We start from the raw sequence: 56,549 nt of genomic DNA, 5'->3' as shown, positions 1-56,549 counted from the left end.
CGCTTGCTCATGTCGCCGCTGACAATCGCCTCGGCACTGGCCTGCAACGCATGAATACGCCGCAAGGGCCGGCGTCGCAGCAAGTACCAGCCGGCCACACCGGGCAATATCGTCAGCGACAGCCCCCAGAGCAGGGCGTGCAGGATCAGGGTCGACACCGCAAACAACGAACCGTTGTCGCGCACCAGAATCAGCCAGTTACCGGCGCGGGTACGGGTAGCCACCGCCGCACAGCTGCTGCGCGGCACATTGGGATCGGTGGAGGCGATGCAACTGCCCAGTTCGTGAATCTGTCCGTCCAGCGGCAGGTTGGCCGGGATCTGCCGGATCGGCCCGAATAGCGGCCGCAGGCGTGCATCGAACAGGCCAAAGGCGTCCACGGCGGGTTTATCGAAGGCCATGCTGGCCACCAGCGCCTCGACCAGGTCCTGGCCTTCGAAGCGGGCGAACAGTTGCTGGCGCTGGATCAGCGAGTGGCGGGCCATCTGGTCCAGATAGCCTTTGACTTCCCAGTACAAAACCCCGAGCAGAATGCTGCTCCAGGCCACGAACAACGTGCTGTACAGCGCCAGCAGGCGGCTGCTGGACGAGCGCCAGCCTTTAGGCAGATTCGCTAATGACATACCCGGTCCCGCGCACAGTACGAATCAACGGCGTACTGCCGGGGGCATCGATTTTCTTGCGCAGGCGGCCGATGTGTACATCGATCAGGTTGGTGCCCGGATCGAAGTGATAGCCCCAGACTTCCTGGAAAATCATCATGCGGGTCACGACCTGGCCGTGGTTGCGCATCAGAAATTCCAGCAGTTTGTATTCGGTCGGCAGCAGGTTCAGCGCCCGCTCGCCACGCCTGGCCTCGCGACTGAGCAGGTCCAGCTCCAGGTCGGCGACCTGCAACTGGCTTTTCTGCTCGCTGGCCGGGCTGTGGCGGCGCAGCAGCACTTCGACCCGTGCGGCCATTTCGTCGGAGGCAAACGGCTTGGAGAGGTAATCGTCGCCGCCGGCACGCAGGCCACGCACGCGCTCGTCGACATCCGACAAGGCGCTGATCATCAGGATCGGCGTGCTGATGCCCTGGGCGCGCAAACGGGTAACGATGGTCAAGCCATCGACCTGCGGCAACATGCGGTCCAGAGTGATCAGGTCGTAATCGCCACTGACGGCCTTGGCCAGCCCGTCCTGGCCGTTGTCGACCCAGTCGACATCCAGCCCGTGGCTGCTGAGCTCAGCAACGATTTCTTTTGCGGTAACAGCGTCGTCTTCGATTGCCAGGATTCGGGTCATGCTGTACGCCTGAAAGATTCGGACAAAGCGGTATCTTGCCTGTCACAACCTGAAAATTTCCTGAAAGACACCTCTAAAAACTACCTGCGTTGCCATCGCTGCGTTAAAAACAGGCTCAGAATGCTCATTTACAACCCGTAAACTCCGCTTCTTCGCCTGTTTTTGCCTTGCGCTGACTGCCTCGCCTACGTTTTTAGAGGCGCTTTGAAGAAAGCGTGATGCTGACCTTATGGCCGCATGCAGGTATTAAAACCGGCGGGTGCTGATCAGCTCATCCAGCACCTGTGTGGTAACCCGAAACGGCACCGAGGAATGATCCTCACCGGCTTCGAGCTGAAAATCGCTGCGCAGCCCGTATTGCGACAGGTTCTCCAGCCGCCGTTGCAGCGAGCGGGTGTCCTGAATCGCCTGGGGCATTTCGCGGTCGCCGATCAACAGCTTCAGGCTGCTGTGGGTCAGGTCCAGTTTTCCGGCATGGGCTTGCTGGGTAAAGGCTCGCTCGTAGGCCAGCAGGTAGCGATCACTCCACCACAGGCTCGGGCTGATGGCGACGATGTGCTGGAACAGGGTAGGGCGGGTGAACAAGGTATAGACCCCGAGCATGCCGCCGAACGAGTGGCCCACCAGGCTGCGTTGATCCTGATCGACCTTGAAGCGCTCGTTCACTTTGGGCATCAGGCGTTGTTCGATGAAATTCAGGAACTCATCCTGGCCACCTTGCGGCGGAGTATTACGTGACTCGGGCGCCGGCGGCGACAGATCGTACGCGCGGCGGACAAAGTCCAGCGGCGTGTCGCTCGGGTAACCGATGCCGACCACAATCGAGCCCTTGAGGCGCTTCTGCGCGCGCTTGGCGGCATGAAAGGCCGGAAAGTAGGCATTGGCATCGAGCAGATAAATCACCGGATAGCCGCCGGTAAACGGCACATCGCCCTCCGGAAGGCTGATCATGATCCGGTAGTCGCGGCCCTCGGCGCTGGTCATCGTCCATTGCTCGGTGCCTGCCAGGCTCACCGGTTCCGCGTGCGCTGCTGCTGCCAGGCCTGCCAGCAGAAGCGCCGCGAATACGTTGAGCATTTTCGATAACGACATGGCACACCTTGGGCGTCGGGCAGAAAGGCCGACACACTAATGGCGAACCCTGGCGGTATCAACCGTGGCAGCGCTTTATTCCTGGCGGCTGCGGCGCACCTCTTCAAGCAGCTTGCGTTTGTCGCGCTCGCGCTTGGCGGTCACGTCGTTCTCGCTGCGGATCTGCGCATGGCTGAGCAGGCCGAAGATAAAACTGCCGCCGATGATATTGCCGGCCAGCGTAGGACCTGCGAACACCAGCCAGAAGTCGGACCAGCTCGCTTCGCCGGCGAACACCAGGTACGACACTTCCGCCGTGCCGACCACGATGTGGGTGAAGTCGCCCAGCGCCATCAGGTAGGTGATCATCACGATGATCGCGATCTTGGCGTTTTCCATCGAGGCGATCATCCACACCATGGTGGCGATCATCCAGCCGGAGACGATGCCCTTGGCGAACATCTTGCCGACATCGTTTTCCATGACCTTGCGGCCGATTTCGAGAAAGGCCGTGTCGGTCTGGGTGTCGAAAATCGGCAGGCGCAGCATCACCCAGGCCACCAATATAGTACCGGCCAGGTTACCGATCAGCACCACGCCCCACAGGCGCAGCAAGCGACCGATATTATTCAGGGTCAGCTTGCTCATGACCGGTAGCACGGCGGTCAGGGTGTTTTCGGTAAACAGTTGCTGGCGCGCCAGAATCACCGCCAGAAAACCTGCCGAATAGCCAAAGCTGGCGATCACATGGCTGCTGTCGCTGTCGCCCAGGTGCGAGCGCAACAGCCCCATGGCCATCAACGACAAGCCCATGGTCAGGCCGGCGGCCAGTGCCGACCACCACAAGGCGGCCACCGTGCGCTCCAGTTCATGGTCGCCCTGGATGCGTATGGTTTCGTGCAGCACCGCCGCGCGTGGCGGCAGCTTTTCATCGATCTCGCGCTCTTCTTCGGCTGACAGGCCGGGGGTCTTGCCGTCTGCTTGTTCGTCCATTACCACTTCCTGCACGCGAGAAATTAACGGGGACCATCTGTTATCCGATCAGACAGATGGCCCGCTGCGTCGTTCGCCCGCGTTCACGGGTGTTATCGGTCGATCAGGGCATCACTTTGAAGACGTTGCACACCCAGCTCGCTCATGGCCTGCCAGGCGCTGGCCAGTGAGCCATTGAGGTCGATGGCGCGGCAGGCATCCTCGACCACATAGGTGTTGAAACCGGCCTTGCAGGCGTCCTGCGCCGACCACGCTACACAGAAGTCCAGCGCCAGGCCGACCACGTACAACGTGTCGATGCCGTGCTCGCGCAAATAGCCGGTCAGGCCGGTCGGTGTCGTGCGGTCTGCTTCCAGAAACGCCGAATAGCTGTCGATGTGCGGGTTACAGCCCTTGCGCAAGATCAACTGCGCGTGTGGCAGATCAAGGTCGTCATGCAGCTGCGCGCCATGGCTGCCCTGCACGCAATGCACCGGCCACAGGGTTTGCGGGCCGTAGGGCAGAGGGATGCTCTGAAATGGCTCATGGCCTGGATGACTGGAGGCAAACGAGATATGCCCGGCCGGGTGCCAGTCCTGAGTAATGATCACGCGGGAAAACTGCTGGCCCAAGCGATTGATCAGCGGCACCAATGCATCGCCATCGGTGACCGCCAGCGCACCTCCGGGCATGAAGTCGTATTGCATGTCGATGACCAACAGGGCGCAGCGGCGGTCGCTGGGTGAGTGAATGGACATCGTCGGGCTCCGGTTATGGCCAGGAAAAAGAGAAGTGTGCCTGTTAATCGCGCTGATTGAGAAGAAATGCACAGATTCGTATTTGGCAATACGTATCAATAACAAATACAACTCTGTAACATTTGTCACAAAAAACGATCAGGGCCGAACACGGCTCGATTCTCTCTAAAAAGAAAAGACATCAGGAGCACGCTTGTCGATGCGTCGTATTGTTGTTTCATTCTGTGCCTTGCAGGCACTCGCTTTACCTGCCTTGGCGGATCAGACCCAGGTCATCCAGCCTTCCATAGAATTGCAGGCCACCGATGTCAACGCGGCGACCGACACCGAACGCGCCACCGGCCCGGTGCAGGGCTACAAGGCCACCCGTTCGGCCAGTGCTACGCGCACCGACACCTCGATTCATGAAACCCCGCAGTCGATCAGCGTCGTCACCCGCGAAGCGGTCGAAGACCTGGGTGCCACGCGCTTGCAGGACGCGCTGGACTACGCCGGTGGCGTCGGCCGCGCCAACAATTTTGGTGGCCAGGGCCTGACCACCATCACCGTGCGCGGCTTCACCACCGGCGAGTTCTACCGCAATGGTTTCCCGATCAACCGTGGCTACCCGAACATGCCCGACGCCAACACCATCGAGCGTCTGGAAGTGCTGCGCGGTCCTGCTGCCACTCTTTATGGGCGCGGCGATCCCGGCGGCACCTTCAACGTGGTGTCCAAACAGCCGTCGAGCGAGCGTTCGGTCACCCTGGGCAGCCAGCTCAACGACCAGGGCATGTACCGCGGCACGCTGGACGCCACCGGCCCGCTGGACGAAGAGGGCCGGCTGTCGTACCGCCTGAACGTACTGGGCGAGGGCGGCGAGACCTTCCGCGACCATGTCGAGACCGAACGCTATGCCGTGACTCCGGTACTCAGCTGGCAGGTCAACGACGCCACGCGCATCACCTTCGAAGGTGACTTCATGCGCAACAACCATCCGCTGGACCGTGGCCTGACCCGCTACCCGGCGCAGACCGGCACCGCCTCGCGCGATACCTTCTGGGGCGAGAAAGACGCCGGCAAGTTGCACAACGACAACAACATGGCACAGCTGCGTTTCGAGCATGACCTCAACGACAACTGGACCCTGGGCGGTGGCGTGCAGGTGCTTGATGGCAGCCTGCAAGGCAATGCCATCGAAGCCAACAGCCTGGGCGCCGACGGCCGCACCCTGAGCCGCAACTTCAACTGGCGCAAGCTGGAGTGGACTGATCGCGATGTGCAACTGAACATCACCGGGCACTTCAATGCCGGCGGTTTCGAGCATCTTCTGCTGGCCGGTGTCGAGTACGAAGACTACGACTACAAGTCGATCATCATGCGCTCCAGCGGGGCTGCCGGAACCTATGCCATCGACATCTATGATCCGGTGTATGGCCAGGCGCGCCCGGCGCTGACCCGCACGCCCACCCATGACAAGGAAAACCTCAAGACCTGGGCGGCCTTCGTGCAGGATCAGGTCAGCCTGACCGAGCGTCTCAAATTGCTGGTCGGGGCGCGTTTCGAGCGTTTCGAGCATGACTACGAGTCGTATGTCACCGGCGTCAGGCCGTGGGAAAAAAGCGAGAATGCCGTCACTCCACGCCTGGGCCTGACCTATGACCTGACCGAAGACCTGGCGTTGTACGCCAGCGCTTCACGCTCGTTCAAGCCCAATACCGGCGCTGCACGTGTCGGTGGCGGCTTCGATCCGGAGGAAGGCAAGGCCTATGAACTGGGCGCCAAATGGCAAGTGCTGGACAAACAGCTGAGCGTGGAAGCGGCGATCTACCAGATCGACAAGAAAAACGTACTGACCACCGACCCGCTGGATTCGACGTTCAGCATCGCGGCTGGCGAAGTGCGCAGCCGTGGTTTCGACCTCAACGTGGTGGGCAATATCACCCCGGCCTGGAAGGTCATCGGCGGTTACGCCTATGTCGATGCGCAAGTGACCAAGGACAACACCCTGCGTAATGGCACCCGACTGGTGAACATCCCGAAACAGAGCGTCAGCCTGCTGAGCATGTACGAAATCCAGGACGGCCCGCTGCGCGGACTGGGCCTGGGCGGCGGCGCGCGCTATGTCGATGATCGCGCCGGCCAGACGGCCAATACACCGAACTTCAGCATGGACAGCTACACCGTGGTCGACCTGCTCTCGTACTACAAGGTCAACGACAACGTGCGCCTGAACCTGGACGTGAAAAACGTCTTCGATGAAGACTATGAAGAAGGCGCCTTCGGCAACATCTACGCCTACCCCGGCGCCCCGCGCACGTTACAGGTGGGGATTTCGTACAAGCTATAAGCAGCCCTGCATTTCCTGGCGGCCGCGAAGCGCTTGCCCCGCCAGGATTGCCATCCTTACACGCCACAAGCGCCCAGCTGGATATCAAACGCGCTCGCCAGGCGCTTGCGGCCTTTGGCAGTGACTGTCAATGCACGCGAATCCAGGGCATGCATGAGCCATTTGTCGCGCACCATATGGCCCAGCAATGCCGCGCCGAGTGTGCCGCCTACATGGGCGCAGCGCTGGCTCCAGTCCAGGCAGGGAAAGGCAAACCGTCGCCGCGTCCGGGTGTCGGGAGTGAGGTCCATGCCCAGTCGGGTCAGGTGCTCAATGCCCTTGGGGGTCAGTCCATAATCGCCCTGCTCCTGGCACATCCACTCGCCCACCAGCAAGGCATCGTGCAGCATGACCCCCACTTCCCCGGCCAAATGGTCGTAGCAGGTGCGTGCATGGCGCAGATGGCCAGGCGTGGAGGGCTTGAACGCCGGCACCTCGAATGAGGAGATCGACAACAGTCCTTCCAATGCCCTGGCGACCTCGGCGCTTGCCAGTTGGAAGTAGCGATGCTTGCCTTGGCAAACCAGCGTCACCAGCTCTTGCTCCAACAGTTTCTGAAAATGGCTGGACGCCGTGGAAGGACTCTTTTGCGCCACCACAGCCAGTTCGGTGGCCGTACGGGCTCGGCCATCCAGCAAGCAGCACAACATGCGCGCCCTGGCGGGATCGGCAATCGCCGAGGCAACATTGGCCAAGCGTATTTCGGATGGCTCAACATCCATTGTTCGATGCTCCTCGAATTGAAACATACACCGCGAGCATAACCTATGCGCCAACATGGAGGCGCTGGCGATGAAGACCCCCCGTTTTTTTGGACAAACCGTACTAGTGTGTACGTTCATCCTGGCCGTGGTCGGATGGGGCACAGGTTTTTACGGGCCGCCTGTTTATATGCAGGCCGTGATTGAGCGTACTGGCTGGCCAATCGCACAGGTATCGGCAGCCGTCACCTTGCACTTCCTGAGCGGCACCGTGGTCATTGCCAACTTGCCGCGCATTTATGCCCGCTTCGGAGTACCTGCCATCACGTTGCTGGGCAGCATCGTGCTGGGCGTCGGGGTGAATATCTGGGCTCAGGCCAACCAGCTATGGGTGCTGTATGCCGGCGCCATCTGCTCGGGTATCGGCTGGGTCACACTCGGCGCCGCCGCCGTCAATACATTGATTGCCCCTTGGTATGTCAAGGAGCGACCCCAGGCGCTGGGCAAGGCATACAACGGTGCCAGCATGGGCGGGGTCATCTTCTCGCCCTTATGGGTGTTTTTGATCGAGCGCTTTGGCTTTGGCACGGCGGCGCTGATGATCACCATCACCGCAGTGGTGCTGATGGGCAGCTTTGCCTTTCTGGTGTTCAACAAAAGCCCGCAAAGCCTGGGCCAGCATCCCGACAACGCCGCACTGCCGGATCCCATCGCAACCAGCGCCAGCGTCGCGCCCTGGACTGCCGTACAGACCCTCCGGTCAGCGAGGTTTCGGACCCTGGCCGCCGGTATGTCGCTGGGACTGTTCGCGCAGATTGGCCTGATCGCGCACTTGTATTCGATCCTGGCAGGACGCATGAGCGCCCGTGACGCCTCGTTCGCCATGGGCCTTGCCACCGCCAGCGCACTGGGTGGTCGTTACCTTGCCGCACGCCTGATGACTCGGGGCACCGACCGTCGTCAACTGGCCTGCCTGGGCTACGCCATCCAGATGCTCGGGACGCTAATGCTGCTTGGCCTGAACAGTCACCCGACCGTGGCCTGGCTGGCGGTGCTGCTGATCGGTTCGGGCATCGGCAACGCCACCTCCCTGCCACCGCTGATCGCACAAACCGAGTTCAGCCGCGAACAAACCGCCAGGGTGATCGCCTTGATGGTGGCGATCAGTCAAGCCACCTATGCTTTTGCTCCGGCGTCCTTCGGCCTCATACGCTCGAATTTTCCGGATCCGGGCGAGGCAATCATCGCCCTTGTAATCGCCGCAGCGGCGGCACAACTACTTGCGATCCTGGCATTTTCTCGCGGTTGTACCGCGCGCCCATTCGGCAAAATGTTCAGGCAAATACCCTGATCGGCGCGCCCGCGTGCCAGGCCTGGATATCCTCGATCATCTGGCCGAAAAACGTGCGGTAGTTGTGTTCGGTCACATACCCGACATGGGGTGTGGCCAGCACGTTGTCCAGCGTGCGAAACGGATGGTCGGCCGGCAGCGGCTCCTGATCGAACACATCCAGCGCCGCGCCGGCAATGCGGCGCTGGCGCAGGGTGTCGATCAGCGCTGCTTCATCGACGATCGGCCCGCGTGAGGTGTTGATCAGGTACGCGCCCGGTTTCATCCAGCCCAGCGCCTGGGTGTCCACCAGCCCGCGGCTGCGGTCGCCGAGCACCAGATGCACCGACAACACGTCGGCCTGCTCGAACAGTGCCTGCTTGCTGACACGGGTAACGCCCACCTCGCTGGCAGCCTCTTCGGTGAGGTTCTCGCTCCAGGCGATCACCCGCATGCCAAATGCCTGGCCGTAGCGGGCAATCCACTTGCCGATGCTGCCCAACCCCAATAACCCCAAGGTCTTGCCGTGCAGGTCACTGCCCAGGCCGACCTGCCAGCCACCGGCGCGCAACGCGTTGGCTTCGCTGACCAGATTGCGGGTAATGCCCATGATCAGCGCCCAGGTCAGCTCGGGTGCGGCATGTTTGTAACTGTCGGTGCCGCAGACCTCGATGCCCAGTTCCCGCGCCGCTTTGACGTCGAGGGCGGCATTGCGCATACCGCCGGTGACCAGCAGTTTCAGATTGGGCAGGCGCTCCAGCAGTGTCCGATCGAACAACGTGCGCTCGCGCATCACGCAGATCACCTGGTAAGCACCCAATCGCTCGGCCAGGGTTTCAGTGTCGGCGGGGTAGTCGTGCAGAAAACTCACCTGGCCAATCGATTCAAGCACCGACCAGTCCACCACCTCACTGGCCACGTTCTGCCAGTCGTCGAGCACCGCAATGTTCAGCAAGGTCATCTATGAGTCTCCGTCAATTGAATAATCCGGCCGCCAGGTTGATGGTCAGGCCCAGAATCGCCGTATTGAAGATGAAGCCGATCAGGCTTTGCGCCAACACCACTTTGCGCATGGCGCGGGTCATGACCCCGACATCGGAGGTCTGCACCGCCACGCTCAAGGTGAAAGAGAAATACAGAAAGTCCCAGTAGTCGGGGTGTTTTTCGCCATCGGGAAAATTCAGCGCCGGTTTTGCGCCGGGCGAGGTGTAGAACAGCCGGGCGTAATGCAGGCTGAAGATGACCCCGATCAACAGCCAGGAGCCAACGATGGTCAGGCCGGTAAAGCTGTGTTTCAGCACCTGATGATCAGCGTGCAGGGCCTTGCTGCTGGCCAGCTCGACAATGATCGCCGCCAGGCTGGCCAGCGCGGCGAGGCACACGGTCAGCAAAACCGTGCCGGCATGTTCGTCCTCGATCGCCGCAATGCGTTTGACATCGGCGGCGCTGCTTTTGAAGGTGCGGCCAAGGATCAGCGCCAGAAACAGCCACACCGTGACATTCCAGCCAATCAGGCAATTCTGGATCACGCTCGACGACGGCATCAGCAAGGCTGTGCCGATGCCGGCCAGCAGGCCGATCACGGTCGAACAGGTCAGGCGAGGGTGGGTGCGGGCGATGTGCGGCATGGCGGGTGGTCACCGAAACATAAGTGGACACACATTAGCAGGTCGCACTGGTAGCATGCCGCCTCGCGCACTGGCCGCGCGGCGGCAACTACAAGAAATAACAAGAAACAACAAGAGAAAACCCATGCTTGCACTACTCGGTCTGACCATGGTCGTGGTGTTTACCTACCTGATCATGAGCAAACGCCTTTCACCTATCGTTGCCCTGACCGGGGTGCCTATTGTCTTTGCGCTGCTTGGTGGTTTTGCGCCGAGTCTGGGTCAGATGATGCTCGACGGCCTGAAACTGGTCGAGCCGTCTGCCGCCTTGTTGCTGTTTGCCATTCTGTTTTTCGGCCTGATGATCGACGCCGGGCTGTTCGACCCGCTGATCCGCAGGATCCTCAGGCACGTCAAGGGTGACCCGGTCAGGATCGCGGTCGGCACCGCGTTGCTCTCGCTGCTGGCGGCGCTGGACGGCGACGGCACCACCACCTACATGATTACCTGCGCGGCGATGCTGCCGCTGTACACGCGCATCGGCATGAACCCGATGATTCTTGCCACTGTGTCGATGCTGTCGCTGAGCATCATGAGCGGCCTGAGCCCTTGGGGTGGCCCGGCCACGCGGGTCATTGCTGCGCTGGGCCTGGACGCCAGCGAGTACTTCATCCCGCTGTTGCCGACCGTGATCGGCGGTGCGGCCTGGGTGGTGTTCGCGGCGTTCCTGCTGGGCCGCGCCGAGCGCAAGCGCATCGGCATCATCAGCCTGCAATCCGGTGGCGGCAGTTGCTACATCGAGGCGATTCTGGGCAACACCCCGCACAAGCGCCCGCATCTGGCTTACGTCAATCTGCTGCTGGTGGTGGCGGTGATGGTTGCGCTGGTGCTGGGCGTGATGCACGCCGCGATCCTGTTCATGATCGGCTTTGTGGCGGCGCTGATGATCAACTACCCGCAACTGGACGTGCAAAAAGAGCGCATCCTGGCGCATTCGGGCAATGCCATGACCGTGGTGCTGCTGGTGTTTGCCGCCGGGGTATTCGCCGGGATTTTCTCGGGCACCAAAATGGTCGATGCACTGGCGCAAACCCTGGTCGACTGGATTCCGCCAGCCTGGGGGCGCTGGTTTCCGCTGGTGGTGGCGATCACCAGCATGCCGCTGACCTTCGTGCTGTCCAACGATGCCTATTACTTCGGTGTAGTGCCGATTCTGGCCCATGCCGCCGCCGCTTACGGCATCTCGCCAGTGGAAATTGCCCGCGCCTCGGTGTTGGGCCAGCCGGTGCATCTGATGAGCCCGCTGGTAGCCTCGACCCTGCTGCTGGTGAGCATGGTGGGGCGCGACATCGGCGATTTTCAGAAAGCCACGGTCAAGTGGGCGGTGCTGACCTCGCTGGTCCTCACCGCACTGGCACTGTTGACCGGGGCGTTGTCCTTTTTTGTCTGAAGCGTTTATTTCTCCCAGGGCGCCTTGGGAATCAGCAAGCCATGATTGCCGTTATAGGCAGCCCGCGCCGGCGGCTGCCAGCCTTCAAGCAACGCGGGCGGCAGGCTGTAGATTTCGACCCCCAGCGGCCGGCACACGGTAAGCGGGTCTTCGGCGTCCGGACCCCACATCGGCAGCGACAGGTCGCCACCGGGGCAGGTCGATAGCGCACAGAGCAGGTCGATTTCGGCAAAGAACTCCAGGTAGTCGCCCTGTTTGGCCGGGCAGGCTTTCATGAAATACAGGTCGTCGTGGTTAAGGCCGGTGCACTGGAAGATATTCAGCACATCGTGCACATCGAACTCGGTCAGGCCATGCGGCAGCACGGCGCGGGTCAGGTTGGAGTGGCAATGGTGGTGGAAGTCTTCGCCGGTGAGCATGCGGTTCACATACGGATCGCAGCGTGTGCCCAGCAGGTCGTGCAAGCGCCCGCCGTGTTCGTCGATGCCATAGTCGGCCAGGCTGTCGTCGGTGATGGTGACCATCGGCCGCAAAAACGGCAGGTTCGACCACAACCGGTCATGGGTGCTGACATGCGCGCCCTGCAACTGCCGGGTGCGCGCCGCCCACATGCGCTCGCGCGGATCGTTGGCGTTCCACACATTGAAGTCGCCGACTTGCGGGCCGACCGGCGTGGTCACCCGGAACACATGCCCGGCCGGCACTTTCCAGGCGCGCCCGGTACGAATCGGCACCTCGAATTGCTCGACCAGCGTGCGGCCTTCCTTGTGATCGCGAATGCGCTCATAAAAGGCCGTGTCGACCTGCAGGGCGCTGCCTTTGCTGACTTGATAGGCGGCGGGGTAGTCCTTGTACATGGTGAGTCCTCGGGGTTGGGGGCGATGGCAGGTATTCAAGATGACAATAACTTGCACCTGCTGTATAGATGCCTGCACCAAGGGGAGCCCGTATCCGGGCTGAGAAATCGCTGTAGCGATGACCCTTCGAACCTGATCCGGATAATGCCGGCGAAGGGATGGGATTGAACCTGCCTTTTTGCCGGTCTCCTGTTTCCTCTGCAGAGAGCCCAGCCCCATGAACGAACGATTTACCGAAACCCTGCGCCGTCAGAGCGAGCCCGCCTGGTCGGCTGCCGTCGAGCACCGCTTTGTCCATGAACTGTTTGCCGGCACTGTCGATGAGCGGGTCATGGGCCGTTACCTGATACAAGACCACCGCTTTCTCGACAGCTTCCTGACCCTGCTCGGCGCGGCGATTGCCACGGCCGACAGCTTTGAGTCACGCCTGCGGCTGGGGCGTTTTGCCGGGATGATTTCGGGCGAGGAAAACACCTACTTCCTGCGCTCGTTCGAGGCGCTGGGCATTACCGAACAGCAGCGTCTGGAAGCGCCGGATGCGGCGGCCACCGCCGGATTCAAGGCAATCATGCGCGAGGCAGCGGCCACCCGTTCCTATGCAGCGGCGCTGGCGGTGCTCAATGTGGCCGAGTGGCTGTACCTGGACTGGGCGAGCCGCGCACCGCAGCCTTTGCCAGCCAACTTCGTGCATGCCGAGTGGATCACCTTGCACGACAACCCGTTCTTTCGCGACTTCATCGACTTTCTGCGTGCCGAGCTGGACCGCGTGGGGCCTGCCGAAGAGGCCCTGAGTCGCGATTTCTTTTTGCGCGCCGTGCAACTTGAGCGCGAGTTTTTCGACACTGCCTACGACATCGAGGCTTGAAGCATGGATATTTTCGACCGCCTCACCCACGCTACCGCTGCCGACTGGAAGCGTTATGTCGAGCATGATTTCGTCCAGCAACTGGGCGCCGGCACCTTGCCGCACGCGGCGTTTCGCCAATACCTGATTCAGGATTACCTGTTTCTGATCCAGTTCGCCCGCGCGTGGGCGCTGGCGGCCTACAAAAGCCGCACCCTGGACGATATCCGCGCCGCCCAGGCGGGGCTGGCGGCAATTCTCAACGAGACCGAACTGCATGTGCGGCTCTGCGCCCGCTGGGGCATTGCACGCGAGGCCATGGACGCTGCCCCCGAGCATCAGGCCACCGTGGCCTACACCCGCTATGTGCTGGACTGCGGCGCGGCCGGCGACCTGCTTGAACTGCATGCGGCGCTGGCACCCTGCGTGATCGGCTACGCGGTCATCGGCCGCGCCCTGGCGCCCGAGGGCGTCGAGGCGCTGGCCGATCATCCGTACCGCGACTGGATCGCCGAATATGCAAGCGACGGCTATCAGCAAGTGGCCGCCGACGCGCGCCGGCACCTGGACGAGCTGGCCGCGCGGAGCATGACCGAGCAACGCTTCGATGAACTGGCCGGGGTCTTCGGCAAGGCTTCACGGCTGGAAGCCGATTTCTGGCAGATGGGGCTGGACGCGGTACAGGGCTGAGTTCCTGCGTTACTGCCAGCCAGTCTCGACATTCCACGGATAGCCGCGAACGCCATTACGGCGCACGTCCGCATCATCCAGATTGGCCTGATCGCAGATGGATGCCCATTGCGTGCTGGCGGTGTCATCAAGGCCTGCCAGCCACTCTCTGATTTGCTCATCCAGCGCCGCGTTGTCGCCATACAGCATCCATAGCTCGATCAGATCGATCTGCACCGCAGACCCACTCAGAGAGGCAACAAATTCATCCCACTCAGCCACGGCGGGCGCATGATCCGGGTCCAGCGCCTTTTGTAGCCTTTCCCTGCGCGAGGCGTAAGTTGCCCGTGCTTTTTCAAGAGAGGCAAAGCAGGTCAGCACCTGCTCGGTGAGTGCTTCGCCCTCATCGTTTTCGCACGGCACGGCGACGTTGACCAGGTCATCGGTATCGAACAAGGCCAGCCATAAAATCGGCAGTTGATAGCTGGCGGCCAACAAACAGGCCTCTTGCAGCTCGGCCCCGATTACGGCCTCGGCCTGATTGTGGTTGAGGAAAAAAACACGATTGGCCATCTACATCTCCCTGGATTGGCACTCAAACAATGACGGATTCGACCCGCAATACCAGCAAAGTTTCGTGCTTGCCATGCAGCGTGAGGTCGAACAACCAGCGGGCGTCCACTGTCGACGGCGCAGTCTGCTCCAGCCATTGGCCAAGGTTGTCGATAATGGCGGGGACGATAATGCCCGGCTCATAGGCCGCAGGTACCCTCATGAGTACCGGCAGGCGAGTCTCTGGCACGTCTTCTGTCAAACAGGCGTATTGCGCCTTGATGCTCAGCAGGTTATCGATCGGATGCGCTTCGAATAACTGCGCAAACACCGTCGTCAGTGGGTTGTCGTCGGCACTTGAACGCCACGCGCCGATGGGCAGGTACGTCTCGACACGCAGCGACGGTTCCAGCGCCGTGGCAAAGCCCACCGTAGGCGTGCGGTAAATGAACGCCTCATTCGTGCGCTGGGCGTCGAGCAGTTGTGCATTACGCACCACGCTCATTGCCAGTTGCGCTTGCTGGTAACGGAGGATGGGCAGGTCGTGGAAAGTCAGTTGCAAGGTCATGTCGGACAGTACCGCAACCGACTCGGCCGACGCCGCAGGAAAACGGTACAGACGGGTATCGGCCACGGCTGTTTCGGCGGTAAGCGCGACCAGCGTACCGTCCGCCATCACCACGCTGATCGTTGGCCAGTCGAGCGGGTCGGTGCTGGGCAGGCGTTCCAGGGTCAGGGTGTCATGCAGCGCTTGCTGTTCCGATTGCCGTGGGTCGAAGCGGATGCGGTAGCGGTGCGTGTCAGCAGGCGTACTGCCCGCCGTTGCAGGACGTTCGTCGAGCGCAATCGGGTCAGGTGCCGCCCAGCTTTGCGCGATGCGTTCGAACAGGTACGCGGCTGTTGCCAGGGCTGTGAGTCGTTGCGGATGTTGCGTTTCTTCAATGATCTGCCACAGCGTGTCTTGTACCTCGATGTATTGGGCCAGTGCATTGAGCCGCTCGCCGATCCCGTTGTTTGCGACCGTTTGCTCGTCGTTGCAGGCGCTTTCATTGAACGTCAGGTGCAGCGATAACTGATCCTGCGCCGCGCTGGCGTGCTGCACGGTCACCTGATAATCCCAATACAAAGCCTCATCGACCGAACGCGGCCCGGCTCTTTCGCCCATGGCCTGAGCCAGCGGCAGGGGCGAGCCCGGACATGCCCGCAATGGCAGAGTCGCACGTCCCTTGCCATGCACCTCGATACTGCGTTGCAGACCGACAGGCGAGGCCTCTACGAATGCCCAGCCGCTGTCCAGCGTATGCCTTGCCGCTGATGTGCGGCCGATGATCGCCGGGGTGTCATAGCCCATCAGCAACTGCTGCGCCAGACGCTCGAGAAGCATCTCGCGCGGCACATCGGGTGTCACCGCCGGTGTCGCCGCCTCATCGACCAGAATCGGCGCCAGGCGGTTGACCAGTGCCTCGATCAGCGACTGCCTGACCTGCAAAAAGCGCCCGGCTTGCCGGCTTTCAAGCTTCGCCAGCCGGTCAAGGTCGGCCAGGGTATGACGCAGCCAGACGTCAGGGTCGACCTGTGCATAATCCTTGGGCGTGACGGTTTGCAGCAGGCCGGTAAGCGGATCGAGCAGTTGCACGTCGGGGCTGTGAAAGCTCTGCAAGCGCGTGCTCAGCGGACGTATGGCAAAGCACTGGGGCGCGGTACTGCTCATGGCGTAGCTCCTCGGGCGAAAGGGCCGCCCCGGCGAGATGGAGTACGCATCATCCAGCAAAAAAAACGGCGCGCAAGGGGGTTGCGCGCCGTGTGCCAGCAATGTGGCCAGGGTTTACGAATTCAAATGTTCAATCAACGCACCAGGCAAGGCTGCTTGTTGTTGAACGTCCAGTTCGGAATCAGAAACTGCATGGCGGCGGCGTCGTCGCGGGCGCCCAGGCCCATGCCTTTGTACAGCTCGTGGGCCTTGTGCACCTGGTCCATGTCCAGCTCGACGCCCAGGCCCGGTTTTTTCGGTACATGGACTTTACCGTCGACGATCTGGAATGGCTCCTTGGTCAAACGCTGGCCGTCCTGCCAGATCCAGTGGGTGTCCAGTGCGGTGATTTCGCCCGGTGCGGCGGCGCCGACATGGGTGAACATCGCCAGTGAAATATCGAAGTGGTTGTTGGAATGCGAACCCCAGGTCAGGCCCCACTCGTTGCACATCTGCGCCACGCGCACCGAACCCTGCATGGTCCAGAAGTGCGGGTCGGCCAGCGGGATGTCCACCGATTGCAGTTGAATGGTGTGGCCCATCTGCCGCCAGTCGGTGGCGATCATGTTGGTGGCGGTGCGCAGGCCGGTGGCGCGACGGAACTCGGCCATCACTTCACGGCCCGAATAGCCGTTTTCAGCGCCGCACGGGTCTTCGGCGTAGGCCAGCACATGGTGCTGGTCACGGCACAAGCGGATGGCTTCTTTCAGCGACCAGGCACCGTTGGGGTCCAGAGTGATGCGTGCATCGGGGAAGCGTTCGGCCAGCGCGGTGACCGCTTCGATCTCTTCGTCGCCGCGCAGCACGCCGCCCTTGAGTTTGAAATCCTTGAAACCATAACGGCTGTGCGCCGCCTCGGCCAGGCGCACGACGGCCTCAGGGGTCAGGGCTTTTTCATGGCGCACGCGGAACCAGTCGTTGTCGGCGTCCAGCTCGCGGCGGTAGGGCAGGTTGGTCTGGTCCTGGTCGCCGACGTAGAAGAGATAACCGAGCATTTCCACGGCCTCGCGTTGCTGGCCTTCACCGAGCAGGGCCGCCACTGGTACTTCCAGGTGCTGGCCGAGCAGGTCGAGCAGCGCCGCTTCCAGTGCGGTCACGGCATGGATGGCGATGCGCAGGTCGAAGGTTTGCAGGCCACGGCCGGCCGAGTCGCGTTCGGCAAAGGCCTTGCGCGCCTCGTTGAGAATTTTCTGGTAGCTGCCGATGCCGTTGCCGACCACCAGTGTGCGCGCATCTTCCAGGGTCTGACGGATCGCTTCGCCCCCCGGCACTTCACCGACGCCGGTGTTGCCGACGCTGTCCTTGAGAATCAGGATATTGCGGGTGAAGTACGGGCCATGGGCGCCGCTCAGGTTGAGCAGCATGTCGTCGTGGCCGGCCACCGGAATGACCTGCAGGCTGGTGATGACAGGCGTCTTGCCGTGGGTTTGAGCGGTCTGTTGGGTCATGGTCGAATCCTTTTTGATCAAGTCTTTCTTGTTGGGCTCAGGTGATGAAAAACAGTGCAATCAATGGCTGGTCGAGGCTTTGATATCTGCCACCGGTGTGGCGCCAGGCTTGGGCTTGTTGCGGGCATAAAAGACAATCACGGCGGCCAGAATCGACGTCGCGGTCAGGCCATACAGGCCGCCCTGAATCGAGCCGGTGTGCTGTTCCAGAAAACCGAAAGTGGTCGGCGCCACGAAGCCGCCCAGGTTACCCACCGAGTTGATCAGTGCGATCACCGCTGCGGCGATGCGGGCATCCAGATACGCCTGCGGAATTGGCCAGAACAGCGAGGAGGCCGACTTGAAGCCCAGTGCGGCGAAGCAGATGGCGACGAAGGCGAAGATCGGCCCGCCGGTGGTCGACATGAACATGCCGGCGGCTGCGATCAGCAGGGCCATGGCGACCCAGGCTTGCTGGCGTTTCCATTTACCCGCCAGGCTGGCGAACACGTACATGCCGATGATCGACAGCAGCCACGGGATCGAGTTGAACATGCCGACTTCGAAATCGGTCAGGTTGCCCATCTTCTTGATGATGCTCGGCAGCCAGAAGGTCGCGGCATAGATGGTCAGCTGGATAAGGAAGTAGATCAGGCAAAACAGGACGATCTGACTGTCCTTGAGCAACTGCATCATCGACATCTTCACCGGGCTGGCCGCTTCGCGGGCTGCCTGTTCGGCGTCGATGGCATTGACCAGCGCGTCCTGTTCGGCGCGGCTCAGCCACTTGGCGTCATGCGGTTTGGAGTCCAGCCAGAACCAGACAAAGAAGCACAGGCCCACCGAGAACATGCCCTCGATGAAGTACATCCACTGCCAGCCCTTCATGCCAAAACCGGTGATCTGCAACAGCAGGCCGGACAGGGGTCCTGAAATCAGCGAAGCAATGGCCGAGCCGCTGAGGAAGATGGCAATCGCCTTGCCGCGCTCGACGCCGGGCAGCCAGCGGGTGAAGTAGTAGATCACGCCAGGGAAGAAGCCCGCTTCGGCCACGCCCAGCAAGAAACGCAGGATATAGAAGTGGGTTTCGTTCTGGATGAAGGCCATGCACGCGGCCACGACACCCCAGGTGAACATGATGCGGGTCAGCCAGATTCGGGCGCCGACTTTTTGCAGCAGCATGTTGGAGGGGACTTCGAACAGCGCGTAACCGATGAAGAACAGGCCGGCACCGAAGCCGTAGGCGGCAGCGCCAATGCCCAGGTCGGTTTCCATGTGCGAACGCACAAAACCGATGTTCACCCGGTCAATGTAATTGACGATGAACATGATGACGAACAGCGGCAGTACATGGCGTTTGACTTTGGAAATGGCCGATTGCAGGACCGGATCCGCGCCACTGCTCACACCGGAATTGGATGTGCTCAATTGGGTTTTCTCCCACTCGTTATTTTTATGCGGGTTCAAGCAGGTCGTCGCCAGCTTTGTCGGTCATCATACAAGTTATTGTTTTTGTCGCAAGAGGGTGCGGGATGGCGGGCGGTGGTTATTCGCTGAGGGACGCTCGTAATTTATATTAAGTTCTTGTATTTATTGAATTAAAATTTTTTATAGCGGTGACGATTTTTTGTCTGGAGAAAAATTCTGTCTTGATAGCTTGTTATACAAGCTGAACAAGTTGAAATGCCTGTCTGACAAGTTGGCAGGCCGCAGCCAGGTGCTATTATCCGCCGTAGCGTCAGCAGGCAACGCCCTGTGGCCATCCCGTTCGACCCCTTGGTCAGGCGTGAAAAAATACAACCTGCGTCCGGATGATTGTCATGCAAGAAACCTCGGGTGCCGCCCCCAAACGGCGGCAACACAGCCTGGCCACCGATCTGGTCACCGAACTGAGCCAGCGCATTCTGCTGGGCAAGATCGCACCGGGGCACAAGCTGCCGTCTGAGAACGAAATCGTCCGTGAGCACGGCGTCAGTCGCACGGTGGTGCGCGAGGCTATTTCCAAGTTACAGGCCTCGGGGCTGGTGGTTACCCATCAGGGCAAGGGCACCTTCGTGCTGGAGCGCGAAGAGCAGACCGGCCTGCGCCTTAAAGTCGAAACCGCCTCACGGGTGCGCGACATCATCGAACTGCGCATCGGTCTGGAAACCCAGGCTGTGGCCCTGGCGGCGTTGCGCCGTACCGACGAGCACCTGGTGTTGATGCGCCAGGCGCTGGACGACTATCAGGATTCACTGGCCAAGGAAGACAGCTGCGTCGAAGCCGACAAGCGCTTTCATATGCTGATCGCCGAAGCCACCGGCAACCCGTATTTTCTTGAAATCATGCAGCACCTGGGCAGCGCAGTGATCCCGCGCACACGCATCGCCAGCAGCGAACGCGCCGGCAGCAACCTGGCCAAGCACGGCTACCTGGCCAACCTGGAACACGAAGCACTGCTCAGCGCCATCCGCCGCAAAGACCCCGACGCCGCCCGCGCGGCGATGTGGACACACCTTAGCAACAGCCGCGAGCGGCTGGTGCCGCTGGAGTGATCACAGGCGGACTCGTAGGACCGACCGGGCGGCGATCCGCGTAGGACCGGCTTTAGCCGGGAAACAGACGACACAATTCTGCGTCGGGCCATTCGCTGCTGAAGCGGTTCGCCGCCCGGCAGCTCCTACAGAATCTACGGGGCTTGCATCACGTCCAGCATCACCTGCGCCTGCCATTGGTAATACGGATTGAATGTCAGCCGGGCATGCACTTTGCCCGCCGCCCGATAGCCCCAGTCCGAATACCACACCGGCTCGCCGGCCACGCAGCGGGCCATGTCGGGTTGCTCCTGGCCGTTCCAGCAAATGCGCTGGCTGCCTTGTGGCCCGTACAGCGGGTTGTCTGGTGAAAACAACAGGCCCATATGGGAAAACTGGCTGATATGCTGCTCAGGCAGATAGTCCTCACGCACCAGCACCCTTGGCGTTTGCTTGATCGGCTCGTTGCCGTACCAGACCAGACGGCTGGCCGGATGGGTGAAGCGTTCATTGAAACTGCTCAGCACAAAGCCGGTGTCGAGCACTGAGTCATGCTCGGTCAGGGCGACGAACACGGGCTTGGTGTACGGCTTTTCGACCAGCCGTTTGCGCGCCAGCACGCTGCTGAGGTGAAACTGGGCAAAGCCGTTGGTGGGCACATTCAGGTAACGCACCGGCGTTTGCATCGGGCGTATACCGTCGTTGGGTTCGGCCAGCCAGGGTCGCGCCCAACTGATCCAGGGCGTCAGCCACACATAGGTGCTGTCGGAGCGAAACGCCGGCGAAAACAGCAGCAACCCGGCGATCTCTTCGTGTTCGTAGGCGTAATCAAGCACCAGATTGGCGCCGGTCGAAAAGCCGCCCAGGTACACCTTCGGCACATCACGCGCCAGTTGCGCGGCCTGCTCACGTACCACGTGTTGCCACTGCTCCAGCGTCACCTCAAGCATGTCCTCGGGGCGCGTGCCGTGGCCGGGCAACAGCACCGTGCGCACGACATAACCCTGATCGGCCAGAGTGCGGCCGATGTCATGAAACGACCACGGTGAATCCCCCAGGCCATGCACCAGCAGCACGCCGGCCCTGGGTGTGCCGGCCGGGCGCCATTCCTGTGGTGCGTTCCAGTCAAGCTCGGCGTCGCGGTTTCCGGTCTGGAAGGCACGGTGGTTCTGGATCAGTTGCACGGTCTGTTGCCGATAGCCGGAAAAACCGGCCGGCGCCTGCGTGTCATCGGCTTTCAAGGCACAGGCTTGCAGCGGCAGAAGGGCGCACAACACGGTGAGCAAACGATAGCGGATCACATTCAGAACCCTGACGAAGAAGAACAACCGGCACTGTGCCATGCACTTCGCGCCGCGCATCACTTTCAGGCACACTCCGGCCTTCATAAATTCAACAAAATGTATCGGCATGCCGATCCTGCCACTGGAGACTGCCATGTTCGCCCTTGATCGCGCCCTGGCCCAGGACATCGTCGACCGTGCCATGGCGATCCTGCCTTACAACGTCAATGTCATGGATTATCTGGGCATCATCATCGGCAGCGGCGATGCTGAACGCCTTAGCACCCGCCATGAAGGCGCACAGGAAGTGCTGGCGACCAGCCGGGTGGTGGAAATCGATGCCCACGCCGCCAGCCGTCTGGGCGGGGTCAAGCCTGGGGTCAATCTGCCACTGATGCTCGACCATCAGTTGATTGGCGTGCTGGGCATCACCGGCGACCCGGAGCAGGTGCGGGTGTATGGCGAGCTGGTCAAGATGACCGCTGAAATGCTCATGGAGCAGCGCCGCCAGCAAGCCGACCGGCAGTGGCGCCGGCAACGTGGCGAAGAATTGCTGGCGCGCCTGCTGTGGGGTGATTGCCCCGACAGCCTGGTGGATGAAGCCCGGCATCTGGGCCTGCAACCGCAACAGCCGCGCCAGGCGGTATTGATTCGCCTGGGCGAGCCGCTGGACATCGGCCATCCGCTGTTCGCCAGGCTCAGCAGCCGTTACCCGCAAAGCTGGTGCATGCTGCGCGAACCGACGCTGTTGTACTGGTGCCGGGTGGTCGAGCGCGAGCGCGGCCATGACGATGCCCATTTGCTGGAGCAGGCCGACGTACACGGCTGGCCGATCCTGCGCATCGCCACTGCCGAGCTTTCACAAGGATTGCCGGCGTTGCGCCAGGCCTGCGCGGCGGCGCTGGACCTGCTGGACTACGCCAGCCAGATCCGTCCCGCCCAGCGCCTGCTGCACTTGCAGGACCTGCGTTTACCCGTGTTGTTCTGGCGCCATCGTCACGACTGGCTGGCGCAGGAAATCGCAGCGCCCATCAGGCAATTGCACGAACACCCGCAGTTGCTGGAAACCCTCGACCGCTGGTTCGAGCACAGCGGCGAAAGCCAGGTGTGCGCCGAAGCGCTGGGCATTCATCGCAACAGCCTGCGGTATCGGCTGGAAAAAATCGCCGAACTCACCGGCTGCGATCCGTATCACAGCGATGACCTGCTGCGCCTGTACCTGGGCCGGCAGGTCACGCCCGATCACAGTGTGTTGTGCAAATGACTGACAGGGCGAGCAGACCATTGTGCGCAGGCCCACGGTAAAGCCGTTGTCTGGATGCGAACATGCGGGCACAAGAAGAGGAGTTGCACCCATGAAAATCGTCATTGCCCCCGACTCGTTCAAGGACAGCCTTAGCGCCCAGGCGGTTGCCCAGGCCATCGCCAGCGGCCTGAGCGAAGTGTGGCCCGCAGCCGAACTGCGCATCTGCCCGATGGCCGACGGCGGCGAAGGCACTATCGAATCGGTGTTGCAGGCCTGCAACGGCCAGTTGCGCAGCGCCCGCGTCCACGGCCCGTTGGGCGCGCCGGTCGAGGCGGGCTGGGGCTGGCTGGCCGAGAGTCGCACCGCAATCATCGAAATGGCCACCGCCAGCGGCTTGCAATTGCTGACCCGCGACCAGCGCGATGCGCGCATCACCAGCACCTACGGCACCGGTCAATTGATCGGCGAGGCACTGGATGCCGGCGCGCAACGAGTGATTCTGGCCATCGGCGGCAGTGCGACCAACGACGGCGGCAGCGGCATGCTGGCCGCGCTGGGTGTGCGCTTTCTCGGCCAAAACGACGAGCCACTGGCGCCCGGCGGCCTGGCCCTGGCACAACTGGCGCGCATCGACCTGAGCGGGCTGGATACACGCTTGTCCGATGTGCGTTTCGAAATCGCCGCCGATGTCGACAATCCCCTGTGCGGCCCGCACGGCGCGTCGCACATCTTCGGTCCGCAAAAAGGCGCTTCGCCCGAGCAGGTACTGGCGCTGGACGCCGCCCTTGAAAACCTGGCCGATCACTGCGCGAACGTCTTGGGTCGTGATCTGCGCGACAGCCCCGGCAGCGGCGCGGCTGGCGGCATGGGCTTTGCGGCCAAGGCGTTTCTGAATGCCACCTTCCGCCCCGGTGTCGAGGTCGTTGCTGAACTGACCGGGCTTGAACAGGCCTTGCTCGGCGCCGACCTGGTGATCACTGGCGAAGGCCGTTTCGACGCCCAGACCCTGCGCGGCAAGACGCCGCTGGGCGTGGCGCGTTTTGCCGGGCGCCACAACGTACCGGTGATCGTACTGGCCGGCACGCTAGGCGAAGGCTACGAGCAACTCTACGCCCACGGCATCCATGCCGCCTTCGCCCTGGCCAATGGTCCACTGACCCTGGACGACGCCTGCCGTCACGCCGCACCGCTGCTACATGACCGCGCCCGGGACCTGGCGCGGCTGTGGGATCTGGCGGCACGCGGGCGTTGATACGGATCGGTCAGATGTAACAAATGATGGCAACAGGCCCTAAAGATGCACCCGGCAGGGCCGATAGGGTGGGGTGAGGTTGTCCGACAACCCTCCATTGATTCAGCCACCCTATAAAAAGAGTCGTAGCCATGCATCTACGCAATCTGACCATCGCCCGCCGTGCGGGCCTGGGCTTTACTTTGATTTCCCTGCTTGTGGCTGTGCTTGGCTGGTTTGCGCTGGTGCAAATGCAGACCATCCGTGAGAGCGAGGTCGCGGTTGAAACCAACTGGGTGCCGAGCATGCGCGTGGTCAGCGATACCCGCGAAATCATGCTGCGCATCCGCACCATTTCCCTGCGCATGGCGCTGGACCCGGATCCGGCTAACGTGGCGACCTACAAGGGGCAGATGGACACCCGCCTCAAAGACCTCGACGGCAAACTCGAGATACTCAACAAATTCATCGATACCCCCGAAGAAAAAGCGCTGGCCGAGCAGTTTCGCGTGACGCTGGGTGAATATCGCAGCGGTCTGGACCGCTCTTTCGTGCTGGCTGCGCAGAAGGACAACGCCGGGCTGATCAAGCTGCTGCAGGTCGACATGAAGCAGATCGTCGATGGTTCGGGCAAACAGCTGGCCGACCTGGGCGATTACTACGGCAAGAAGATCGATGCCGAAGGCAAGGCCGCCGAAGAGCAGTACATGCACTCACGCTCGATCGTGATCATCTTTGTGATCATTGCCGCGCTGGCAACTATCGGCCTGGCGCTGTGGTTGACCCGCAGTATCGTGCGTCCGCTCGAGAGCGCAGTACGTGCTGCCGAGCATGTGGCCGGCGGCGACCTGACCCACGACATTCATGTCGAGGGCGAGGACGAAGTCACCCGTCTGCAACGTGCCTTGCAGCAGATGCAGAATAATTTGCGCGAAGCCATGCGTCATATCGGCAGCTCGGCGACGCAGCTGGCATCAGCCGCGACCGAGCTGAACTCGGTCACCGAAGACAGCTATCGCGGCCTGCACCAGCAAAACGCCGAGATCGACCAGGCCGCCACGGCGGTCAACGAAATGACCTCGGCGGTCGAAGAGGTGGCGCGCAACGCGGTGTCGACCTCCGATGCCTCGAACCATTCCAGCGCTTCGGCCAAGGCCGGCCAGCAACGGGTGCTCGACACGGTGCAGTCGATCCAGACCCTGACCGACAACGTGCAATCGACCTCGACGCTGGTACAAAACCTGGCCAACCAGTCGCAGGACATCGGCAAGGTGCTGGATGTGATCCGCTCGATTGCCGAACAGACCAACCTGCTGGCGCTCAACGCCGCCATCGAGGCGGCGCGTGCCGGTGAGTCCGGTCGCGGTTTTGCCGTGGTGGCCGACGAAGTGCGCGCCTTGGCGCATCGCACTCAACAGTCGACCCTGGAAATCGACACCATGGTCAACGCCATGCGCAACGGTTCGGCGCAAGCGCTGGAGTCGATGCAGACCAGCCGCGATCGTGCTGGCTCCACCCTGGAAATGGCCCGTGGCGCCGGTGAATCGCTGAGCGAAATCACCAGCTCCATCAATCAGATTTCCGAGCGCAACCTGGTGATCGCCAGCGCCGCCGAAGAGCAGGCCCAGGTAGCGCGGGAAGTGGACCGCAACATCGTCAATATCCGCGACTTGTCGATGCAATCGACGCAAGGTGCCAACCAGATCAGCGCCTCCAGCAACGAGCTGTCGCGTCTGGCCGGCGACCTGAACCAGGTAGTGGCGCGCTTCAAGGTCTGACCGAATCGCCGCTTGCCGATGGCTGACCTTGGCGCGCATCATCGCCACGGTCGGTCATCATGGTCAGGTAGAAGAGGGCAGTGCGTCATGTACAAGCATCTCACCCCGCAGGTCGTCAGCCGTTGGCTGCGTGCGCCTGCCCATCGTCAGTGGCTGAACCACGAGGGCGCGCGCCTGCTGGGTTTTGCCAGGGCGGCCCGGCTGGAGCAGGGCTTTGGCGATCTGGACACCTATGGCCGGCTGCGCGTCGGCGCCAGGGCCCATACCCTCAATACCGCGCGTCTGGTGCATTGCTTTTCGCTGGCACACATCCAGGGCATTCCGGGCTTTGCCGAACTGATCGACCACGGCCTGGCGGCCTTGCACGGCCCATTGCGCGACGCCGAACACGGCGGCTGGTTCGATGCGCCGCTGGACGAGGGCGGGCATACCGACAAACAGGCTTACCTGCATGCCTTCGTGGCGCTGGCGGCCAGCTCGGCGGTGGTGGCCGGACGGCCGACGGCGCAGGCACTGCTCGATGACGCCACAGACGTCATTATCGAGCGTTTCTGGAGCGACGAAGAGGGCGCGTTGCGCGAGTCGTTCTCGCGCGACTGGCAGGTTGAAGAGGCCTATCGCGGCGCCAACAGCAACATGCACGGCCTTGAAGCCTTCCTGGCGCTGGCCGATGTCAGCGGCGACGGCCAGTGGCTGGAGCGCGGGCTGCGCATCGCCGAGCGACTGATTCATCAACATGCGGCGGCCAACGATTTTCAGGTGGTGGAGCATTTCAGCCAGCGCTGGGAACCGCTGCCGGACTATAACCGCGATAACCCTGCCCACCCGTTTCGTCCTTATGGCACGACACCCGGCCATGGTTTCGAATGGTCGCGGCTGTTGCTGCACCTGGAAGCGGCGCTGCTGGAAAACCGCTGCAACGCACCGGGCTGGCTGGCCAAACAAGCCCATCAGTTATTCGACAGTGCCTGCCGGCATGGCTGGGAGGTCGATGGTGCGCCGGGCATCGTCTACACGCTGGACGCCGAGCGCCGTCCGGTGATCCGCCAGCGTTTGCACTGGACCCATTGCGAAGCGGTAGCCGCTGCCGCTGCGCTGTTGCAACACAGTGGCGAGCCGTTCTATGAAGCCTGGTATCGGCGTTTCTGGGAATTCAACGAAACCCGCTTCATCGACCTGGAACACGGCAGCTGGCGCCACGAGCTGGACGAAAACAACCGCCCCAGCGCCGGGATCTGGCCGGGCAAGCCGGATCTTTATCACGCGTATCAGGCGGTGTTGCTGCCGATGTTGCCATTGGCGCCAAGCCTGGCCAGCGGGTTGGCGCGGCAAACGCAGGGGTAGAACCGCACGTAGGAGTAATGCCGATCAATTAAGCTGGTTTCGCCGATATTTCGTCTGGCACCGAATACGGAGTGATGCGGATGGCCGCCCCCTTAAGCTCGCGAAAGGGCCCGTAAAACCGGCACATCTGCTGTGTTTGTACTGAAGCATTCGCGATGCTTGCGCTCACTCTCATCAAACATAAAATAAGTTATTGATTTTATTGAATTAAAAAACACCAACCTGTAGGAGGCAGCTCTGCTGGCGATTGAGCGCGAAGCGCTCACAGAAATCTATGAAACGCTGAACATTTACGACTGCTAATGCAGCCGATCGCGAGCAGAGCTCCCTCCTACAGGTTGATCTGACCCCAGAAAGTCAGATGGGTGTCCAACTTTTGGGGTGCAGATCAGGTCCCATGTTTGCTGCGCGACAGCGCGGCGGCGGGTGATCTCCTACGGATCCGTGTTTCGCCTTAACTGATCGGCATTAGCACGTAGGAGCGGATTCATCCGCGATCGGCTGCGCGAGCAGTCGTAAAATTGCGAGCGCTTCGCACTCTATCGCAGCTAAAGCGGCTCCTACGGACAGGTGTTGGTCTGGAGCCATGCCTGCCGCTGCGCATCCAGCAACTGGCGCTGAAAGGCCTGCATCTGTGCGTTGGGTTGTTGCAGGCCGATGAACGCCAGCAGCGGATCATTGACTTCGGTACGCAAGCCCGACAGCGCCTCCATCGTCGCCAGGCCGCAAAACGGTACATAGGCTTCGGCGTAGCCGCCTTCGTGCACCAGTACCAGTCGCCCGCCGCACAGCCGCTCGGCCGCTTCGCGGACCTTGCGGGTCAGGTTGCGAAACGAGTCGCTGTGCAGCAGCATGCGCGCCAACGGGTCGACGGCATTGGCGTCATAGCCGCAGGCGACGATGATCAGTTCCGGTTCGAAGCGCTCCAGCGCCGGGATTACCAGATGGTCCATGGCGTACTGGTAAGCGTCGTCACCGCTGCCGGGCAGCAGGGGAATGTTCAGGTTGCTGCCATGTGCCTGACCTTCGCCGCGATCTTCGCTGCCGCTGTAGCCGGCCGGGTAGCAACCTTCCTGATGCAGGGAAATGGTCAGCACATCGGCGCGTGAGGCGAAGATCGACTGCGTGCCGTTGCCGTGGTGAACATCCCAGTCGATGACAGCGACCTTGTCCAGCCCGTGACGTGCCTTGGCGGCCTCGATGGCCACGGCGATGTTATTGAAAAAGCAAAAGCCCATCGCCTGATCGGCCGAGCAGTGATGCCCCGGCGGGCGCGACAGCGAGTAGGCGTTACGCACTTCACCGAGTAACACCGCCTCTACTGCCTCAATGGCAAGCCCCGCCGAAAGCCTGGCGATTTCATAGCTGCCAGGTCCGATGGGCGCATCCTCGCCCAGGCGCCCGCCGCCGGCTTCGCTCATCTCGCGAAAGCGTTGCAGGTAGTGGGTGGGGTGCACGCGCAACAGGTCTGTTTCGCTGGCCGGGGCGGCGCTGCGCACCTCAAGCTGGCGGGTCAGGCCGCTGACGTCCATCAGGCTCTTGAGGCGCCGTTTGGTTTCCGGTGATTCGGCGTGGCCGGCGGCCGCAGGTGGCTGCACCCAGCCGCCCACCGGCAGAATCAGGGCATGCGGCCCGGCACTGTGCCACAGGCTGAGTTCGTCGAAGAAAAACGCGGTTTTGTTCATGTTCAGGCTCATCGTCAGCATCTCGGTCAAGGATAGGAAACACGCGCAGCCGGGCTGCGCCCACAGGCCAGTGCCAGCAGCAGGGAAAGCAGGGTCAGCAGGGCTGCGCTCAGCAGGGTGGTGCGGTAGTCGCCGCTGGCCTGGATCAACTGCCCGGCCACGCCAGGGCCGATGGCAAGGCCGGCGCCGATGACCAGATTGCTGGTGTTCATCAATCGCCCGCTGGGATCGAGGTCGGCGATGCAGGCCAGAATCAGCGGCAGCACAAAGGTCCAGGTGAACTTGAACAACAACGCCGCAATGGCGAAGCGCAGGGCCGTGGGTGAGTCTTGCAAAAGCAGGACGGCGCCGATCATCAGCCCGTAGCCGCCGATCAATAACGGCAGGCGCGGCAGGCGCTCACCGATCAGGGTGGTACAGGCCGCACCGACGATGCCCATCAGGGTCGCAATGGCCAACACCTGGCCACTGTCCTGGGCGCTGATCGCCGCCTGGCTGGCGATACCGCCGATGAAAGTCCAGACCCCGCTCAGGCTCAGGTAAAAACACAGGATGGCCAGCAGCCCCAAGGCCGAGCGTACTTTTGGCAAGGCGACATTGGCCTTGTGTTGACCGTCGCCCAGGCGGGCAGGGAATGCGCGTACCAGTGGCAGCGCCAGCAGCATCAGCAAGGCCAGGCTGAGGTAGCAGGCGGCCAGACCGTAGCGGGCGAACAGCAGAGGCAGCAGCTGCAAGCCCACGGCCCCCAGCACCAGTTGCCCCAGCACCCAGAGGCCGTAGACCCGGCTGGCGTTGCTCAGCAGGGCGGCACTGGCCATGCACAGGATCATCAACGAACCACCGCCCAGGCCTGCGATGATGCGCAACATCATCAATTGGCTGTAGTCGCTGACCCAGGCCGAGAACAGGTTGCCGGCGATGAACAGCACGCCGGCCAGCAGCGCGGCCTTGCGCAGGTCAACGCGCTTGAGCCACCAGAATGCGGGCAAGGTGGCCAGGCTCATGGCGCCCAGTTCGGCCATGAACAGGTTGCCGATCTGCGCCGGTGCAAGGTGCCATTGGGTTGCCAGTTGCGCGGCCACGGCCGGTGCGGTCATCAGCAATGACGGGGTGATGGCAGCCAATACGACGATGGCGACCATCATCAGGCCAGAGGTTGATACGTTCATGGAGGGCTCCTTTGGCGTGCTCAAAACACATGCACCAGACGCAACAGCGCCTGGCTGCCGTGGTAGCCGTTATCGGTATCGACGTTTCGGCTCAGGGCCAGCAGCGCCTGGTTTTGCTTGTCGAACCAGTGGCCCAGTTCGAAACCGACCTGGCTGTAGCGCTGGTGCGTGTCATCGAGGCGCCGGTCGTTGAGGCGTAACTCGCCGCCGTCGGCGTGGATCAGGCGCAGGGCGCCATAGGTAGCGGGGATGAAGTCGTAGGAGGCGAACGCTTGCAGGCGATAAAGCGGGTCCTGCTTGAGGCTGGCGCCGTAATAGTCGTCGTTCTTGCCATAGACCTGTGCTTCAAGGTTGGCCTCCAGCACCCACTTCTCGCCGATGCCTTGGGTAAAGTTGTAGACAAAGTGCCCGGCCCAGCGGTTGGCGCCCGGCGATACATCCGGGTTCTGGCTGTGGTATTCGCCGGCCGGCAGGCTGATCAGGCTCAGCAGCCCGCTGTAGGTGCGCGTGGCCGGGTTGTTGATCAGGTACAGGGTGCCGCCTACCTGCGGGTCGCCAAAACCGGTTTCCTCGGTGCGCTGCGTGGTGCCCGGCAGGCGTGCATCGATATTGGCGAACGGCACAATGAATTGCGGTGTACACAGCGTGCCGCAGACATCGGTGAAGATCAGTTGCCGCCAGGCGAAGGCATTGACGTTCAGCTCTGCGCGCCCTGTGCTGTTGGCGGCGCCGTGATAGTCATTGGCGCGGGTCATGGGTACATAGAACACGCCCAGCGTGGTGCCCACCGGTGCGCTGAAAAAGTCCCTGGCGTTGAGGTCGGCGGCTTCGGCAAGGGGACCATTAAGGCCGACCGTGAGGGCCAGGGCCGAGGTATAACCAAGCGATTGGAGAGGTCTCATCGAGTGTGTTCACTTCTATTGGAGGTGGGTGGGCAGATTTCGGGCGCGACAAGGCCCAGGCCGCCAGGCGGGCAGCAAAAACAGGGTCGGTGGGGTTCAGGCGTAGCGTTTAGTCGGGGGCCGCACGCAGCAACTGGGCGATGCGCGCCTTGTCCTTGATGCCAAGCTTGTTGTAGAGGGTGCGGATGTGATGACGCACGGTGTTGGGCGCCAGGCCCAGCTGGCGCGCGACTTCCTTGTAGGTCTTGCCTTCACCGAAACTCAGCGCCACTTCGTATTCGCGCGGGCTCAGCCGTTGCAGCGGGGTCAACGGGCGAGCGGCCAGTACGAACAGGTCCCCGGCGCGGGAAATGCTCAGGTGCATGTGCTCAAGGATTTGCTCGCCTTCCTTGATCTCGATAGCCAGGTTCGGCCCGCTCCAGTCTGCAAAACTGCCAAGCCAGCGCTTGATAAAGCCTCGTTCGGCGCATTGCAGGGTGCCTTTGCGGTCGCACACGGCCAGGGCCAGGTTGTGCGGTGAATCGAGGCTTTCACGCTGGGCAATCAGGGTGCGGATCTGGTTGGCGGAGCTGGCTGCCGCTAGGTGCGGCATGCAGTGGTCCAGCAGCATCCTGTCATGCTCGGTGAAATGTGGCTGGCCAGGGCTGCGGTACAGCGCCAGATGTTCTGTCAGGCAGGTCAGTGGATCGATGACGATCACACACAGCAGTTCCTGAATGCCGTGACGAGCGCCCAGCCAGCGCAAACCTTCAGTGCTGTGCATGTCGATGATGACGGCATGGCCCGGCTGACGATGGGCACTGGTGACCGTGATGTCATCCTCGCGCATCGACTTCCAGTCTTGCAGGTAGTGAGCGGGCAGGTTGAAGAGGTGATGACGGTGCTCTTCCGGCAGGCCGTCGATCAGCGCCGAGCGCCCCCACCAGGCTTTTTCAAAGTTGATCAGACCCTGCAGCCGGCTGAGCATGGCGTCATGAAAGTGCTCGACGCTCTGGTCGTTGGCCAGACGCTGGACATCCAGAAGGACACTGCTGAACGCACTCAACAGTTCGTTGCAGGGATTACGGCTCATAGGCTGTACCTCGGGTGTGACCTGTTGTTTTTATTGTCACGTCATCGGTTGGACCAGTCGCCGCAGAGGGCGTGGGCAGGGCCAGTGGGATCAGTATCGGTCGCACGCTGGAGGATGGCTATCCTACAGATGCAGGAGGGAGGGGGCCGTTGAAGGGCTGCGCCTGGCAACAGCGTCAGGCGCAGAGTTGCAGCAGGATGTCAGTGTGAAACCAGATTGCGGTTACTGAAGCGAATCACCTGCCGCGCCAGGAAGCTGCCGGTCAGGATCACCCCGAACAAGCGCAGGGTTTGCATGGCCAGGACAAAGCCGACATCGGCGTGGGTGTCGATGGCGATGATCGCCATGGCGTCCAGGCCGCCGGGGCTGGTGGCCAGGTACACCGACAGAAAGTCCTTGTCCATCAGCCAGGCGATCAACCAGGCCGACAGTGCGCACAGCACGATCAGCAGTAGCGAGGCGAAGATCATCATCGGCAGGCGGCGCCAGACATAGGTGATGGTCGCCCGGTCGAAGCGCAGGCCGATGTAGCAGCCGATGGCGCCGTAGCCCAGACCCATGACCCAGCCCGGCAGGTTGATGTTCAACACGCCGCTCAGTTGCAGCGCGGTACCGACCAGCAAGGGCACCAACAGGGCACCGGCCGGCAGGCGCGAGCCCGGCCAGACGGCGGTCAGAATCACCGCCAGGCTCAGTAACATATCGATTGCGTTCAGGCCGTGTGACGTTGCCGGGTTAGCGCTGGCTAACGCTGCGCCGTCGACGGGGGCCAGCCAGTGGCTGACCAGCGCGCCGATCACCACCACGCACACCACTCGTACATATTGCATGGTGGCGACCACCCGCGAGTCGGCGCCGTAGTCTTCCGACATCGCGACCATCGCCGAGGCTGCGCCGGGCGACGTGCCCCAGGCGGCGGTCTGGCTGGGGATGCCGGCGTAGCGCACCAGCACCAGGCTGACCACCGCGCTGAGGATCACGGTAAACGCCGTGGCCAGTAACATGATGTGCCACGACTGCAAGGCCACCAGCAGCACACTGAGGCTCATGGCATGAGCAATCAGCACACCAACGGCGCCCTGGCCCAGTTGAAACATGACACGTGGCATACGGATGCTGGCCCCGGACACGCCAAAACCGATCGCCACCAGCATGGGGCCAAGAAACAGGGCAGCGGGAATGCTCAGCAGGACGAACAACTGACCGACAAGGCCGGCGGTCAGGATCAGGGCCAGCCATTGGCTGGCGGGCGACAGGGAGGGCAGGGCGAAGCGGGCAAATCGGGCGGTGCGCGGCAAGGAGAGGCTCCTCGAGAGGGATCAACAACCCGTGTATCGGGTGTGACAAGTATCGGGGCTTGAACTTATCAAGTCTATTTTCTAATAATCATGAACCGATAACTTTGGTTGATGAATTATGGACCTGCGCGACCTGACCTATTTCGAGACCATTGCCGAACTCGGGCACTTGGGCCGTGCGGCAGAAAAGCTCAATCGCAGCCAGCCGGCGCTGACCAAAAGCATCCAGCGGCTTGAAGAGTCGTTTGGCACGCGCCTGTTTCAGCGCGACGGTCGACGCATCAAGCTGACCCCGGTGGGCGAGTTGCTCAAGGCGCGTGGCAAGGAATTGCAGCAAAGCATCGCCCAGACCCAGCGCGAAGTACGCGATTTTGCCAGTGGACTGGTGGGCAATATCCGCGTGGGCTGCGCCGCGACCATGGCCGAACACCTGTTGCCCAAGCTCACCTCGGCCTTGTTGCAACGCGCGCCGGACCTGACCTTCAAGCTGGTCATCGGCCAGGACGATCTACAACGCGAAGCGCTGAATGCCGGGCAACTGGACATGATCATCTGCACGCTGATTCCTGAGCATGAACAACTGGAGACGTTCCCGATCTTCGACGACGAACTGGTGGTGATCGCCAGCCAGCAGCACCCGATCTTCGCGTCGAAACTGCAGATGCGCGACCTGTGCGATTACCGCTGGGTACTGCCGCCGATTGGCGTGTCATCGCGCAAATGGCTGGATGCAGCCTTTGCCGCTCACGACCTGCCACTGCCGGTGGTGCAGATCGAAGCCAACTCCATCTCGCTGTTACCGGGGTTGATCGCGCAGAGCAATTTGCTCAGTTTCATCGCGCGTGAAAGCCTGGAATTTGGCCGCAACATGCAACACCTGCGCGAGGTGCCGGTGGCCGAGGCGACGATGAAACGCACTGTTGGCGTGACCGTGCGCAAGGGCGCCTACCGGTCGCCGGCGGCGCAGGACATGCTCGGTTTACTGCGCGACCACGGCAATGACTTTCTGAGCTGGACGTGAGCCCCGGCAAAGCCTGAATATATCGGCAGAACAACCGCTTGAGATTTTTCCTACAGGAGTACGACCCCGATGGACAACTGTTCTTTCACGACATCCGGCCTTGTCTTCCAGCCGTTCCTGAACATGGGCACGCTGCATCTGGGCGGCGATCAATCGCCGCTCAACGATGCCGATGCCGATGAAGACAACGATGTTGAAGTGTATCTCGACCCGGACCTGCTCGGTCTGGACGACTTTGCCGATTCCGACAAGCTCGACCCCAGCTTTACCGGCGACATTGGCTCTTCATCGATCAACTGAGGGTGGGGGAGCGATCCGGGCCAGATAGTGCGCCAGCGCTTCGGCGCCCAGTTCTACGCTGGAGCTGGCCCCGACCCAGCTGCAGGCCAGCATCAGGTTGCGTGGCAGGCCGAAATCTTCCACTTGCAGGCCTGAGGCATCAAAACCCTGTGAGTCGTGAGGCACTTGCTCGCGCAACGAACCGCTGGTTTTGAGGTACGCCCACACAGGCTTGCCCAATGCCACGGCCATGCCAACCTCGAAGGCGGTACCCGAGTCGGGCTCCAGTCCGCGAAAGGCATTGAGGTTGGCCAGCACGGCGTCGCAGCGCCGGATCATCGCGATGTTGTGCTGGCAGATTTGCTGTGCCGTTTGCAGTGGCGACAAACCCGGCTCTATCTGGTTGTCGAATGGGTACAGGCCCTGCATGCCGTGGGCGGCGCACAGGTTCTTGAGGTAGTGACCGTGCTCGATCGCATCGGGGCGGAACACATCGAAACCGGCCAGGTAAATCAACGGTGTGTGCATAACGGGGTTCCTCTATGGCGTGGCCGATTCTAGACCGGGTTGCTCTGCCACTGATCGGGACGAGCGGTTGTGCACTGGAATCTGTACGCATAGCCAGTATCCTTGGCGAGTCTTCGACTTGCCTGAATCTGCCCCCGTGAACAGTTCTCCTCTCGACAACCCGCTTTACTATCTAGTCAATTTCCAGCAAGTGCTGGCCTGGATTGCCCAGCGCTACGATGACCTGCTCGATGAGCAAGAGCGGCATTTCATCAACGCTTTCGCCGACCTGCCGACCGCTTCCCAGGGCTTGCTGGTACGCATGGTGATGCGCAAGGGTACGCTGTTTCGCGCCAGCAAACTCAGCTACGCAGAACTGGGCGACACCTTGCAGGCGGTGCAGCCGCTGCTGGCGCTGGGCTGGGTCGATGCCCGCCCGCCGCTGGACCTGGCGGCGTTGTTCAACCTGTTGCGCAAGGATGAACTGGCCCAGTGTTTCAAGGCCCACCTCAACAAAGGTACCGAGCGCAAGCCGCAGTGGCTTGAGCGCCTGCTGCCGCTTTACCCGGATGCACAGCCGTTGGCGTCGTGGCATCCGCAGCTTGATGACGCGGTGTTGAGCCTGAGCGTGATGGAGTTGTGCGACCGCCTGCGCCTGCTGTACTTCGGCAACCTGCATCAGGAATGGTCGCAATTCGTGCTCGCCGACCTGGGCATCTACCGGTTCGAGACGGTCGGGTTTTCGCCTGACTCGCGCGGCATCACCGCGCGCGCCGATATTGATGTCTGCCTGCACTTGCATGCCTGCCGCGAAGCACTGGAGCTGCTGGCTGAGCAAGGTGGCGAACTGGCGCCGCTGGCGGTGCGCGCGCTGGCCATCGACACCCGCAATGAATGGCTGCGGATGCGTCGCGCCAAGTTGCTGTTTCTCATTGGTCAGCAGGCCGAGCGCGCGCAAGACTGGCCGCTGGCGCTTCAGGTCTATGCCGATTGCGGCTACCCCGGCGCCCGCTCGCGGCGCATACGGGTGCTGGAGCGCAGCGCTGACTATGCCCAGGCCATGAGTTTGCTCGAACAGGCCCGCAACACCCCCGAGAGCGATGCCGAAATCCAGCACCTGCAACGGGTGCTGCCGCGCCTGCAACGCAAGCTGGGCCTGGCCGCCGCACGCCGTGCCAAAGCCCGCGAGGTGAAACGGATCGACCTGACCGTGCCGCTGCAGGTGGGCGTCAGTGTGGAACACCGGGTGGGTTTGCATCTGGCCGAGGAGGGCGCCGAGGTGCATTACGTCGAGAACACCCTGATCAATTCGCTGTTTGGCCTGCTGTGCTGGCAGGCGATCTTCGCACCGCTGCCGGGCGCGTTCTTTCATCCGTTCCATAGCGGCCCGAGCGACCTGCACAGCCCGGATTTTTACACCCGCCGCGCGGCCTTGTTCGATGCTTGTCTGGCGACACTGGAGTCGGATACCTGGCAAACGCTGATTCGCGAGCATTACCACAGCAAGTACGGTTTGCAGTCACCGTTCGTGTTCTGGAACGTACTCAGCCCCGAACTTCTCGACGTCGCGTTGCAGTGCCTGCCGGCCACCCATTTGCGCCACTGGTTTACCCGCCTGCTGCAAGACATCAAGGCCAACCGCACCGGCATGCCCGACCTGATTCAGTTTTACCCGCAGCAACGGCGCTACCGGATGATCGAGGTCAAGGGGCCGGGCGACCGCTTGCAGGACAACCAGCTGCGCTGGCTGGACTTTTGTGCCCAACACGATATGCCGGTCGAGGTCTGCTACGTGCAGTGGGAGGAAGGCAGCGGCAAGTTATTAGCTGCAAGCTGCAAGTAAAGGCAATACGCGATCGGCACTTGCTTGCAGCTTGAGGCTTACAACTTGAAGCTTAGTTGGTGATGGGTTTACCGGACGGGGTCTTGGTGCTGTCTTGCAGGGTGCCGTGGCCGTCGTGGGTGGTGGTCTTGCCGTCTTTACCGTGCTGGGTATCGGTGCCGCTTTCCTGAGTGCCGGTCTTGGCGCCCTGGGTGTTGGACGTATTACGGTCGGTGGTCGGGGCGCCGTCGGTGCCGGGCAGTTTGGTCGCGTTGGGGTTGACCGGATTGGTCGGGCCGGTCGAACCGGCCATGGCGGCGCCAGACACAGCGGTGAGCAAGCCAGTGAGAGCCAGGATAGTCAGTCGATTGGTGCGCATGATTCGAACTCCATGAATGGGCATACATGTCTTGGTCTTGAAGCGACGAGTATAGGTGCCCTGCAAGCCGACGAACGGTATCAGATAGATTTTACTCAAGTAATACCACCCTCTACTTTTGTAGCCCACTCTCTTGAGCCTGCGCAAATTTTTGTGATCAGGGGCAGGGGATCGTTCAGCCAAAAGCCCGGTTTTTGACAGTTTGACTACAGTGATGGCGATTCGGAATTGTTGAATGTTGGCCGTTTGCCATTAAGTTCCATCGGGCCGCTCATACCCCCATAAACATTGGCTTTGGCGCATGTGGCAAAGGCTTTTTCTGTAAGCCATTGCCTACAAATCGCTGGCGAAAATGGCGCTCGTCGAACGTTTGTCATTAAACAGCAACATTTCAGGTTTTAAATCCGCCTCGGGCCTCCTTAGTGACCACCCACAATTTCTCCTGGATCGAGGTATTCCCGTGACACTGCTGACTAAAACACGCTTGTCTGTTCTGCTGGCTTCGCTGTGCCTGAGCGGCATGGCCCACGCCGTTGACGTAACGGGCGCAGGTTCGAGTTTCGTTTTTCCGGTAATTTCCAAGTGGTCCCAGGACTACACCAAGGCCAAGCCTGAAAACCGCATCAACTATCAGTCGATCGGTTCGGGCGGCGGTATCGCTCAGATCAAGGCGGCCACCGTTGACTTCGGCGCTTCCGACGCCCCGATGTCGGCTGAAGACCTGAAAGCTGCAGGCCTGGGTCAATTCCCGAGCGTGATCGGCGGTATCGTGCCAATCGTCAACATCGATGGCATCGAAAGCGGCAAGCTCAAGCTCGATGGCGAAACCCTGGCCAAGATCTTCCTGGGCGACATCAAGAAGTGGAACGACCCGGCACTGGTCGCGCTGAACCCTGGCGTCACCCTGCCTGCCACTGACATCACCGTGGTTCGTCGCTCCGACGGTTCGGGCACCACCTACAACTTCACCAACTACCTGAGCAAGGTCAGCCCCGAGTTCAACGAGAAGCTGAAATTCGGCTCTACCGTTGTCTGGCCAGTGGGCGTGGGCGGCAAGGGTAACGAAGGTGTGTCGGCTTACGTCAAGCAGATCAAAGGTTCGATCGGCTACGTTGAACACTCCTACGCCACCAGCAACAAACTGGCCTACACCCAGCTGAAAAACGCCGCTGGCAAGTTCATCACGCCAGACGCCAAAGCCTTTGCTGACGCAGCCGCTACTGCTGACTGGGCAAACGCCAAGGACTTCGGCCTGATCATGACCAACGCTCCGGGCGAGAACGCATGGCCGATCACTGCCACTACCTGGATCATCATGTACAAGCAGGCCAAGAACGAAGAGAAGAGCAAGGCTGCCTTCGACTTCTTCAAGTGGTCCCTGGAGAACGGTCAGTCCCAGGCTGCTTCGCTGGACTACGTAGCGCTGCCAGAGCCGCTGGTCAAGCGTGTGCAGGACTACTGGAAAGCTGAGTTCAAGTAATAGCGATTCAAGCCTGAACCTCACCCCTGTCATCGGACGTGCCAACGGTCCGGTGACAGGGGATTTTCCTTGCGAGTGGATTCAACATGACTGAAAACACCCAATACCTGTCCACTGAGCTGTCCGCCGATATGTCCGAGAGCGAGAAGCGCGCCAAGCGGGATCATCGTCACGATGTGTGGTTTCGGCGAGTGCTGCAAAGCTCGGCCATGCTCGTGCTGATATTGCTGGGCTGTATTGCCTTGTCGACCCTGTGGGGCGGTGCACTGGCGTTCGAGACCTTCGGTTTTGGCTTTTTGACCAGCACCGACTGGGACGTCAACGCCGGCAAGTTCGGTGCTCTGGTTCCGATCTACGGCACCCTGGTGACCTCTTTTCTGGCCTTGCTGATCGCGGTCCCCGTGAGCTTCGGCATCGCCATTTTTCTGACCGAAGTCGCACCGCCATGGCTGCGCATGCCCATTGCCTCGGCCATCGAGCTGCTGGCCGGCATTCCTTCGATCATCTACGGCATGTGGGGCCTGTTTGTCTTCGGTCCGTTCATGGCCGCCCATATTTCGCCCTGGATCACTGAAAATCTCGGCGCCTTGCCGTTGATCGGTGGCCTGTTCCAGGGCCCGCCGCTGGGTATCGGCATGCTGACCGCCGGTATCGTGCTGGCGATCATGATCATCCCGTTCATTACCTCGGTGATGCAGGAAGTGTTTCGCACCGTACCCACCACCCTCAAAGAGTCGGCCTACGCACTGGGCAGCACGACCTGGGAAGTGGTCTGGGACATCGTTCTGCCTTACACCCGCTCGGCCGTGGTCGGTGGTGTGTTCCTGGGCCTGGGTCGCGCGTTGGGTGAAACCATGGCGGTGACCTTCGTTCTGGGTAACGCCATCCAGTTCTCCGGCTCGCTGATGATGCCAAGCAGCTCCATTGCCTCGGTCATTGCCAACGAATTCAACGAGTCCTACACCGACTTGCACCGCTCGGCACTGATTGCCCTGGGCTTCCTGTTGTTCATAGTGACCTTCGTCGTGCTGGCGCTTGCACGTCTGATGCTGTCGCGCTTGTCGCGCAAGGAGGGGTTATGAGTCAAGACACCATCAAGGCTGCGTCCAACGAGAGCCTGTATCGCAAGCGCGATATCAAGAACAAGCTCGCCATGGTCCTCAGCTGCAGCGCCACCGCCTTCGGCCTGTTGTGGCTGGTGTGGATTCTGATGACCACCATCATCGAAGGCCTCAGCGCCCTGAACCTGCAACTGTTCACCGGCATGACCCCGCCGCCTGGCACCGAAGGCGGTCTGGCCAACGCCTTTTACGGCAGTATTCTGATGTCGCTGATCGGTCTGGTGATCGGCACCCCGATCGGTCTGATGGCCGGTGTGTGGCTGGCCGAATATGCCCGCTACTCCAAGCTGGGCAACACCGTGCGCTTCATCAACGACATCCTGCTTTCAGCACCGTCGATCGTACTGGGCCTGTTCGTTTACACCGTGGTGATCCTGCCGCTCAACTCGCTCAGCGGCCACCAGATCGGTTTTTCGGCCATTGCCGGTGGTATCGCTCTGGCCTTGCTGGTGATTCCGGTCGTGGTACGTACCACCGATGAAATGATGCAACTGCAGCCGACCACCATGCGTGAAGCCGCGCTGGCCCTGGGCGTGCCGCAGTGGAAGCTGACCATGCAGATCGTGTTGCGCGCCGCCAAGGCGGGCGTGGTCACCGGTATTCTGCTGGCCCTGGCACGCATCACCGGCGAAACCGCGCCGCTGCTGTTCACCGCCTTCGGCAACCAGTTCTGGAGCAGCGACCTGCTCAAACCGATCGCCAGCGTTCCGGTGGTGGTCTTCCAGTACGCCATGAGCCCGTTCGATGACTGGCACGCTCTGGCCTGGGCCGGCGCCCTGGTCATGACCATGTTCGTACTGATCCTGAGCCTGCTGTCCCGCTTAATTCTTCTGCGCAATAAGGCGTCCTGATGAACACTCTTTCTCTTGCGAACGAAAAAACCAAGATTCAGGTACGTGGCCTGGAGTTCTTCTACAACAATCAGAAGTCGTTGAAGTCCATCGACATGATGATTCCCGAGAAGCGCATCACGTCCATCATCGGCCCGTCCGGCTGTGGCAAGTCGACCCTGTTGCGTGTGTTCAACCGCATCTACTCGATGTACCCCAAGCAGGAAGCCAAGGGCGAAGTGTTGCTCAACGGTGAAAACATCCTCGACCCGAGCTACTCGATGAACCGCCTGCGCAGCCACGTGGGCATGGTGTTCCAGAAGCCGGTGCCGTTCCCGATGTCGATCTTCGACAACATCGCCTACGCCATCCGCCACCACGAGAAACTCTCGCGCCGCGAAATGGAAGACCGTGTTGAACAAGCCCTGCGCGGTGCCGCGCTGTGGGATGAGGTCAAGGACAAGCTCAAGCAAAGCGCCACCGGCCTGTCCGGCGGTCAGCAACAGCGTCTGTGCATCGCCCGCACCATCGCCCTGCGCCCGCAGGTTTTGCTGCTGGACGAGCCGACCTCGGCACTCGACCCGATCTCGACCGGTCGTATCGAGCAGCTGATCACCGAGCTGAAAGAGCAGTTCACCGTGATCATCGTGACCCACAACATGCAACAGGCCGCGCGCTGCTCGGACTACACCGCGTTCATGTTTCTGGGTGAACTGATCGAACACGGCGACACCGACACCATCTTCACCAAGCCGTCCAAAACCCAGACCGAGGACTACATCACCGGTCGTTTCGGCTAGGTAGGAGAGGCTTTAGCCGCGAAGGGCATGACACCGTGTTATGTCTTTCCCGACTAAAGTCGGTCCTACGAGTTCGTCGCCCTGCTGGTTCTACTCCCTTTGCCCCATGAATGCTTCGATCCGTTCGCGCAACCAACGCTCCGCCGGGTCGCTGTCCATCACGCTCAGCCAGGTCATCGACAAATCCAGCCCCGGTGTCTCGAACGGCAGCGGCTCATCGCGCAGCAAGCCCAGTGCGCTCATGGCCGTGGCGGCGAAGTCCGACAGGTTGGCGATCATGTCGGTGCCGGCCAGCAGGGCGGGCAGGGTGGTGAAGCGGGGCACCGAGATCACCACCTGGCGCTTGCGTCCGATCGCTTCAAGCCACTCATCGGCAAAGCTGCTGACGCTGGCGACATGCGACACCACCACATGCGGCCGTGAACAATATTCATCCAGAGTCATTGGCATGCTCGACGCATCGGCGCGCACCACCCGTGGCTGAACGTTGCGCAGGCGCTTGCGCTTGGCGTTGGCCGGCAGGTCGCGGGTCAGGCACACGCCCACGGTGATCTCGCCGGACATCAACAGGTCAGAGATATTCCAGTAATCGGCATGCTTGACCACCAGCACAATGCCCGGCGCTTCCAGGCGCAAGGCCCGCAATAGCGCTGGCATCAGGCCAAACTCCACATCGTCCGACAGGCCAATGCGAAAGGTCAGGGTGCTGACCGCCGGATCGAAGTCGCGGGTCAGGCTCAGCGCCGCAGACATGGCATCCAGCGCTGGCGTCAGGTGCTTGAGAATTTCATGCGCGCGCGCCGTTGGCTCCATGCGATGCCCGACCCGCACGAACAACGGATCGTTGAGCAGGTGGCGCAGGCGATTGAGCGCCGCACTGATGGTCGGCTGGCCGAGAAACAGTTTTTCGGCAGCGCGGGTCACATTGCGCTCCTGCATCAGGGTTTCGAACACCACCATCAGGTTGATGTCCGCCTTGCGCAGTTCGTTACGATTCATGAACGCTCCTTCCACCCGGACTGATCTCCCGGTGTGTCAGGGCCGCACGCCAGGTGGGCGATAGTCTATGGAGTGCTGTAGCGCGGCGTCCAGCGCCAACCACGAAGCGCTGTTCATGGCGGGCGCTGCCGGGGGCAGGCCGATCAGAAATCCCAGCGGGTGCTGACCGTCACATTGCGCGGGTCGCCGTAGTACGACGAATTGTAGAAGCCGATGTTGGTGTAGTACGACTTGTCGAACACGTTGTTGACGTTAAGGCTGGCCGAGAGCTTGGGGGTGATCTGGTAGCGCGCCATCAGATCGACCAGCCAGTACGGGTCTTGCGAGAACTTCTCCTGGGAACCCTTGGCATAGTTGGTCAGCAGTTGCCAGCCGGTGGCTTGCCAGCGTGCGCCGCCGCCCAGGGTCAAGGGCTCCAAGGCGCCGCTGAGCTTGTAGGAGGTATAGAAACTCAACTGATCTTCGGGCTCCCAGGTCGAAATCTTGCTGCCGTGCTGATCGCGGCTGACCTTGTGGGTGTAACCGGCCTGCAATTGCCAGCCGGGCGCCAACTCGCCGGACAGCTCGGCTTCATAGCCTTTGGTCTTGGCGGTAATGCCCTTGTAGGCATAGTCGATCTGCGGGTTGGTCGGGTTGGCGTTATAGGCCGTATCGGCTTCGGGACGATTGTCCTGGTGAACTTCAAAGTAGGCCAGGCTGGAATTGAGCCGCCCGCCAAAGAACTCGCCCTTGAGCCCCAGCTCGTAGTTTTTACCCTCGGCCGGTTCGATCATCTTGTTGTCGCGGTCGCGGTAATAAGACTGCGGCAGGAAGATGTCCGAGTAACTGGCGTAGGCCGAGAAGTTGTCATTCAGGTCGTAGACCAGGCCGGCGTAGGGCACCAGCTTGCCGCTTTCTTCGGTGTCGCTGGTGCCGGTGACCTGAAAGCTGGCCAGGCGAGAACCCAGCAACAACGACAGATCATCGGTCAGGCTGAAGCGTGCGGTCATGTAGCTGCCGGTCTGGCGCGTGATTTCATTGTTGCGAAACGTGATGTTGTTCCAGTCCGGTAAGTGGCTGTCACCGTCCCACTGGAAATAATCGTACGTATTGCCAACCTGAATGGCGTTGGTGCGATTGTTACCGGTCCACTTTGAGTGCGAGATCGAGGTGCCGAGTACCAGTTGATGTTCGCGTCCCAGCAGCTCGAAGGGCCCGGACAGGTACACATCGGCACTGTCGGCAACGGTTTCGCCGGTGTATTTACGCGACAGCAGCGAGGCGATACCGGTCTGGTCATTGGGTGACATCAACGAGCCCAGCGGCGCGTTATAGCCATTGATCTGGTGGTTGAGTTGCCCCTTGACCACCCAGTCGTTGGCAAACCGATGTTCCAGGGTGGCGAATACGGTGCGCGAATACTGCTCCCAGCGGCTGAATTTCGCGCCGTTGTTGTACGAGCGCGGGGTGCTGATCGCATTGCCGGCAGAGTCGAACAGCGAACTGCTGCCTGACCAGCTGGAACCCTCGGGGCTGTTGTCCTGATAGTCTGCGCCCACGGTCAGCAGGGTGTCTTCATCCAGATCGGCCTCAAGAATGCCGTAGTAGACGTTGGTCTTGCGCTGGTAGTGATCGAGGAACGAATGCTTGTCCTGCCAGGCGGCGACTGCACGGGCGCGCACATTGCCCGACTCGGTCAGCGGTCCGCTGACATCCAGCTCGGAACGGTAGTTGTCCCAGGAGCCGGCACTGAGGTCGATGTGCGCCTTGAAGTCGTAGGTCGGCTTCTTGCGCACCAGGTTGACGGTGCCGCCTGGCGCTCCGGCACCGGTCAGCAGGCCCGTGGCGCCTTTGAGAATTTCGGCACGGTCATAGATCACCATGTCGGTAAGGGTCTGGCCGGCCGAGTATTGGGCGTCCTGCAAGGTCGGAATGCCGTCGTACTGGAAATTCTGGATGGCAAAACCACGGGAGTAATAGCTGGTGCGGTCGCTGTCGTAGGTCGCGACCGTGATGCCGGGGGTGTGGCGCATCACATCGTCGATGGACTTGATGCCCATGTCATCCATGGCCTGGCGCGTGACCACCGAAATGCTTTGCGGCGTCTGCCGTGGCGTCAGTACCAGGCGCGTGGCCGTGGCGATGGTGCCCGGCGTATATGAGCCGCTGCCTTCGGTGATGGTGCCCAACTGGTTGGCACTGACCTGTGTCTGTGCAAGCTCCAGGGTTTGTCCCGCCGGGCTCGCCGCTACCAGCAGATAGCCGCTGGTGCCCTTGACCACGGTAAAGCCGCTGCCTTGCAATAACGCGGCAAACCCTGACTCGACGCTGTAAGTGCCTTGCAATCCGCGGCTGTCGAGACCGCTCAGGTTATGGGACTGGAACATGATCGCCACGCCCGATTGCTGGGCAAAGCGATTGAGTGCGCTATTGAGCGAACCGGCCGGGATATCGTAGCGCTGCGCCGACTCGCTGGTCGGTTGTGCCAGGGCGAACGGGCTGCACATCAGCGTAGTGGCGGCGCTCAGCATCAGGCTCAGGCTCAGCGGCGCACAGCGGGCATTACGAATACGCCGGGGCGGGCGCGGGTTGCACGGGGTCGACATGGTCAACAGATTCCTGATTGGGGTTGATCTGCCTTGCTTGACGGCTTGCCCGAAAAAAAGCGGAAGCAACTGCGCAATTATTTTTCTGCCGCCTTCAAGGCGCTGACCACCACCCACCAGGGCGTGTACTGCTGCACCTGTACCGGCAGCGATTCGGCCACCAGTTGCAGCGCGCGCTCCGGGTCGTCCAGCGGCAGCACTGCCGAGACCCGCAAGTGCGCCAGGGCACGTCGGTCAAACTGCAGGTGCCCGCGGTGATGCCGGGCCAGTTCATCGAGCACCTGCGGCAATGGCTGGTTGTCGACCACCAGTTGATGACGTTGCCAGGCTTGATCGATGCCCTGAATATCGACAGTGCCCAGCACTCGCACGCCATCGACGCTGACCCTGGCCTGTGAGCCCGCCGCCACTTCCAGTGTCTGCCCGGTGCCTGTGCTGTGGGCGGCCACCCGTGACTGCAACAGGGTCAGAATCGTGGCATCGCGGTCGCGCTTGACGACAAAACGGGTGCCCAGCGCGCGCAGGGTGCCTTGTTCGGTGGCTACCACGAATGGCCGCTGAGGGTCGTGGGCGACTTGCACGAGGATCTCGCCCTGAAGCAATTCGATACGCCGCTGTCCGGCATCAAAATGCACGTCCACCGCACTGCTGCCATTGAGGGTCAGGGTCGAGTGGTCCGCCAGTTCGATGGTTTTCCAGTCGCGTGGGGCGGTGCTGATATCGGCCAGCCAGCGCTCACCCTGGCGACTGTTGACCAGCAGCGTGGCCGGCAGGGCAAGGCAGCCGATCAACAACAGCGCACGCAGCGCCCGACGGCGTTGCCGGGCTTGCTGGCTGCCATTGACCGCCGCATTCAGCGCCGCTTGCGCCGGTGCCCGCTGAGGGCGCAATGACTGCATGCGCTCGACCACTTCGTGCATGCGTGCCGCCGCTGCGGCATGCTCCGGGCTCTGCTGTTTCCAGGCTTCGAAGGCCCGGCGCCGGGCGTCGCTGACATCGGCTTCGGACAGGCAAAGCATCCACTCGGCGGCCTGCTCGTCGATCTTCTGGCGGGACTCGGACACCGGCTTCAGGTATCCAGGCTGTGGCTGCAATGCAGCATGGCCTGGATCAGGTAGCTGCGCACCGTGCGCTCTGACAATTGCAGACGCTGTGCCACTTCGTACTGGGTCAACTCTTCGAGGTAATACAGCACGAATGCCTGGCTGACCTTTACCGGCAAACCTTCGAGTAAAAAGGCCAGGTGTTCGAGGGTTTCCAGTGTGGCGTGGATCTGCTCCGGAGACTGAAAACCTTCCAGGGCATCGGCGGTCAACTGCAACTGGTGCAGATAAGCGTCCTGAATCTGCTTGCGTCGGCTCTGATCGATCAACAGGCGTCTGGCCGTGGTGCTCAAAAACGCCCGTGGCTCACGGATAGTGGCCACGCACTCGCGGGCCTTGAGAATGCGCGCGAAGGTGTCCTGCGCCAGATCGGCGGCATTGTGCCGGCAGCCGAGCTTGCGCCGCAGCCAGGTGAACAGCCAGCCATGGTGTTGCTCATACAGGTCGTGAATCACGCTTTGGAATGGCGGTTCAGCCTGGGTCATGGCGTGCTGCTCTTTTTTGAGAATGATTACTAATTGTAGGGGGCAGACTTTGGCGAGCGCAAGGCTGATGACCGCCACGGCGGTGGCCCTGGATAATCTTTTGCAACGAATTTTACGAGGGTGCAGGGCATTTAATCGGTGCCTGCAGGTCAGGGTGACGTATAGGGTTGGGCTGTTTTCAGCGCATTACCTACAAATGAAATTGTCCTTTTCTTACGTTTAACAAGGAGTGCTTGCATGCAGGCTGCAAAGATCGCCGCTCTGGTAATGACCATGGCTGTGCCCACCGTCGCGCTGGCCGACACCCCAAGCTATGGCGAACGCCTTGAAGGCTTCAGCTATCCGCATCCGCTCAAACAGTTCGGTTTCCAGTCGCAAGGCCAGAAACTGGAGATGGGCTACATGGACGTGGCACCGACCGCCAAGGCCAACGGCCGCACCGCCGTGTTGCTGCATGGCAAGAATTTTTGCGGCGCGACCTGGGAGGCGACCATCACGGCATTGACCCAGGCCGGTTACCGGGTGATCGCGCCGGACCAGATCGGTTTTTGCACCTCCACCAAGCCTGCGCACTATCAGTACAGCTTCCAGCAACTGGCGCTCAATACCCGCGCCTTGCTCGACCAGTTGGGTATCGACAAGATCTCGCTGGTCGGGCATTCCACCGGCGGCATGCTCGCCACCCGTTTCGCCCTGATGTACCCGCAGCAGACCGAGAAGCTGGTGATGGTCAACCCGATTGGCCTGGAAGACTGGAAAGCGCTGGGCGTGCCGTATCGCAGCGTCGATCAGTGGTACGAGCGCGAGTTGAAAACCAGCGCCGAGGGCATTCGTCAGTACGAGCAGAAAACTTACTACGACGGTCGCTGGAAGCCTGAGTATGACAAGTGGGTCGACATGCTCGCCGGCCTGTTCAAGGGGCCGGGGCGCGAGACCGTGGCGTGGAACTCGGCGCTGATCTACGACATGATCTACACCCAGCCGGTCTACCACGAGTTCCCCAACCTCAAGGTGCCCACCGTGTTGATGATCGGCGACCGCGACACCACCGCCATCGGCAGCGATATCGCCCCGCCTGAGGTCAAGGCGAAGATTGGCAAGTATCAGGAACTGGGCAAGCAGGTCACCAAGCTGATTCCTGGCGCCGAACTGGTCGAGTTCAAGGGCTTGGGGCACGCACCGCAAATGGAAGAACCGGAGCGTTTTCACAAGGCCTTGCTGAGCGGGTTGCAGCTGCGGTAAACGTATCGGGCATTCCCCCTCGCCGAAAAACCGCGTTACCATCGGGCACTATTTGAATATTGACCGCCAGCTCAACTGGCGGCTGTTTTTCGATTTTAAAGACTGCCCATGCCCGATTCTCAATCCGCAAAACCCTCTTTGCGGGCCCGTTTGAGCGCTACTTTGCGTGCGTTCTGGCCCGCGCCCCATGCCATCGATACCCTTGAACGCGTACGCGCCAGCACGGGCGCGGCGCTGGGCATTCTGCTGGTCGCCTTTTGCGCCGCTGTGTGGCTTAACGGCAATGCCGCCCACGAGCACGGCCTTCTGGCGTTCGCCCTTGTAGCCCCGCTGGGCGCCAGCGCGGTGCTGGTGTTTGCGGTGCCGTCCAGCCCGTTGGCCCAGCCGTGGTCGGTGGTGGGCGGCAACACCTTGTCGGCCTTGATCGGCATTGCCTGTTGCAAATGGGTGCCTGACGCCTCTGTGGCCGCTGCGCTGGCGGTGGGCTTGTCGATTGCAGTGATGCTGGCCATGCGTTGTCTGCATCCGCCGGGCGGCGCCTCGGCCTTGTTGATGGTGCTGATCGGGTGTGACCGCTTCGGTTTCGCCTTCAGCCCGGTGCTGATCGACTCACTGCTGCTGGTCGGTTCCGGGCTGATCTACAACAACCTTACCGGGCGCCGCTGGCCGCACGTGCCCTTGCCGGTCAAGGCTGAAACGCGTCTGCACCGCAGCGACCTGGATGCGGTGCTGACGCGCTACAACCAGATTCTCGACGTCAGCCGCGATGACCTGGAGTCGCTGCTCGAACAGGTCGAAGCGCTGAATTTTCAGCGCACCGTGGGCGAGTTGCGCTGCAGCGACGTGATGACCAAAGAGCCGCTGACCGTGCGCCAGGAGACGTCATTGCGTGAGGCCTGGGCCTTGATGCGCGAGCGACGGATCAAGGCGCTGCCGGTGACGGATCGTCAGCAGCATTTGCTGGGCATTCTTACCGTGGCCGACTTCATGGGCCAGATCGACCTCGATGTACACGACGGCATCGCCTGGCGCCTGCGCTCACTGGTGCGGCCGAGAAAAAGCGATGACGTGCGCACCGTGGGCCAGATCATGACCCGCACCGTGCGCGTTTCAAGCAGCGACCGCCTGTTGCTCGACCTGGTGCCGGTGTTCTCCGACAACGGTCACCGCCATATCCCGATCATCGACGAGCGCCAGCGGCTGGTGGGCATCATCACCCAGTCTGATTTGATTCGCGCGCTGTACCGTGCGGTGCGCAGTTGACGCTGTGGGCCCGGCCCAGGCGCACACCGGTATAAGCCCACACCAGCGCCAGGCCTGCGCCGATGAACATGGCCAGTGAGGGATGATCGCCCAGCAGGTCCAGCCCACGCTTGAGCCAGCCGCTGATGGCATCGCCGCCGCGATAGACCACGGTGTCGATGAAGTTCTTGGCCTTGTACTTCTGCTCGGCTGAAATCACCGTGTAGAGCATTTCCCGGCCCGGCCGCACCAGCGCGTATTCCCCGGCGCGGCGCACCACCATGACCACCGCGAACACAGCAAATACCGGCGAAAACGCCAGAGCCACAAAGCCTGCCGCAACCACCAGCGGCACCGCGACCAGTAGCACGGTGACGCCCAGCCTTTGCGCGATACGCCCGGTAAAAAACAGCTGGGTCAGGATCGCCAGGGTCTGCACCACGGTGTCGAGCAGGCCAAACACCTGCGTTTGCCGGGTGCGGTCAGGAAAGTGCTCGGCGACGATGCGGGCCTGCTCGAAGTATAAAAAGGTGTTGGCGCTGGCGAGCAAAATCACGAACAGCGCGATGCCCAGCAGAAACGGCGATTTCAACACCGCCGTGGCGCCGGACCATGGATTGCCGCCCAACGGCTTGCGCCGCTCGACGGTGTCTTGTGTCGATACCGGCTCACGCTCGCGCCAGCGCAGCAAGGTGAGGGCGGCCAGCAGGCTGGCGCCGAGCATGACGGCCGACAACACCAGCAGACCGGCATGGCCCAGCGGTGCGACCAGCAAGGTGCCGAGCAACGGTCCCAGCAGCCCGCCAAAGCTGGCACCACCGGCCATCAGGGCGAAGACCCGCTTGGCCTGATCGTTGGTGAACACATCGGCCAGGACGCTCCAGGCCAGAGAAATGCTCACCAGATTGAACACCGACAACCAGACATAAAACAGCCGCCCGACCCAGACATCTTCCGGGTTGAGCCGCAGCGCCACGGCAAAGCCCAGCAGGTTGAGGACAAAAAAGCCGAACACGCCGCTGACCAGTTTCTTGCGGCTCAGGTGTGAGGCCAGCCAGCCGAAGATCGGTAACACCACGAGCGTGGCGACAAAGGTGGCGGTGAACAACCATTGCAGGTTATCGATGCCACCCGCCAGGCCCATCACCTCGCGCACCGGACGCAACATGAAATAACCGGTGAACAGCAGCATGAACATCAACAGGCCAGTGCCGACAACCCGCTCTTCACCGGGCAAAACATTGAAGACCCGGCGCAGGCGCACGGCCTTGCGTGTGGTCATCCGTGACCTCCATTCAGTTCAGCAATTGCGCAAACGCCTTGTCGGCCTCCAGCACCGCCGGCAGTTTTTCGAACAGCGCCGCAAGATCGATGCCTTCGAGCAATGGCCCGCTGACCGCTTCCTGTGCCTGGGGCGTGGCGCCGCCGTGTTCGTCCAGTGCCTCGGCAATCACGATTGCCTGGGCGACGATGCGCGGCAACGGCGCATCTTGCGGGGCTTGCATCGGTCGGGCCTGATAGGCGATGGCCTGCTGGATCACCTGTGGCAAGTGCCAGCGCCGCGCCAGTTCGGCGCCCACTTCCGGGTAGCCGAAGCCCAGGTGCAGGGTCTCGTTGGCAACCCGCCCGGAGCTGCCTGAGCGGGTGGCGCTGTTCAGGCGTTCGGCCACCGCCGGCGCGCCGGTCTGGATCAGCAGCTCACCGATGTTGTGCATGACCCCGCAGGTAAAGGCGATCTCAGGGTCCGCACCGCTCTGTCTGGCCAGTAGCCGGGCAATACCGGCCACCTCGAAGCTCTTGAGCCAGAACCCCTTGAGGTCGAAGTTGGGCACCGCCTTGAACGCACCGGTCGCTGCCGAGGCCATCACCAGCGTGCGCAGGGTATTGAAGCCCAGGCGCAGGGCGGCGTCTTCGATACTGGATGACTCGCGTGAGCCGCGAAATCGCGCCGAGTTGGCCAGGCGCAGGATCTTGGCGGCAATCACCGGATCCTTTTCGATATTGCGGGCAATGCTTTCAAGGTCTGAAGAGGGGCTGTCAAATTGCAGCATCAGGTCCTGGGCAACCTTGGGAATGCTGGGGAGGCTTTGCAGGTCGGCAAACAGCTTTTCAATATCCATGTGGGCGCATCCTCATTACGTCGGGATGCTTGCAACGATAGTCAGTATTTTTACACCTGCACGTTTTAACCTTGAGGTTGAGCAATAGTGCGCAATAAGGCGTTAAAACCAGAGCGTCTGTCGTGTAAACGCGGACAAAACAGACTGGCATGCAGGTTATGCCGCTTTTGCATGACCGGCGGGCGATTTGTCATGAAAAGCCGTCTAACGTGTGATATCAAGGCGCCTTTATTGGTAGTGGCTATCAGCCGAAACAGGTTTTAAGATGACAAGTCTGGGCTTCAGCAAAAAAATCCTCCTGGCGGCGGCCTTGACGGTCGGCGTGGCGTTTACCGTGTTTATTCTGGTCAACGATTACCGGCAACGGCAGACCTTGCAAAGCAATGTGCAGGCCGAACTGGCTCAGATGGGCAGCCTGACCACCCAGAACATTCAGACCTGGCTGGAAGGTCGTACCCAGTTGCTGCAATCGCTGGCGCAGCAGATCGCCGTCGATGGCCAGCAGCCCGCGCAGTTGCAGCGGGCGATCAACCTGCCGGCGTACACCGACAACTTTCAGTTGAGCTATTTCGGCGGCACCGACGGCGTGATGTTTTCCATTCCGACCGGTAACCGCCCCAGCGATTACGACCCGCGCCAGCGCGGCTGGTACAAGGCCGCACAAAGTGCCGGCAAGAGTGTGGTCACCGAACCCTACATCGCCAGCTCCACCGGCAAGCTGGTGGTGACCATCGCTACACCTGTGAACCGCCAGGGGCAACTGATCGGCGTCGCCGGTGCCGACATGTCGCTGGACAGCCTCAGCAAGACCATCAATGCGCTGAATTTCGGCGGCCACGGCTATGCGTTCATCGTCAGTGCCGAGGGCAAGATTTTGATTCACCCCGACAGCAACCGGGTGCTCAAGCCGCTCAGCGAGGCGTACCCGGACAACACGCCAAAGGTCGCCGCCGGGGTCAGCGAGATCGAGTCGGCCGGCAAGGCCGAGATCATTTCGTTCACGCCGGTCGAAGGGCCGACCTCCAGTCGCTGGTACGTGGCGCTGGTGCTGGAACACGATGCGGCCTACGCCATGCTGGGCGAATTCCGCAGCTCGGCGATCACCGCCATGCTGGTGGTGGTGCTGGCGGTAATTCTGATTCTGGGCCTGCTGATTCGCGCCTTGATGCAGCCGCTGCACCAGATGGGCCGGGCGATGCGTGACATCGCGGCGGGCGAGGGCGATCTGACCAAGCGCTTGAGTGTCACCTCGCAAGATGAGTTCGGCGAGCTGGCGGGTTCGTTCAATCAGTTTGTCGAGCGCATCCACACCTCGATCCGCGAAGTGGCGTCGACCGCCGGCCAATTGAGCGAGGTGGCCAGCCAGGTGGTGCAGGCCTCGAACTCATCGATGAACAACTCCGATCAGCAGGCAAACCGTACCGAAAGCGTTGCAGCGGCGATCAACGAGTTAGGCGCTGCGGCTCAGGAAATTGCCCGTAATGCGGCGCAAACCTCACAAAAGTCCGGCGATGCCAGCCAGTTGGCCGGTGACGGGCGCAGTGTCGTGCAGCAGTCGATCACGGCGATGAGCGAACTGTCGGGCAAGATCAGCGATGCCTGCACGCATATCGAGGCGCTCAACGACAAAACCGTCAATATCGGCAAGATCCTTGAAGTGATCACCAGTATCTCGCAGCAGACCAACCTGCTGGCGCTCAACGCTGCCATTGAAGCGGCGCGTGCCGGTGAGGCCGGGCGCGGCTTTGCGGTAGTGGCCGACGAAGTGCGCAGCCTGGCGCACCGCACCCAGGAGTCGGCGCAACAAGTACAAGGCATGATCGAGCAATTGCAGAGCGGCGCCCGCGATGCGGTGTCGACCATGACCGAAAGCCAGCGTCATAGCGAAACCAGCGTCGAGATTGCCAACCGCGCCGGCGAACGCCTGGGCAGCGTGACGCTACGCATCGACGAGATCAACGACATGAACCAGTCGGTGGCGGCGGCAACCGAAGAGCAAACGGCGGTGGTAGAAACCATCAACATGGACATCAGCGAAATCAACCTGCTGAACCAGCAAGGCGTCGACAACCTCCGGCTGACGTTGCAGGCCTGCAACTCTCTGGAGCAACAGACCCGGCGCTTGCAGCAACTGGTGGGCTCGTTCCGCATTTGAGTCACAGGCGTGAGTGGACGAGGAGGATGTCAACGTACTGTCATGCTCGGTACACTGCGCTGCAATCATCGAGCTGCACAGTGTCTGGCCAGCCGGCGCCCAGCCTGAATCCCACTGCGGAGTGTGTTCATGTTTCACCGTTTCGGACGCCGCCTGGTGTCTGTCGTCATCTTCGCCAGTTGCCTGCTGGGCGTTGCCCAGGCCGCGCCGCAGACCCTCCATTTCGGAATCCTTTCGACAGAGTCGCAGGAAAACCTCAAAAGCATCTGGCAACCCTTGCTCGACGACATGGCGCGCACCACCGGCTTTGATGTGCAGCCAGTGTATACCAGCGATTACGCAGGCCTGATCGACGGCCTGGGCGAGCAGCGGGTCGACGTGGCCTGGCTTGGTAATATGGCCGCCGTCGAGGCGGTCGACCGTTCCGATAGCGAAATCTTTGCCCAGACCTCGATGGTCAATGGCACGCATGGCTATCAAGGCCTGCTGATCGCCCGCAAGGACAGCGCGATCAATACGGTCGACGATTTGCTGCGCCAGGCCTCTCACTTAAGCTTCGGCAACGGCGATCCCAATTCCACCTCCGGCTATCTGGTGCCGGGCTACTACGTGTTTGCCCGACAGCATATCAACCCGGCCACTGCCTTCAAACGCACCCTCAATCAGAGCCATGAGGCCAACGCCCTGAGCGTTGCCAAAGGTGAAGTGGATGCGGCGACCTTCAACTCCGAGAACTGGGACCGCCTGAGCGTGACCCACCCGCAACAGCTGGCGCAGTTGAAGATCATCTGGAAATCGCCGCTGATTCCCGCCGACCCGATTGTCTGGCGCCGATCATTGTTGCCAGACAACAAAGTCAGAATCCGCGCGTTCTTTCTGGGCTATGGCGCCACCGACGAACAAAAGGCCGTGCTCAAGGGCCTGCAACAGACGCACTTCTCGGCGTCCAACAACAACCAGCTGTTGCCGATCCGTCAATTGCGCCTGTTCAAGGAACGCACCGATGTCGCGGCCAGCGACCTGAGCGTCGATGAAAAGAAACGCCGCTTCAGAGAGATCGATGAGGCGCTGGCGCGCTTGCAGGACCGCATCAAGGCGCTGGAGAAAAGCAGGCCTTAACGACTATCATTCGCCGCCTTGAACAGGCGAAAGGGCAGGTGAATGTCGGGCAGGTTGATTTATCTCATCGGACCTTCCGGCTCCGGCAAGGACAGCTTGCTGGACGCTGCCCGGCACACCCTGGCCGAGCGTGGCTGCCGGCAGGTGCGTCGGGTCATCACCCGCTCGGCGGAAGCGGTGGGCGAGGCGGCCGAAGCGGTCAGCGTCGAACAGTTTCAGAGCCTTCAGGCTCAAGGCGCGTTCGCGCTGAGCTGGCAGGCCAATGGCTTGCACTATGGCATTCCGGTCGAGATCGACACCTGGCTGGCCGACGGTCACGATGTGCTGGTCAACGGCTCACGTGGACACTTGCAGGCGGCACGTCAGCGCTATCCGGACCTGCTGGCGATCCTGCTCACCGTCGAACACGATGTGCTGCGTCAACGCCTGCTGGCCCGTGGCCGTGAAACCCTGGCTGATATCGAAGCCCGCCTGGCGCGCAATGCCCGCTTTGCCAGCGAGCTGCTGGCCGAGTCGCCGTTTGTGCAGCTGCTGGATAACTCCGGGGATTTGCAGGACAGCGTGCAGCAGTTGGTGGGATACCTACAACACCTGCGCCAGCCACATCCATAACGGCAAGGTCGCTGCCGACAATAATGTGCTCAACGCAATCGCCGAGCTGGTCTTCTGGCTGTCCACCAGCGTGGTGGCAAACCCCAGTACGTTGACCCCGCTGGGCCCGGCGGCCATCAGCACCAGCACCGCACGTGGCATGCCGTAAATGCCCAGCACTACGCAGGCCAGTAACACCAGCAGCGGCATCAACAGCAGCTTGGCTGCGGTGACGCTCAGCGCTTCGGCACTGGGTGTCAGGCGGTAGCCGGACAGATTGGCGCCCAGCACGATCAGCGCGCAGGGCAGGGCGGCCTGGGCCAGCCAGGTGCACAGTTGCTCGGCCCACAAGGGCAGCGGCAACCCCGTCAGGTTGACGGCCATGCCCAGCAGCAGGCCGATGATGATCGGGTTGGCCAGGCTGCCCACCAGCGTCTTGACCCGGAACGGCGCCTGGCCGGCCAGGCTTTCGTAAAAACTCTGGAAGCTGAACAGCATCAGGCTGTGCACCGCGATCACCGTGAACAACAGCACCAGCCCCGGCGGCCCGAACAGCGAGGCGACCATCGGGATGCCGATCAGGACGTTATTGGAAAAGCTGGCCGTCAGGCCATAGGGCGTAGGGCGCCTGTTCCAGTGATGGGTGAGCAGGTTGACCAGCACAAAAATCAACAGCGCCGGCACGAAGTAAGCGGCCAGCACGCGCAGGTCCAGGCCATTGTGCAGCGGCGCCTTGACCATCCCGGTGAACAACACCATGGGCAGGAACAGCTTGAACGCCAGGGTGCTCAGCGCCTTGGCGTTTTCGCCGACGATGACCTTGCGCCGGCCCAGCACGTAACCCAGCACGATCAACAGGAAAATGGGCAGGATGGCTTGAGTGACGGCCACGGCGCGGGTCCTTTTCTGGGTGGGCTTTTCAAGGCAAGGGGCGCGCAGTATGCCGGGCCAGAGCGTCCGGTGCACCTGCACGGACAAGAGGCCGTGGCACAGGATGCAAAAAACGGCGTGACGTGGCCTTTGACTATGATGTTATAGTGTTACAAATTTCACGAGCGCCGCCATGAACAGTCCGCTTCCCGATGTTGCCCGCACGCAAACCTCTGCGGCCCTGATGCCCCTGGACTGGGTTGGCATGCAGGGCATCGAACTGCCACTGCTGCTCGATGAGCCCGGCCAGACCTATCCCTTGCACGCCAGCGCTGATGTACAGGTCGATCTGGCCGACCCGAGCGTCAAGGGTATCCATATGTCGCGCCTGTACCGTTTGCTCGATGCCTTTGCCGGGCAACAACGGGTTGTGCCACAGACGTTGGCGGCACTGCTGGAGTCCATGGTTGCCAGCCATGCCGATTGCAGCTCGACGCGTGCGCGCCTGCAGTTGAGTTTCAGCCTGCTGTGCCGCCGCCCGGCGCTGGTGACGCCGGGCCTGAGTGGCTGGAAGTCTTATCCGGTGACGATCGAGGCTGTGTGGCAAGGCGGTCGTCTGCAACTGGATGTGGCGGTGG

51 protein-coding genes, 1 pseudogene and 1 riboswitch (1 of these 53 only partly in view) are annotated in these 56,549 nt (G+C 61.6%); of the genes and pseudogenes, 24 read left to right on the top strand and 28 right to left on the bottom strand.

Annotation, left to right across the window (positions count from 1 at the left end; all coding sequences use genetic code 11):
- From ACYP2A_RS10245 to pncA, 5 genes are all read right to left on the bottom strand, one after another.
- Positions 1-623, bottom strand: partial view of a sensor histidine kinase gene (locus tag ACYP2A_RS10245; protein ID WP_459744879.1) — the start only. It extends 763 nt beyond the left edge of the window; 623 of the gene's 1,386 nt are visible here — the first part of the coding sequence; the start codon lies at positions 621-623; its stop codon lies beyond the left edge, outside the window.
- Positions 601-1,284 (bottom strand): response regulator transcription factor, encoded by a 684-nt coding sequence (locus ACYP2A_RS10240; RefSeq protein WP_459744878.1) that lies wholly within the window; start codon positions 1,282-1,284, stop codon positions 601-603. Before ACYP2A_RS10240 ends, ACYP2A_RS10245 begins: the two co-directional genes overlap by 23 nt.
- A 246-nt stretch (positions 1,285-1,530) precedes the next feature.
- Complete coding sequence (locus tag ACYP2A_RS10235) at positions 1,531-2,376, bottom strand: alpha/beta hydrolase (RefSeq protein WP_459744877.1); 846 nt, start codon at positions 2,374-2,376, stop codon at positions 1,531-1,533.
- A gap of 75 nt (positions 2,377-2,451) precedes the next feature.
- Complete coding sequence (locus ACYP2A_RS10230; protein ID WP_459744876.1) at positions 2,452-3,348, bottom strand: formate/nitrite transporter family protein; 897 nt, start codon at positions 3,346-3,348, stop codon at positions 2,452-2,454.
- A gap of 92 nt (positions 3,349-3,440) precedes the next feature.
- Entirely contained in the window at positions 3,441-4,085 is a 645-nt protein-coding gene (pncA, locus tag ACYP2A_RS10225; RefSeq protein ID WP_459744875.1) for a bifunctional nicotinamidase/pyrazinamidase, read from the bottom strand.
- 199 nt (positions 4,086-4,284) lie between these two features.
- Here pncA and ACYP2A_RS10220 point away from each other — a divergent pair, with 199 nt between their 5' ends.
- On the top strand, positions 4,285-6,414 hold the full coding sequence (locus ACYP2A_RS10220) for a TonB-dependent siderophore receptor (protein WP_459744874.1): 2,130 nt from the start codon (positions 4,285-4,287) through the stop codon (positions 6,412-6,414).
- Between the two features lie 56 nt (positions 6,415-6,470).
- Here ACYP2A_RS10220 and ACYP2A_RS10215 read toward each other — a convergent pair whose 3' ends face one another.
- Complete coding sequence (locus ACYP2A_RS10215) at positions 6,471-7,175, bottom strand: ArsR/SmtB family transcription factor (RefSeq protein WP_459744873.1); 705 nt, start codon at positions 7,173-7,175, stop codon at positions 6,471-6,473.
- Positions 7,176-7,245: 70 nt separating this feature from the next.
- Here ACYP2A_RS10215 and ACYP2A_RS10210 point away from each other — a divergent pair, with 70 nt between their 5' ends.
- A complete protein-coding gene (locus ACYP2A_RS10210; RefSeq protein WP_459744872.1) occupies positions 7,246-8,505 on the top strand; it encodes an MFS transporter in 1,260 nt (419 codons plus the stop codon).
- Here the strand turns inward: ACYP2A_RS10210 and ACYP2A_RS10205 are convergent.
- Entirely contained in the window at positions 8,489-9,445 is a 957-nt protein-coding gene (locus ACYP2A_RS10205; protein WP_459744871.1) for a D-2-hydroxyacid dehydrogenase family protein, read from the bottom strand. The two genes, ACYP2A_RS10210 and ACYP2A_RS10205, sit on opposite strands and share 17 nt — an antisense overlap.
- Before the next feature lie 13 nt (positions 9,446-9,458).
- Positions 9,459-10,112: a DUF1345 domain-containing protein gene (locus tag ACYP2A_RS10200; RefSeq protein ID WP_459744870.1), complete on the bottom strand. Its 654-nt coding sequence runs from the start codon at positions 10,110-10,112 to the stop codon at positions 9,459-9,461.
- A 124-nt stretch (positions 10,113-10,236) separates the two neighbouring features.
- Between ACYP2A_RS10200 and ACYP2A_RS10195 the strand changes: the two genes are divergently transcribed.
- The gene (locus tag ACYP2A_RS10195; RefSeq protein ID WP_459744869.1) at positions 10,237-11,541 is read left to right on the top strand and encodes a CitMHS family transporter; all 1,305 of its coding nucleotides are present in this window, start codon (positions 10,237-10,239) and stop codon (positions 11,539-11,541) included.
- A gap of 5 nt (positions 11,542-11,546) precedes the next feature.
- On the opposite strand, the gene ACYP2A_RS10190 is transcribed toward ACYP2A_RS10195, so the two are convergent.
- Positions 11,547-12,398: an urea carboxylase-associated family protein gene (locus tag ACYP2A_RS10190; protein ID WP_459744868.1), complete on the bottom strand. Its 852-nt coding sequence runs from the start codon at positions 12,396-12,398 to the stop codon at positions 11,547-11,549.
- Between the two features lie 70 nt (positions 12,399-12,468).
- Positions 12,469-12,574, top strand: a riboswitch (TPP riboswitch).
- Between the two features lie 41 nt (positions 12,575-12,615).
- Here ACYP2A_RS10190 and ACYP2A_RS10185 point away from each other — a divergent pair.
- The gene (locus ACYP2A_RS10185; RefSeq protein WP_459744867.1) at positions 12,616-13,263 is read left to right on the top strand and encodes a TenA family protein; all 648 of its coding nucleotides are present in this window, start codon (positions 12,616-12,618) and stop codon (positions 13,261-13,263) included.
- A 3-nt stretch (positions 13,264-13,266) separates the two neighbouring features.
- Complete coding sequence (gene tenA / locus ACYP2A_RS10180; RefSeq protein WP_459744866.1) at positions 13,267-13,932, top strand: thiaminase II; 666 nt, start codon at positions 13,267-13,269, stop codon at positions 13,930-13,932.
- Positions 13,933-13,941: 9 nt separating this feature from the next.
- Here the strand turns inward: tenA and ACYP2A_RS10175 are convergent, their stop codons facing one another.
- The 4 genes from ACYP2A_RS10175 to ACYP2A_RS10160 form a co-directional block, all read right to left on the bottom strand.
- On the bottom strand, positions 13,942-14,484 hold the full coding sequence (locus ACYP2A_RS10175) for a hypothetical protein (protein ID WP_459744865.1): 543 nt from the start codon (positions 14,482-14,484) through the stop codon (positions 13,942-13,944).
- Between the two features lie 22 nt (positions 14,485-14,506).
- A complete protein-coding gene (locus ACYP2A_RS10170) occupies positions 14,507-16,174 on the bottom strand; it encodes a hypothetical protein (protein ID WP_459744864.1) in 1,668 nt (555 codons plus the stop codon).
- A gap of 134 nt (positions 16,175-16,308) precedes the next feature.
- The gene (gudD, locus tag ACYP2A_RS10165) at positions 16,309-17,661 is read right to left on the bottom strand and encodes a glucarate dehydratase (RefSeq protein WP_459744863.1); all 1,353 of its coding nucleotides are present in this window, start codon (positions 17,659-17,661) and stop codon (positions 16,309-16,311) included.
- A gap of 60 nt (positions 17,662-17,721) precedes the next feature.
- Positions 17,722-19,068, bottom strand: a complete 1,347-nt coding sequence (locus tag ACYP2A_RS10160) for an MFS transporter (RefSeq protein ID WP_459744862.1) — start codon at positions 19,066-19,068, stop codon at positions 17,722-17,724.
- A gap of 392 nt (positions 19,069-19,460) precedes the next feature.
- Between ACYP2A_RS10160 and ACYP2A_RS10155 the strand changes: the two genes are divergently transcribed.
- Complete coding sequence (locus ACYP2A_RS10155; protein WP_459744861.1) at positions 19,461-20,174, top strand: FadR/GntR family transcriptional regulator; 714 nt, start codon at positions 19,461-19,463, stop codon at positions 20,172-20,174.
- Positions 20,175-20,308: 134 nt separating this feature from the next.
- On the opposite strand, the gene ACYP2A_RS10150 is transcribed toward ACYP2A_RS10155, so the two are convergent.
- Positions 20,309-21,454, bottom strand: a complete 1,146-nt coding sequence (locus tag ACYP2A_RS10150) for an alpha/beta hydrolase (protein ID WP_459744954.1) — start codon at positions 21,452-21,454, stop codon at positions 20,309-20,311.
- Positions 21,455-21,590: 136 nt separating this feature from the next.
- On the opposite strand from ACYP2A_RS10150, the gene ACYP2A_RS10145 reads away from it, so the two are divergent.
- From ACYP2A_RS10145 to ACYP2A_RS10130, 4 genes are all read left to right on the top strand, one after another.
- The gene (locus ACYP2A_RS10145; protein ID WP_459744860.1) at positions 21,591-22,700 is read left to right on the top strand and encodes a sugar diacid recognition domain-containing protein; all 1,110 of its coding nucleotides are present in this window, start codon (positions 21,591-21,593) and stop codon (positions 22,698-22,700) included.
- A 91-nt stretch (positions 22,701-22,791) separates the two neighbouring features.
- A complete protein-coding gene (locus tag ACYP2A_RS10140) occupies positions 22,792-23,934 on the top strand; it encodes a glycerate kinase (protein WP_459744859.1) in 1,143 nt (380 codons plus the stop codon).
- A gap of 131 nt (positions 23,935-24,065) precedes the next feature.
- The gene (locus ACYP2A_RS10135; RefSeq protein WP_459744858.1) at positions 24,066-25,691 is read left to right on the top strand and encodes a methyl-accepting chemotaxis protein; all 1,626 of its coding nucleotides are present in this window, start codon (positions 24,066-24,068) and stop codon (positions 25,689-25,691) included.
- An 87-nt stretch (positions 25,692-25,778) separates the two neighbouring features.
- On the top strand, positions 25,779-27,035 hold the full coding sequence (locus ACYP2A_RS10130; protein WP_459744857.1) for a D-mannose isomerase: 1,257 nt from the start codon (positions 25,779-25,781) through the stop codon (positions 27,033-27,035).
- A 560-nt stretch (positions 27,036-27,595) separates the two neighbouring features.
- On the opposite strand, the gene ACYP2A_RS10125 is transcribed toward ACYP2A_RS10130, so the two are convergent.
- The 5 genes from ACYP2A_RS10125 to ACYP2A_RS10105 all read right to left on the bottom strand — a co-directional run bounded on the left by ACYP2A_RS10125 (position 27,596) and on the right by ACYP2A_RS10105 (position 33,161).
- Complete coding sequence (locus tag ACYP2A_RS10125; RefSeq protein ID WP_459744856.1) at positions 27,596-28,720, bottom strand: class II histone deacetylase; 1,125 nt, start codon at positions 28,718-28,720, stop codon at positions 27,596-27,598.
- A 26-nt stretch (positions 28,721-28,746) separates the two neighbouring features.
- Positions 28,747-29,889: an MFS transporter gene (locus ACYP2A_RS10120; RefSeq protein WP_459744855.1), complete on the bottom strand. Its 1,143-nt coding sequence runs from the start codon at positions 29,887-29,889 to the stop codon at positions 28,747-28,749.
- A 20-nt stretch (positions 29,890-29,909) separates the two neighbouring features.
- Positions 29,910-30,791 carry a transporter gene (locus ACYP2A_RS10115; protein ID WP_459744854.1) on the bottom strand — a complete coding sequence of 294 codons (882 nt, stop codon included), beginning with the start codon at positions 30,789-30,791 and terminating at the stop codon, positions 29,910-29,912.
- A 109-nt stretch (positions 30,792-30,900) separates the two neighbouring features.
- Positions 30,901-31,863 carry a helix-turn-helix transcriptional regulator gene (locus tag ACYP2A_RS10110; protein ID WP_459744853.1) on the bottom strand — a complete coding sequence of 321 codons (963 nt, stop codon included), beginning with the start codon at positions 31,861-31,863 and terminating at the stop codon, positions 30,901-30,903.
- A gap of 200 nt (positions 31,864-32,063) precedes the next feature.
- Positions 32,064-33,161 carry an AbrB family transcriptional regulator gene (locus ACYP2A_RS10105; protein WP_459744851.1) on the bottom strand — a complete coding sequence of 366 codons (1,098 nt, stop codon included), beginning with the start codon at positions 33,159-33,161 and terminating at the stop codon, positions 32,064-32,066.
- Positions 33,162-33,279: 118 nt separating this feature from the next.
- On the opposite strand from ACYP2A_RS10105, the gene ACYP2A_RS10100 reads away from it, so the two are divergent.
- Together ACYP2A_RS10100 and ACYP2A_RS10095 are read left to right on the top strand one after the other, a co-directional pair.
- A complete protein-coding gene (locus tag ACYP2A_RS10100; RefSeq protein ID WP_459744849.1) occupies positions 33,280-34,182 on the top strand; it encodes a LysR substrate-binding domain-containing protein in 903 nt (300 codons plus the stop codon).
- Between the two features lie 69 nt (positions 34,183-34,251).
- Positions 34,252-34,482, top strand: a complete 231-nt coding sequence (locus tag ACYP2A_RS10095) for a hypothetical protein (RefSeq protein ID WP_459744848.1) — start codon at positions 34,252-34,254, stop codon at positions 34,480-34,482.
- Here ACYP2A_RS10095 and ACYP2A_RS10090 read toward each other — a convergent pair.
- On the bottom strand, positions 34,468-34,989 hold the full coding sequence (locus ACYP2A_RS10090) for a nucleoside 2-deoxyribosyltransferase (RefSeq protein WP_459744846.1): 522 nt from the start codon (positions 34,987-34,989) through the stop codon (positions 34,468-34,470). The two genes, ACYP2A_RS10095 and ACYP2A_RS10090, sit on opposite strands and share 15 nt — an antisense overlap.
- Positions 34,990-35,125: 136 nt before the next feature.
- On the opposite strand from ACYP2A_RS10090, the gene ACYP2A_RS10085 reads away from it, so the two are divergent.
- Entirely contained in the window at positions 35,126-36,811 is a 1,686-nt protein-coding gene (locus ACYP2A_RS10085; protein WP_459744844.1) for a VRR-NUC domain-containing protein, read from the top strand.
- 52 nt (positions 36,812-36,863) lie between these two features.
- Here ACYP2A_RS10085 and ACYP2A_RS10080 read toward each other — a convergent pair whose 3' ends face one another.
- Positions 36,864-37,169 carry a hypothetical protein gene (locus ACYP2A_RS10080; protein ID WP_459744843.1) on the bottom strand — a complete coding sequence of 102 codons (306 nt, stop codon included), beginning with the start codon at positions 37,167-37,169 and terminating at the stop codon, positions 36,864-36,866.
- Between the two features lie 460 nt (positions 37,170-37,629).
- On the opposite strand from ACYP2A_RS10080, the gene pstS reads away from it, so the two are divergent.
- From pstS to pstB, 4 genes are all read left to right on the top strand, one after another.
- Entirely contained in the window at positions 37,630-38,649 is a 1,020-nt protein-coding gene (pstS, locus tag ACYP2A_RS10075; RefSeq protein ID WP_459744841.1) for a phosphate ABC transporter substrate-binding protein PstS, read from the top strand.
- A gap of 86 nt (positions 38,650-38,735) precedes the next feature.
- Positions 38,736-39,731, top strand: a complete 996-nt coding sequence (gene pstC / locus ACYP2A_RS10070) for a phosphate ABC transporter permease subunit PstC (protein WP_459744839.1) — start codon at positions 38,736-38,738, stop codon at positions 39,729-39,731.
- Entirely contained in the window at positions 39,728-40,621 is an 894-nt protein-coding gene (pstA, locus tag ACYP2A_RS10065; RefSeq protein WP_459744837.1) for a phosphate ABC transporter permease PstA, read from the top strand. The genes pstC and pstA overlap by 4 nt, the downstream gene beginning before the upstream one ends.
- A complete protein-coding gene (gene pstB, locus ACYP2A_RS10060; protein WP_459744835.1) occupies positions 40,621-41,400 on the top strand; it encodes a phosphate ABC transporter ATP-binding protein PstB in 780 nt (259 codons plus the stop codon). The genes pstA and pstB overlap by 1 nt, the downstream gene beginning before the upstream one ends.
- A gap of 90 nt (positions 41,401-41,490) precedes the next feature.
- On the opposite strand, the gene ACYP2A_RS10055 is transcribed toward pstB, so the two are convergent.
- The 4 genes from ACYP2A_RS10055 to ACYP2A_RS10040 form a co-directional block, all read right to left on the bottom strand.
- Positions 41,491-42,399, bottom strand: a complete 909-nt coding sequence (locus tag ACYP2A_RS10055; RefSeq protein ID WP_459744833.1) for a LysR substrate-binding domain-containing protein — start codon at positions 42,397-42,399, stop codon at positions 41,491-41,493.
- A gap of 143 nt (positions 42,400-42,542) precedes the next feature.
- On the bottom strand, positions 42,543-44,984 hold the full coding sequence (locus ACYP2A_RS10050; RefSeq protein WP_459744831.1) for a TonB-dependent siderophore receptor: 2,442 nt from the start codon (positions 44,982-44,984) through the stop codon (positions 42,543-42,545).
- Between the two features lie 77 nt (positions 44,985-45,061).
- The gene (locus ACYP2A_RS10045; protein WP_459744829.1) at positions 45,062-46,048 is read right to left on the bottom strand and encodes a FecR family protein; all 987 of its coding nucleotides are present in this window, start codon (positions 46,046-46,048) and stop codon (positions 45,062-45,064) included.
- 5 nt (positions 46,049-46,053) lie between these two features.
- The gene (locus ACYP2A_RS10040; protein WP_459744828.1) at positions 46,054-46,572 is read right to left on the bottom strand and encodes a sigma-70 family RNA polymerase sigma factor; all 519 of its coding nucleotides are present in this window, start codon (positions 46,570-46,572) and stop codon (positions 46,054-46,056) included.
- A 237-nt stretch (positions 46,573-46,809) separates the two neighbouring features.
- Between ACYP2A_RS10040 and ACYP2A_RS10035 the strand changes: the two genes are divergently transcribed.
- Complete coding sequence (locus tag ACYP2A_RS10035) at positions 46,810-47,814, top strand: alpha/beta fold hydrolase (protein ID WP_459744826.1); 1,005 nt, start codon at positions 46,810-46,812, stop codon at positions 47,812-47,814.
- Positions 47,815-47,922: 108 nt separating this feature from the next.
- Complete coding sequence (locus tag ACYP2A_RS10030; RefSeq protein WP_459744824.1) at positions 47,923-49,077, top strand: HPP family protein; 1,155 nt, start codon at positions 47,923-47,925, stop codon at positions 49,075-49,077.
- Here the strand turns inward: ACYP2A_RS10030 and ACYP2A_RS10025 are convergent.
- Positions 49,028-50,338 (bottom strand): NTP/NDP exchange transporter, encoded by a 1,311-nt coding sequence (locus ACYP2A_RS10025; RefSeq protein ID WP_459744822.1) that lies wholly within the window; start codon positions 50,336-50,338, stop codon positions 49,028-49,030. The two genes, ACYP2A_RS10030 and ACYP2A_RS10025, sit on opposite strands and share 50 nt — an antisense overlap.
- A 13-nt stretch (positions 50,339-50,351) precedes the next feature.
- Positions 50,352-51,176: an HDOD domain-containing protein gene (locus ACYP2A_RS10020; protein ID WP_459744820.1), complete on the bottom strand. Its 825-nt coding sequence runs from the start codon at positions 51,174-51,176 to the stop codon at positions 50,352-50,354.
- A gap of 265 nt (positions 51,177-51,441) precedes the next feature.
- On the opposite strand from ACYP2A_RS10020, the pseudogene ACYP2A_RS10015 reads away from it, so the two are divergent.
- From ACYP2A_RS10015 to phnN, 4 genes and pseudogenes are all read left to right on the top strand, one after another.
- Positions 51,442-52,473, top strand: a pseudogene (locus ACYP2A_RS10015) (HAMP domain-containing protein); the annotation flags it as partial.
- Between the two features lie 93 nt (positions 52,474-52,566).
- Complete coding sequence (locus ACYP2A_RS10010; RefSeq protein WP_459744953.1) at positions 52,567-53,331, top strand: methyl-accepting chemotaxis protein; 765 nt, start codon at positions 52,567-52,569, stop codon at positions 53,329-53,331.
- Positions 53,332-53,460: 129 nt separating this feature from the next.
- Positions 53,461-54,450, top strand: a complete 990-nt coding sequence (gene phnD, locus ACYP2A_RS10005) for a phosphonate ABC transporter substrate-binding protein (RefSeq protein ID WP_459744818.1) — start codon at positions 53,461-53,463, stop codon at positions 54,448-54,450.
- A 42-nt stretch (positions 54,451-54,492) separates the two neighbouring features.
- Positions 54,493-55,062, top strand: a complete 570-nt coding sequence (phnN, locus tag ACYP2A_RS10000; RefSeq protein WP_459744816.1) for a phosphonate metabolism protein/1,5-bisphosphokinase (PRPP-forming) PhnN — start codon at positions 54,493-54,495, stop codon at positions 55,060-55,062.
- On the opposite strand, the gene ACYP2A_RS09995 is transcribed toward phnN, so the two are convergent.
- Positions 55,033-55,932 carry an AEC family transporter gene (locus ACYP2A_RS09995; protein ID WP_459744814.1) on the bottom strand — a complete coding sequence of 300 codons (900 nt, stop codon included), beginning with the start codon at positions 55,930-55,932 and terminating at the stop codon, positions 55,033-55,035. The genes phnN and ACYP2A_RS09995 overlap by 30 nt on opposite strands.
- A 172-nt stretch (positions 55,933-56,104) precedes the next feature.
- Here ACYP2A_RS09995 and ACYP2A_RS09990 point away from each other — a divergent pair.
- The coding region (locus ACYP2A_RS09990; protein WP_459744813.1) for a GTP cyclohydrolase, FolE2/MptA family at positions 56,105-56,549 on the top strand (445 nt) is incomplete at its 3' end.

The sequence above is a fragment of the Pseudomonas sp. 3A(2025) genome (assembly GCF_054589175.1).
This window is presented reverse-complemented; position numbering and strand designations above follow the sequence as displayed.

Excerpts from the sequence above, each read along its gene's own strand:
- ACYP2A_RS10240 (WP_459744878.1), bottom strand. The coding sequence starts at position 1,284 with ATGACCCGAATCCTGGCAATCGAAGACGACGCTGTTACCGCAAAAGAA.
- ACYP2A_RS10115 (WP_459744854.1), bottom strand. The coding sequence starts at position 30,791 with ATGAGACCTCTCCAATCGCTTGGTTATACCTCGGCCCTGGCCCTCACG.
- ACYP2A_RS10200 (WP_459744870.1), bottom strand. The coding sequence starts at position 10,112 with ATGCCGCACATCGCCCGCACCCACCCTCGCCTGACCTGTTCGACCGTG.
- ACYP2A_RS10090 (WP_459744846.1), bottom strand. The coding sequence starts at position 34,989 with ATGCACACACCGTTGATTTACCTGGCCGGTTTCGATGTGTTCCGCCCC.
- ACYP2A_RS10205 (WP_459744871.1), bottom strand. The coding sequence starts at position 9,445 with ATGACCTTGCTGAACATTGCGGTGCTCGACGACTGGCAGAACGTGGCC.
- ACYP2A_RS10185 (WP_459744867.1), top strand. The coding sequence starts at position 12,616 with ATGAACGAACGATTTACCGAAACCCTGCGCCGTCAGAGCGAGCCCGCC.
- ACYP2A_RS10135 (WP_459744858.1), top strand. The coding sequence starts at position 24,066 with ATGCATCTACGCAATCTGACCATCGCCCGCCGTGCGGGCCTGGGCTTT.
- ACYP2A_RS10025 (WP_459744822.1), bottom strand. The coding sequence starts at position 50,338 with ATGACCACACGCAAGGCCGTGCGCCTGCGCCGGGTCTTCAATGTTTTG.
- pncA (WP_459744875.1), bottom strand. The coding sequence starts at position 4,085 with ATGTCCATTCACTCACCCAGCGACCGCCGCTGCGCCCTGTTGGTCATC.
- pstB (WP_459744835.1), top strand. The coding sequence starts at position 40,621 with ATGAACACTCTTTCTCTTGCGAACGAAAAAACCAAGATTCAGGTACGT.
- ACYP2A_RS10040 (WP_459744828.1), bottom strand. The coding sequence starts at position 46,572 with ATGACCCAGGCTGAACCGCCATTCCAAAGCGTGATTCACGACCTGTAT.
- ACYP2A_RS10195 (WP_459744869.1), top strand. The coding sequence starts at position 10,237 with ATGCTTGCACTACTCGGTCTGACCATGGTCGTGGTGTTTACCTACCTG.
- ACYP2A_RS10145 (WP_459744860.1), top strand. The coding sequence starts at position 21,591 with ATGTTCGCCCTTGATCGCGCCCTGGCCCAGGACATCGTCGACCGTGCC.
- ACYP2A_RS10125 (WP_459744856.1), bottom strand. The coding sequence starts at position 28,720 with ATGAACAAAACCGCGTTTTTCTTCGACGAACTCAGCCTGTGGCACAGT.
- ACYP2A_RS10055 (WP_459744833.1), bottom strand. The coding sequence starts at position 42,399 with ATGAATCGTAACGAACTGCGCAAGGCGGACATCAACCTGATGGTGGTG.
- ACYP2A_RS10130 (WP_459744857.1), top strand. The coding sequence starts at position 25,779 with ATGTACAAGCATCTCACCCCGCAGGTCGTCAGCCGTTGGCTGCGTGCG.
- ACYP2A_RS10215 (WP_459744873.1), bottom strand. The coding sequence starts at position 7,175 with ATGGATGTTGAGCCATCCGAAATACGCTTGGCCAATGTTGCCTCGGCG.
- ACYP2A_RS10095 (WP_459744848.1), top strand. The coding sequence starts at position 34,252 with ATGGACAACTGTTCTTTCACGACATCCGGCCTTGTCTTCCAGCCGTTC.
- ACYP2A_RS10190 (WP_459744868.1), bottom strand. The coding sequence starts at position 12,398 with ATGTACAAGGACTACCCCGCCGCCTATCAAGTCAGCAAAGGCAGCGCC.
- ACYP2A_RS10210 (WP_459744872.1), top strand. The coding sequence starts at position 7,246 with ATGAAGACCCCCCGTTTTTTTGGACAAACCGTACTAGTGTGTACGTTC.
- ACYP2A_RS10230 (WP_459744876.1), bottom strand. The coding sequence starts at position 3,348 with ATGGACGAACAAGCAGACGGCAAGACCCCCGGCCTGTCAGCCGAAGAA.
- pstC (WP_459744839.1), top strand. The coding sequence starts at position 38,736 with ATGACTGAAAACACCCAATACCTGTCCACTGAGCTGTCCGCCGATATG.
- ACYP2A_RS10175 (WP_459744865.1), bottom strand. The coding sequence starts at position 14,484 with ATGGCCAATCGTGTTTTTTTCCTCAACCACAATCAGGCCGAGGCCGTA.
- ACYP2A_RS10035 (WP_459744826.1), top strand. The coding sequence starts at position 46,810 with ATGCAGGCTGCAAAGATCGCCGCTCTGGTAATGACCATGGCTGTGCCC.
- ACYP2A_RS10155 (WP_459744861.1), top strand. The coding sequence starts at position 19,461 with ATGCAAGAAACCTCGGGTGCCGCCCCCAAACGGCGGCAACACAGCCTG.
- phnD (WP_459744818.1), top strand. The coding sequence starts at position 53,461 with ATGTTTCACCGTTTCGGACGCCGCCTGGTGTCTGTCGTCATCTTCGCC.
- ACYP2A_RS10110 (WP_459744853.1), bottom strand. The coding sequence starts at position 31,863 with ATGAGCCGTAATCCCTGCAACGAACTGTTGAGTGCGTTCAGCAGTGTC.
- ACYP2A_RS10120 (WP_459744855.1), bottom strand. The coding sequence starts at position 29,889 with ATGAACGTATCAACCTCTGGCCTGATGATGGTCGCCATCGTCGTATTG.
- gudD (WP_459744863.1), bottom strand. The coding sequence starts at position 17,661 with ATGACCCAACAGACCGCTCAAACCCACGGCAAGACGCCTGTCATCACC.
- ACYP2A_RS10140 (WP_459744859.1), top strand. The coding sequence starts at position 22,792 with ATGAAAATCGTCATTGCCCCCGACTCGTTCAAGGACAGCCTTAGCGCC.
- ACYP2A_RS10220 (WP_459744874.1), top strand. The coding sequence starts at position 4,285 with ATGCGTCGTATTGTTGTTTCATTCTGTGCCTTGCAGGCACTCGCTTTA.
- ACYP2A_RS10050 (WP_459744831.1), bottom strand. The coding sequence starts at position 44,984 with ATGTCGACCCCGTGCAACCCGCGCCCGCCCCGGCGTATTCGTAATGCC.
- ACYP2A_RS10080 (WP_459744843.1), bottom strand. The coding sequence starts at position 37,169 with ATGCGCACCAATCGACTGACTATCCTGGCTCTCACTGGCTTGCTCACC.
- ACYP2A_RS10030 (WP_459744824.1), top strand. The coding sequence starts at position 47,923 with ATGCCCGATTCTCAATCCGCAAAACCCTCTTTGCGGGCCCGTTTGAGC.
- pstA (WP_459744837.1), top strand. The coding sequence starts at position 39,728 with ATGAGTCAAGACACCATCAAGGCTGCGTCCAACGAGAGCCTGTATCGC.
- ACYP2A_RS10100 (WP_459744849.1), top strand. The coding sequence starts at position 33,280 with ATGGACCTGCGCGACCTGACCTATTTCGAGACCATTGCCGAACTCGGG.
- ACYP2A_RS10235 (WP_459744877.1), bottom strand. The coding sequence starts at position 2,376 with ATGTCGTTATCGAAAATGCTCAACGTATTCGCGGCGCTTCTGCTGGCA.
- ACYP2A_RS10170 (WP_459744864.1), bottom strand. The coding sequence starts at position 16,174 with ATGAGCAGTACCGCGCCCCAGTGCTTTGCCATACGTCCGCTGAGCACG.
- ACYP2A_RS10020 (WP_459744820.1), bottom strand. The coding sequence starts at position 51,176 with ATGGATATTGAAAAGCTGTTTGCCGACCTGCAAAGCCTCCCCAGCATT.
- ACYP2A_RS10010 (WP_459744953.1), top strand. The coding sequence starts at position 52,567 with ATGAACAACTCCGATCAGCAGGCAAACCGTACCGAAAGCGTTGCAGCG.
- tenA (WP_459744866.1), top strand. The coding sequence starts at position 13,267 with ATGGATATTTTCGACCGCCTCACCCACGCTACCGCTGCCGACTGGAAG.
- phnN (WP_459744816.1), top strand. The coding sequence starts at position 54,493 with ATGTCGGGCAGGTTGATTTATCTCATCGGACCTTCCGGCTCCGGCAAG.